This window comes from Kribbella sp. NPDC050241 (assembly GCF_044459685.1).
Classification (GTDB): Bacteria; Actinomycetota; Actinomycetes; order Propionibacteriales; family Kribbellaceae; genus Kribbella.
On sequence record NZ_JBITJE010000002.1, the window covers coordinates 844,346 to 900,457 of the forward strand.

Here is a 56,112-nt window from a genome sequence, read left to right on the forward strand (position 1 = left end):
CGCCCTGTCCGCGCTCGACTCCGGCCGGCTCGGCATCGCGGCGTGTGCGGTCGGTCTGGCCCAGGCCGCGCTCGACGTCGCCGCGGCGTACGCGCTGGAGCGGCATCAGTTCGGTCAGGCGATCGCGGACTTCCAGGGCGTTCAGTTCCTGCTCGCCGACATGGCCGCCGCGGTCGAGTCCGCGCGGGCGACGTACCTGCAGGCCGCGCGCCGCCGCGACCTCGGCCGCTCGTTCACCCAGCAGGCCGCGATCGCGAAGCTGATCTGCACCGACGCCGCGATGAAGGTCACCACCGACGCGGTCCAGGTGCTCGGTGGGTACGGTTACACCCGCGAGTTCCCGGCCGAGCGGTACATGCGCGAGGCCAAGGTCACCCAGATCTTCGAAGGAACCAATCAGATCCAGCGGCTGGTGATCAGCCGAGATCTCCTGAGGAGTGTTCGATGAAGCTTGGCCCGTCCGACGTCGCTCTGGTCACCGGTGGCGGTTCCGGTCTCGGTGAGGCGACGGTACGGCGGCTGGCCGCCGACGGAGCCGGGGTCGTGATCGTGGACCTGGCGTCCTCCGCGGGCAAGGCGATCGCCGACGAGCTGGGCGACCGGGTGGTGTTCGCGCCGGCCGACGTCACCGACGAGGCGGCTGTGACGGCAGCGCTGGACGCGGCCGCCGGGCTCGGCACGCTGCGGGTGGTCGTCACCTGCGCGGGCATCGCGACGCCCGGCCGGGTCGTCGGCCGGAAGGGCCCGTTGCCGCTGGCAACGTTCCGGCAGGTGGTCGAGGTGAACCTGATCGGCACCTTCAACGTGCTCCGGCTGGCCGCCGAGCGGATGATCGCGCAACCGCCCGGCGACGATGGTGACCGGGGTGTCGTGGTAATGACCGCGTCCATCGCGGCGTACGACGGTCAGGTCGGGCAGGCGGCGTACGCGGCGAGCAAGGGCGGCATCGTCGGCCTCACCCTGACCGCGGCCAGAGACCTTGCGGACAAGGGGATCCGGGTCGTCACCATTGCCCCGGGCACCATGGAGACACCGATGCTGGCGGGCCTCCCGGAGGAGACCCGCACGGTCCTCGAGCAGCAGGTCCCGCACCCGTCCCGGCTCGGCCGCCCGGCCGAGTACGCCGCTCTGGTCGGTCACATCATCGACAACCAGATGCTCAACGGTGAGGTCATCCGGCTGGACGGCGCCCTGCGGATGCCACCGCGCTGATCACTCCGGTTCGGACAAGGTCGGGGTGGGCAGCGCAAGCTTCTCGTCCGGCTTGGCCGCCAGCACATCCTCCACGTAGGAGCGCGCGGCTTCCATCGTGTCGATCTCGTGGCCGGCCTGCTCGGACAGGAACCAGCGGTGTTCGAGCACCTCGTGGAACACCTCGGCCGGCTCGAGCTTGCGTTTCAGGTCGCGCGGGACCGAGCGGACCACCGGCTCGAACACCGTGGTCAGCCACTGGTGCGCGACGATCTCCTCGTCCTCGTTCTGCTGGTCGGTCGCGGCGGAGAACGCGTCCAGATCGTTCAGCAGCCGGCGGGCCTGGTTCTCCTCGACGTCCAGGCCGGTGAGCCGCAGCAGCCGGCGCGAGTGGTGCCCTGCGTCGACGACCTTCGGCTGGATCCGGACCTGGCTGCCGTCCCAGTCGGTGATGATGTCGATCTCGGCGACGTCGAAGCCGAGCTCGTTCAGCCGCCGGATCCGCGAGTCCAGCCGGTGCATCTCGTCGGTGGTGAACTCCTCCGGCGCGGTCAGCTCGGCCCACAGCGCCTCGTACCGCTTCTGGATCGACTCGACGGTCTCCTGCGGGTCGATGTCCGGGTCGAGCAGCCCGCCCTCCTGCAGGTCGAGCAGTTCGCCGAAGAGGTTGATCTCCGCGGTGTAGAGATCGTGCGCCCGCTGGCCGTCAGAGATGTCTTGGTGCAGCTCGCCGGTCTCGGCGTCCACCAGGTACGCCGCGAAAGCGCCGGCGTCCCGGCGGAACAACGTGTTGGACAGCGAGCAGTCGCCCCAGAAGAACCCGAGCAGGTGCAGCCGGACGATCAGCGCGACCAGGGCGTCGATCAGCCGGTTCACCGTATCCGGACGCAGCGTGCTGGAGAACAGAGCGCGGTAGGGCAGCGAGAACTGCAGGTGCCGGGTTATCAGGATCGAGTCGATCGGCTCACCGTTGCGGTCCAGCCGGTCGGTGATCACGCCGACGGGCTCGACCGAGGGCGACTCCAGCCGTTCCAGGTCGCGCAGCAGCCGGTACTCGTGCAGCGCGAGGTGCTCCATCACTTCCTTGATCGCGTACACGCTGCCGTTGACCCGGACGAACCGGACCACGTGCCGCGAGATACCGCGCGGCAGCGCGACCAGCTGGTCCTCGGGCCAGTCCTCCAGGGGCACGTCCCACGGAAGCGACAGCAGACCGGTGTCCGGGCGGGTGGCGACGAATCGGGGCACGGCTCCAAGTCTGTCAGGAATCCTGAGAGTTCAGGGAGGTACGCAAGCTATTGCAAGAACTTGCGCGATCAGGCGTAGAGTTTGCGTTATGACACGACGACTTGCAGAGGTGGCCAAGAAGGTCGGCGTCAGTGAAGCCACCGTGAGCCGGGTCCTGAACGGGAAGCCGGGTGTGTCCGAGGCGACCCGGGAAGCGGTGCTCACCGCCCTCGATGTCCTGGGCTACGAGCGTCCCACGCAGCTGCGCGGCGACCGGGCCCGGCTCGTCGGGCTGGTGCTGCCGGAGTTGCAGAACCCGATCTTCCCGGCGTTCGCCGAGGTCGTCGGTGGCGCGCTGGCGCAGCAAGGTTTCACGTCCTTGCTCTGCACCCGCACGGTCGGCGGCGTGTCCGAGGCCGACTACGTCGACCTGCTTTTGCAGCAGCAGGTGTCCGGGGTGGTGTTCGCCGGCGGCTTCTATGCCCAGGCCGACGCACCACACGCGCACTACGAGCTGATCCAGGAGCGCAAGCTGCCGACCGTCCTGGTCAACGCGGCGGTCGATCACCTCGGCTTCCCGCAGGTGTCCTCGGACGACTTCGTCGCCGCCGAGATGGCGATCGGTCACCTCCGCGCACTCGGCCACCGCCGGATCGGCATGGTGCTCGGGCCGCGCGACCACATCCCGTCGCGGCGCAAGCTGGACGCGTTCATGGCCGCGGACGAGGCGGATCCGGAGTTGGTCGAGCACACCATGTTCTCGCTCGAGGGTGGGCACGCGGCCGCGACCCGGCTGGTCAACAACGGGGTCACGGGCATCGTCTGCGCCAGCGACATCCTCGCGCTCGGCGCGATCCGCGCGGTCCGCCGGGCCGGCCTGTCCGTGCCCGACGAGGTCTCCGTGATCGGGTACGACGACTCCGCGATGATGAACTGCACCGACCCGCCGCTGACCACGGTCCGGCAGCCGATCGACGCGATGGGCCGGGCCGCCGTCGACATGCTGGTCGCCTTGATCGAACGGGCCGCCGTACCTGCCGACGAATTGCTGTTCGAGCCGGAACTGGTCGTCCGGGCCTCCACCGCACGCGCCAGGATCTGACCCACCACCCTCTCTGCAGCCGCTGACCGGTCACCGGTCGGCGGCTGCTGCCGTCTGCCCTGCGCGAGCCACCTTCCCATCTGAAGTCATGTTCTTGCAATCTTCTATTTGAGTATTGCGCAGTGCTGTCGAGTTGCCTACGGTGTCCGCAAGATCGAGGGAGAGGGTGGATCGATGAGGACAACGCGGCGCGGGCTCAGCCTGCTGCTGGTCGCGGGACTCGGGCTGGTGGCCGCGTCCTGCGGGTCGGGGGACGACGAACCGAGTGCTCAGGCATCAGCGAGCAGCGACGGCCCGGTGACCATCACGGTCGGCTGCCAGCCGCCGAAGAGCAATCCGAAGGAGCGGGAAGGCTGGAACGCCGACGTGGCCGCGTTCCAGCAGCAGCACCCGAACATCACCATCCAGAGCAAGGACGCGTTCCCCTGCATCAACCCGGACACCTTCCAGGCGAAGCTGGCCGGCGGCAGTCAGGAGGACGTGTTCTACGTCTACTTCACCGACGTCCAGAAGATCATCAAGGCCAAGCAGGCCGCCGACATCAGCCAGTACGTCGGTGACGTCAAGGCCGTCAAGGACCTGCGGCCGGACGTGATGGGCGTGTTCAAGGACGGCGACAAGACCTACGGGCTGCCGCGCAACAACTACAACATGGGCCTGGTCTACAACCGCAAGCTGTTCACCCAGGCCGGCCTGAACCCGGACAGCCCGCCGAAGACGTGGGGCGAGGTGCAGGAGGCGGCGAAGAAGATCGCCGCGATCGGGCCCGGGTACGTCGGCTTCGGTGAGTACTCCGCCGGCAACACCGGCGGCTGGCACTTCGCCGCTTCGCTGTACGCACGGGGCGGGTCGATGGTCAGCGACGACGGCAAGACCGCCGCGTTCAACAGCGCCGAAGGCAAGGCGGTGCTGGAGAACCTCAAGCAGATGCGCTGGAACGACAACTCGATGGGCAGCAAGCAGCTCCTCCAGTGGGAGGACCTGATGCGGATGATGGGTTCCGGCAAGCTCGGCATGATGATCGGTGCGCCGGACGTCGTGCAGGGTGTGAACAACGACTTCCAGGGCAAATTCGAGGACTACGGCGTCACCGCCGTACCGGAGTCCGAGGGCAAGACGTCGCTGAGTGGTGGCGACGGCTACATGTTCAACCCGAAGGCGACGCCGGAGAAGATCAAGGCCGGCCTGCTGTGGCTGAACTTCCACGAGCTGACGCCGGGTCAAGGGCAGTTCAACTACGCGCGGGCCAAGGAGCAGGGACGTCCGGTCGGGCTGCCGATCCCGGACCTGTACGGCGACTCCGCGCCAGGCAAGCAGATCGTTGACCTGCGCAAGCAGTACGCGACGGTCCCGGTCGACCACTTCTCGCCGTACGTCGCGGCGCAGTCGACCATCACCAACAAGCTCGAGCCACCGAAGGCGCAGGAGCTGTACGCCGTCCTGGACGTGGCGATGTCGGCCGTCCTCACGCGAAAGGATGCCGACATAGACAAGCTGCTCTCCGATGCGGAGGGCAAGGCCAACAAGATCCTGGCCAAGAACACCTGATGGTGGACAACCGAACAGAAGCCCGCCGACCCCGCTCCGCGGGGCCGGCGGGCGGTGGGGGAGGAGACCTCCGGGCCGGTGGCGATGCAGGAGCCGGACGCCGCAGATGGGCCCGGCGCGGCGCCGAGCGCCGCGGCTCTGCGGAGGGCACGTCGGGACGTGGGCGCCGCGGCTCTGTGCAGGGCGCTGGGCGCCGCGGCTCCGCGGAGGGCACGTCGGGAGGTGGGCGCCCCCTGGCTGGGGTGGGCGTTGCTGATCAACCCCCCATCCCCGACAGCCAGGGTGCTTTGCGGAGAGCACTCGGGCGGAATCTCACGGCGTACGGGTTCTTGTGTGGGGCGTTGATCTGTTTCGCCTTGTTTTCTTGGTATCCGATGGTGCGCGAGGTGGTTCTCAGCTTCCAGGAGAACAACTTCGTCGACCCGGGGAAGTGGGTCGGGTTCGACAACTTCCGGACCGTGATCGAGGATCCAGCATTCCGGTCCGCGTGGCTCAACACCGCGGCGTTCAGCGGTCTCGCCCTCGTGATCGGGTACGCCGTGCCGTTCGTGCTGGCCGTCGTACTCAACGAACTCAGGCACGCGAAGGCCTACCTGCGGTTCGTCGTCTACCTCCCGGTGATGCTGCCGCCGGCCGTCGCCGTCCTCCTGTTCAAGTGGTTCTACGACCCAGGCTCCGGCCTGTTCAACCAGATCCTCGACGTCTTCCACCTGCCGCCGCTGAGCTGGCTGGACTCCACCAGTACGGCGCTCGTGAGCCTGGTGCTGGTGTCCACCTGGATGAACCTCGGCACAGGCACGCTGATCTACCTCGCCGCGCTGCAGAGCATCCCGGGCGACCTGTACGAGTCGGCCGAGCTCGACGGCGCCGGCCTGTTCCGGCGGGTGTGGCACGTGACGATCCCGCAGACCAAGCTGATCCTGCTGGTGATGTTGCTGCTGCAGGTCGTCGCGACCATGCAGGTGTTCATCGAGCCGTACCTGCTGACCGGCGGCGGCCCGGAGAATGCGACCGTCACGGTCGCCTACCTGATGTACCAGTACGCCTTCAACTTCGGCGACTTCGGTGGCGGCGGCGCGCTCGGCCTGATGCTGATGCTCGTCCTGCTGGTGTTCTCCACGATCTACCTGCGCGTATCGCGCGAGGAGGAGGCCCGATGAGAACCTTGGTGTCGCCGCTCGCGCTGCGGACCCCGCGCGGCCGGCTGATCTACTGGACGATCCTGACGGTCGTCGTGGTCGGCTTCACCGGCGCGTTCGTGTTCCCGCTGTACTGGATGGTGACCGGCGCGCTCAAGTCTCCGGACGAGTTGGCCCAGATCCCGCCCAGCTTCTTCCCGAAGTCGTTCGACCTCGGGGTGTACGCCGATGCCTGGGAACAGCTGCAACTGGGCGTCTTCCTGAAGAACACCGCCCTGTACGCCGGTGGCGCGTGGCTGTTCACGCTCGCCGTCGACGTCACTGCGGCGTACGCGCTGTCGAAGCTCCGGCCGTTCTTCGGCAATCTGATCCTCGGCGCGATGCTGGCGACGCTGATGATCCCGCCGATGGTCCTGCTGCTGCCGACGTACCTGGTGGCCAAGGATCTGCCGATCTTCCACTTGAATCTGCTCAACACCCCGTGGGCGATCTGGTTGCCGGCGGCAGCGAACGGTTTCTTCGTGTTCCTGCTGAAGCGGTTCTTCGACTCGATCCCGCGCGAACTGCTGGAGGCGGCGGAGATCGATGGTGCCTCGCCGCTGCGGATCCTGTGGTCGATCGTGCTGCCGGTGTCGCGGCCGATCCTCGGTGTGGTGTCGATCCTGTCCGTCGTGACGGTGTGGAAGGACTTCGTCTGGCCGCTGCTGGTGCTGCCGGAGACGGACAAGATGTCGATCAGTGTCGGCATCGCGTCGCTGTCCGCGCAGATGCCACAGAACGTGCTGATCGCGTCGCTGGTGATCGCCAGCCTGCCGACGATCCTGGTGTTCTTCGTTTTCCAAAGAAGCATTATGGCCGGCCTCACTGCCGGAAGTCTCAAAGGATAGGAACAACATCCCGCCCCTCGCTCCGCTCGGGGCGGGATGGAGAGGGCGGGTCTGACCGCCGGAAGTCTCAAAGGACAAGGGGATTCGATGGCTGACGAGTGGTGGCGCGACGCGGCGATCTACCAGGTGTACCTGCGCAGTTTCGCCGATGGCAACGGTGACGGGATCGGCGATCTGGCCGGTCTGCGCGAGCGGCTGCCGTACCTGGCCGAGCTCGACGTGGACGCGATCTGGCTGAACCCGTGGTACCCGTCCCCGATGGCCGACGGCGGGTACGACGTCGCCGACTACCGCGCGATCGACCCGGCCTTCGGCACGCTCGAGGAGGCTGAGGCGTACATCGCGGAGGCGCACGCGCTGAACATCCGAACCATCATCGACATCGTCCCGAACCACGGGTCCGATCAGCAGGACTGGTTCGTCCAGGCGTTGCAGGCCGGTCCGGGGTCGCCCGAGCGTGAGCGGTTCCTGTTCCGTCCGGGACGCGGTGAGCTGCCGCCCAACGACTGGCAGTCGATCTTCAACGGCCCCGCCTGGACCCAGGTGGAGGACGGTGAGTGGTACCTGCACCTGTTCGCCCCGGAGCAGCCGGACTTCAACTGGCGCAACGCCGAGGTGGTCGAGGAGTTCCACGCGATCCTGCGGTTCTGGCTGGACCGCGGCGTCGACGGGATCCGGATCGACAGCGCCGCCGTACTGTTCAAGGACCTGGACAGTGTCGAGGAGTCGTACACCGACCACGACGAGGTGCACGACGTGTACCGCGGCTGGCGGCAGGTCACCGATGCGTACGCCGGCCGGTTCCTGGTCGGCGAGATGTGGATGCCGGATCAGGAACGGTTCGCGCTGTACCTGCGCCCGGACGAGATGCACACGGCGTTCAACTTCGACTTCCTGTCCCGCCCGTGGCAGGCCGACGAGCTCAAGGCGTCGATCGACCTCACGCTGACCACGCACGTCCCGATCGGAGCCCCGCCGACCTGGGTGCTGTCCAACCACGACGTCACCCGGCCGGTGACGAAGTACGGGCGCCCGGACACGTCGTTCTCACATCAGGACCGCAAGCACGGCATGCGTACCGACCTCGTCCTCGGCGAACGGCGCGCCCGCGCCGCGGCCCTGCTCGCGATGGCGCTGCCGGGTGCGGTGTACGTCTACCAGGGCGAGGAGCTCGGTCTGCCGGAGGTTGAGAACCTGCCTGACGAGCTGCTCCAGGACCCGATCTTCGCCCGCTCCGGCGGCACCGACCGCGGCCGGGATGGTTGCCGAGTGCCCCTACCGTGGTCGGGCAAGGAACCGCCGTTCGGATTCGGAACCGGTACGCCGTGGCTTCCGCAACCCGCCGACTGGAAGAACCTCACCGTCGAGTCCCAGCACGACGACCAGAACTCGATGCTCACCCTCTACCGCACCGGCCTGGCACTCCGCCGCACCTACCTCGGCGACGGGACGCTCAGCTGGCTCGACTCGCCATCGGGTGTGCTGACCTTCCAGCGGGAGAACCTGACCTGCGTCACCAATCTGACGGCCGCCCCGGTCGACCTGCCGCCGCACGACGAAGTGCTGCTGACCAGCACCCCACTCGACGCCGGCAGGCTCCCAACCGACAGCACAGCCTGGGTCAAGTAGTTGCCGGACCGGTCCAAGGAGCGACATCGAGTGAGCCCCATCTGTTCCGCCGATTGCGGAGATGAGCCGTGATCAGCTCGGCGATCCAGCGTGCCCGGCTCCGTAGCGAATCAGGGATCTTGTCTTCGCTGACGGCGTGATCGAACGCGGCCGGAATACGTTCTTTGATGGCTCTTGCTCTGCTCACGGATTCGTCGGGGCTCAGGCCGAGGCGGCGTCCGGTGATTGCCCAGTCCTGGTCGGTCACTGCAGCCATGTCCCACGTGTCGCCGATCCTCATCGCCGACTTGAGCCCTCGCTCTTGGTCGTAAGGCAGCATTGTCGCCACGTCGTAAAGAGGTGCCAGCCGGATGTCGCGAGAGCCGAGAAGGACAGAAAAGTTCTTCGCATGGGCGTCCGTGGCCCCGATGGCAACGTTGTAGACGATGTAGTCGAACATTCTCCGGAGGTTCTCCCGCCGCGAGACGCTGAGGCTGCTTCTGGTCAGCAAGTCGCCGATCTGCCGGATGCCCGGTCCACCATCTTCTTGATACTTCTTGATCGGAGGAACAGCCAGTGCTTGGCACATGTCTTCTTGGTGGAGCCGCTTCCATCGCCCCTCGGAGTCCAGCACGCGGTCGTAGCGGTGCGAGATGAGTACTTCGTAGCGGTCGCCGGCCAGTAACTCGGTTGATGCAGCGGGCAGGTCACACAGCTGTGCGGCTCTGAGACAGAGATGCTCATTGAGATGATGGCCCTGGTAGTTGGGCATCGACGGTTTGAGGATGTGTGTGGTTGGCGTCGAGTCGTGCGGGACTCCCCAACGCCCTTCCGGCGATCGGAACAACGCGACCTTGCTCTGCGCACCGGCGAGGCTCCACCTGCCCGTGTTCCGCCCTGGATCCCATGCGTCAGGGCTTTGAGCGAGTTCTGCCAATGTCTTGTCCAAGGCATCGTCACTGAGCCATTCGATGTCCCCTTGGCGGTTGGCGGCATCATGTGAGGCAACGTCCTCGGGCAGGATCTGGACTGCCCCCGCAGCGTCTCGGCCGATGTGTCGCAGCAGCGCGAAAGGGTTGTTCGGTGAGACGCCGTACTTGCGCCCGAGACGCTGGAGAGCGGCCTCGCTGTCGGGAAGCAGACCGGAGACAAAGGCGCGCGCCGGCTTGTTGGGATGCGCTTGTGCGGCCTTCGGCATCGAAAGGGAAAGCGGCGGGGTCCTCGGGTCCACACGGTAGTTGTCGTCGTACTCGAATGTCAGCCGGCCTTGTTGACTCTGGTGGAGGATCCCCGTCTGGATGCCGTCGAGATAGACGACGAGTCGATCCTCAGCCATTCTCGTCGCTTCCCTCTGATCGTGCTGACTGTGTTGGGCGGTTGGAGGTCTCATCAGGCGTGGGCGTGGCACCTGTCAGACCGGCCAAGACGTCATCCCAGGTAGTCCCATGGGACGTGTCGTCGGGCTCGCTCTCAGACGCGGTGAGTGCCAGACCCACGGCCGCGAGCGTGTCGAGCACCAGTTGCATCTCCAGGCGTGGGTGTCCGTGCTCGAGTCGCACCAGCCATTCGCGTGACACTCCCGCTTGCCGGGCAAGCTCGGCTTGAGTGAGGCGACGTTTGACTCGGGCATCGCGTACTGCGGCGCCTACGTCGCTGACTGTGTGGAGCTGCATGGCTCCCGCCTCCAAGATGTGATCGTACGTCCACATTAGCAAATGTTGCCGTACGTCCACAATTGAGTATGTGGCCGTACGGCAACATCTCACGATGTCGTCGTACGGCCACAGGTCCAGCGGTGCCTCAAGTGAGGGGACGGAATCGGCGCAGGCGGAGGCTGTTTGAGACGACGAAGACTGAGCTGAAGGCCATTGCGGCTCCGGCCAGCATCGGGTTCAGTAGTCCGGCGGCGGCCAGCGGAAGCGCAGCGACGTTGTAGGCAAAGGCCCAGAACAGGTTGCCCTTGATGGTGCGCAACGTGCTGCGGGACAGGCGGATGGCGTCCGCCGCCGCTCGCAGGTCGCCGCGGACCAGGGTCAGGTCGCTGGCCTCGATCGCCACGTCGGTGCCGGTGCCCATGCTCAGGCCGAGGTCGGCCTGGGCCAGGGCAGCGGCGTCGTTGACGCCGTCACCGATCATCGCGACGACCCGGCCCTCGCCCTGCAGCAACTTCACCGCGTCGACCTTGCCGGCCGGCAGTACTTCGGCGATCACCTCGTCGATGCCGACCTCGGCCGCGACCTTCTGTGCCACTGCCTCGTTGTCGCCGGTCAGCAGCACCGGCCGCAGTCCCAGTGCCTTCAGCTGGCCGATGGCCTCTGCCGACGTCGGCTTCACCGTGTCGGCGACCACCAGGACCGCTCGTGCCTCCCCGTCCCATCCGACCGCGACCGCCGTACTGCCCTCGGCCTCGGCGTGGTCCTTCGCGTGCGCGAGGTCGTCGGGCAGGTACTGGCTCCACTCCTCCAGCAGCCGCGTGCGTCCGACCAGGACCGCGTGCCCGTCGACGATGCCCTGGACTCCAAGGCCTTCGACGTTCCCGAAGTCCTCGACCTCGGGCAGCTGCCCGAGCTCGGCCTGGGCACCGCGGGCGATGGCCTGCGCGATCGGGTGCTCGCTGGAGTGCTCCAGCGCGCCGGCCAGACGCAGTACGTCGGCCCGCTCCTGCCCGGGAGCCAGCAGTACGTCGATCAGCTCCATCCGGCCCGTGGTCACGGTGCCGGTCTTGTCCAGGACCACAGTGTCGACGCGACGTGTGGACTCCAGGACCTCCGGACCCTTGATCAGGATGCCGAGCTGCGCACCGCGGCCGGTGCCGACCATCAACGCGGTCGGCGTGGCCAGCCCGAGCGCACACGGGCAGGCGATGATCAGTACGGCGACCGCAGCGGTGAACGCCACCTCGACCGGGGAACCGTTGCCGAGCCAGAAGCCCATCGTCGTCAGCGAGAGCCCGATCACGATCGGCACGAAGAACCCGGACACCTTGTCCGCCAGCCGCTGGACCTCGGCCTTCCCGTTCTGCGCGTCCTCGACCAGTCGCGCCATCTGCGCCAGCTGGGTGTCGGCGCCGACCCGGCTGGCCCTGACGATGAGCCGACCGCCGGCGTTCACGGTGGCGCCGACGACCGCGTCGCCCGGGCCGACCTCGACCGGGACGGACTCTCCGGTCAGCATCGACGCGTCGACCGCGCTGCTGCCGGTCACGATCACGCCGTCCGTGGCGATCTTCTCGCCGGGCCGGACGACGAACTCGTCACCCACGGCCAGCTGGTCGGCCGGGATCCGCACCTCGGCCCCGTTCCGCAGTACGGCGACGTCCTTCGCGCCGAGCTCCAGCAGCGCTTTCAGGGCCGCGCCGGACCGGCGCTTGGCGCGGGCCTCGAAGTACCGTCCGGCCAGGATGAACGTGGTCACGGCGGTGACGACCTCGAGGTAGATCTCCTCCGCGCCGGTGCCGCGGGACGGGATCAGCGTGAACGGCATCGTCATCCCCGGCTCACCGGCGGAGCCGAGGAACAGTGCGTACAGCGACCAGAGGAACGCACTGACCACGCCCAGCGAGATCAGCGTGTCCATCGTGGTGGCGCCATGTCGCAGGTTCGTCCAGGCGGCCTTGTGGAACGGCCAGGCCGCCCACGTCGCCACCGGGAAGGCCAGCGTCAGCGACGCCCATTGCCAGTAGTCGAACTGCAGCGCCGGGATCATCCCGAACGCGATCACCGGCACCGCCAGCACGATGCTGGCGATCAGCCGCTCGCGCAGCGGCTTCAGCTCGTCCGGCTCGTTCTCGTTGCCGTCGGCAACCGCAGGGGCCGGCAGGGTCGCGGTGTAGCCGGTCTTCTCCACGGTGGCGACCAGGTCGTCGGTGGTGATGCCGGCCGGGTACGTCACCTTCGCCTTCTCGGTGGCGTAGTTGACGGTCGCCGTGACGCCGTCCATCCGGTTCAGCTTCTTCTCCACCCGGGCGGCACAGGAGGCGCACGTCATGCCACCGATGATGAGTTCGACGGAATCACTCATGGCAAGCCTCCTCAGTGGCCGTGCGGGGTCTCTTCGTGCCCCGGGGCGGTCGTGGTTGTCGTGGCTGTCGGCACCGGTGTCGGCGGCACGATCGTGGTCCCGTTCGGGCCCACCTTCACGGTGAACTCGGCGGTGTGCACGGCACCCGCGTGCTGGAAGTCCAGGAACAGGCTGTACGTCGCGGCGGTCGGGAAGGTGGTGCCGAAGGTGATCTCGGGGCCGCCCTTCGACCCCGGCTCGGCGTGTTGTGCCGGGTGGTTGTGCAGGTAGGCGAGGTCGCCGCTGCGCAGCGAGACCAGGTGCCCGAAGGCGCCCAGGTACGGCTGCAGGTCGGTGACCGGCTTGCCGCCCCGGCTGACCCGGAACGTCAGCTCGGATTCCTTCCCCGCGACCGGAGTGCCTGACAGCGTCACGTCGTACCCGTCGAAGCTGTAGATGCTCGCCGGCTCGCTCAGCGGGACCGGGATGTAGAGACCGGAGACGTTGACGTCGGTGCCGAGCGTCAGGCCGCGGTCCAGTCCGGCCGGCTGGAAGTCGGCGTACAGCCGCCAGGTGCCGCCGGCGGTGAAGGTGAACGGGATGCTCCACGTCCCGCTCGCGTCCATGGTCGGGTGCACGTGGTGGAAGCCGGACAGGTCACGCCGGACCACGATCAGGTGCGAGTCCTTCTCGTGGGTCTTCGTGTACTGCGTCACCGGCTTGCCGTCCGGTCCCTGGATCGTGAAGCGCAGTTGGGTCTTCGCGCCGGACTGGTAGAACGTCGTCGCCGGCGCGAAGGTGTAGCCGGCGTCGGACACCGCCAGCCCGGGCAGCTGCCCGGGGGCATCGTGTCCCGCGCCGTGTCCTGAGGTCTGCTCCATACCGCCCATTTCCTCTCCGTGAGCCGGAGCCGCGGGCGTGTCGGCCGCCGCGATCGGGTCGACCGCGGAGCCGATCGCGTACGCCGCCCCGAAGGCGAGCGCCAGCGCACCGGCGAACGCGCCGAGCCGGAGCGCGACGGCCCGGCTCACGACGCCGCCAGTTCGTAGCCCGCCTCGTCGACGGCCTCGCGAACGGCGGCCTCGTCGAGCGCGGACTCACTCGTCACGTGCACCGCGGAGGTGCCACCCGCGACGAGGTCGATGCTGACCTCTTGCACGCCGGCCAGCTTGCTGAGCTCCTCGGTGACCGCCGCGGTGCAGTGGCCGCAGGTCATCCCGGAGACGGAGTAGATCGTGGTGGTCATAGCGGTGCTCCTAGCTCGAATGCGTTCAGGTGTGTCAGCTGCGGACCAGGCGGGCGATCGCGTCGGAGGCCTCGCGGACCTTCTCCTCGGCCTCGGCGCCACCCTTCTGCGCGGCCTCGACCACGCAGTGGGACAGGTGCTCGTCGAGCAACTCGAGGGAGAAGGACTGCAGTGCCTTCGTCGCGGCCGACACCTGGGTGAGGATGTCGATGCAGTACTTGTCCTCCTCGACCATCCGCTGCAGGCCGCGGATCTGGCCCTCGATCCGCCGCAGCCGCTTCAGGTGGCTGCTCTTCTCGGCGGTGTATCCGTGCACATGAGCGTCGGCGTCGGTGGTCATCTCAGGTTCCTCCAGCGGTCCGCGGCTACCCCTCGGGGGTATGTCGACAGGCATGAAGTTACCCCCTTGGGGTATCGAGCGCAAGTGCTCGGCTGATACGGGTGGGGGGTATCACATCGAGCGGTCCGGCAACAAACCTGTCACGCTGTGCGTCTGCCACCAGACGAGAGGGGCACGATGCCGGAACTGGCGATCAGTACGCGCGGTCTGCGCAAGACCTACCGGACCCGGCTGGGTCGCAAGGTCGTCGCGGTCCAGGGTCTCGACCTGGACGTGCCGGCCGGGGGAGTGCACGGCTTCCTCGGGCCGAACGGCTCGGGCAAGACCACGTCGATCCGGATGCTGCTCGGCCTGATCCGCGCTGACGCCGGGACGATGACGGTGTTCGGTCGCCGCGTGCCGGCCCAGTTGCCGGAGGTGGTCGGCCGGGTCGGTGCGATCGTCGAGTCGCCCAAGTTCTTCCCGGCGTTCACCGGTGAGAAGAACCTGCAACTGCTGGCCGAGGCGATCGGCGTACCCCGCCGGCGGGTCGGCGAGGTACTCGAGCAGACGTCACTCGCGGAGCGCGGCGACGACCGGTTCCGCTCGTACTCGCTGGGCATGAAGCAGCGGCTGGCGATCGCGGCCACGCTGCTCAAGGAGCCCGATCTGCTGATCTTCGACGAGCCGACGAACGGGCTCGACCCGGCCGGCATCCGGGAGATTCGCGAGACCATGCGCGGACTCGGCAACCAGGGCCGGACGGTGCTGGTGAGCAGTCACATCCTCGCGGAGGTCGAGCAAGTCGCCAACACCGTGTCGATCATCGGCCACGGCCGGCTGCTGGCCTCCGGCACTGTCGCGGAGGTGATCGGCGGCGGTACGACGACCACGGTCAAGGTTGCCGTGGACAACCACGAGGCGGCGACCCGGATCCTTGCCGCGGCAGGGATGACGGTGCGGGCCGATGGCAACTATCTGCTGGTGGACGGCGCCGGGCAACCGGCCGAGATCACGCGCCGGCTGGCGCATCAGGAGCTGTACGTGTCCGAACTCGTCCCCGTCCGCGCGGACCTCGAGTCCGTCTTCCTCGAGCTGACCGCGGAGGAGAAGATCTGATGGTCCGTCTCACCACTGTCGAGTTGCGCCGGCTGGTCGCGCGGCGGATGACCGTCGTCGGTGTGATCGGCCTCCTGCTGATCACCCTGCTCCTGTTGTTCGCGACCTGGCTGGAGGCACGGCCGTCGTCGCAGGAGGAGCAGCGTGCGGCCCAGTCGCAGTACGAGATCGCCCATCAGCAGTGGGTGGACGGTCACGTGGCGAACGAGGCCGCGTGCAACGAGCAGTGGGAGAAGCAGCCCGATCCGAAGCCCAAGCGCGAGGACATGTGCAGCTACCCCGAACCGAGGCCGGAGGAGTTCGGCAGGCCGCCGACGGTGTTCGCCGAGCTGATGCCCGAGCTGCTGCACGGACTGTCGTACCTGCTGCTGTTCGCTGCGTTCCTGCTGGGCGCGAGCTTCGTCGCCGCCGAGTTCAGCACTGGTGCCATCGGCAACTGGCTCACGTTCGAACCACGCCGGCTACTGGTGTACGGCAGCAAGCTGCTGGCGGCCGCGATCGGATTCGTGCCGGTGGCGGTCGTCGTCCTCGGAGTCCTCGTGGTCGGCACCTACCTGATCGTCGACCAGCTCGGCAGCACCGCGACCACGACCGGCAAGGTCTGGGGTGATCTGCTGGCGACCGCCGGGCGAGCCGTCGTACTGACCGCGCTGGGCGCGGCTGTCGGCGGCGTGGTCGGCCTGCTGCTGCGGCACACCGCGGCCGCGATCGGTCTCGCGATGGGGTACCTGGTCCTGGTCGAGGCGATCTTCGGCAACCTGCTGAACAAGGTCCAGCCGTGGCTGGTGAAGCTGAACTTCGACGCGTTCATCCGCCACGACACGACGTACTACGTCAACCAGTGTTCGTCGACCAGCGACGGCGGCTACTTGTGCAACAGCGTCGTGAAGACGCTGACGTTCGAACGCGGTGCGTGGTACCTGGGCGTCCTCGCGGTCATCTTGGTGGTCTTCGGCGCCGCGGTGTTCCACCGCCGCGACATCAACTCCTGAGCCGCCGCATCCGTCCGAACAGCGCCACACCGACAGCGACCGCAACGGCTACGGCGGCCAGTGCCAGGCCGCGCCACAGACCGGGTGGCGTGTAGCTGCAGTCGATCCGGTCGGCCGAGTCGCCGAGTGGTACGGCGATCAGACCCCCGAAGTCCCGGGGAGTCTTCGCTGCGCCGTCTCCGGCGGAGCAGCTCCAGCCGGGCAGCTTCGGTACGGCGACGACGGCGTACCCCTGGCTGCCCGCCGGGAGGGTCGCGCTGATCGAATGACCGCCCGCCTCGACGTCGGTCGCCCCGGTCGAGCGCAACGTCTCGACCGCCTTCGCCAGCGCGGGCTCGTCCAGGCAGCCGATCGCGCCCCGCGGTGCGAGGCCACGCTTCGCGTTCCCGAGGAACTTGACCTCCACGGACGCGGCGCCGGACGCCGGCGTAGTACCGAGGCCGACCACCCCGCTGTTCGTCGTCACGCCTGGCCGGCGGCTCGCGAGCAGGTCCGTCCATTTGGCGTCACCGGTCTGCCGCACCTGACCGACCGTGTGCGGCAGGTTCAGGAAGATCTTGGAACCCGGGCGGCACTGCCCGACGAGCATGACGTTTCCGCCGCCGGGCATCCGGCTGCCCTTGTACTCCGGCACCTGGTAGACCTGGGTCCCGAGCAGCCGGTCCTGGGCGACGAAGACGTTCGGCGCCTGGGTCATGCCGAGCTGGGGCCGGACCGTGACGAGCGGCGGTACGGTGGCGCGGGTGAACTCCGGGTCGCCGCCGTTCAGGTGCATCCGGGCCCCGACCGAGAAGATCGCGTCGACCACCGGGTTGTCCAGGTCGCGGTTCGCCCTGCCGTAGCCGGTCCAGCCGAAGCCGATATTGGTCAGTGTCTCGTTCAACGAGTACGGCAGCAGGCTGCTGTAGAGACCCGGACCCTGCCCACCGAGCAACACCGGGTCGTTCGGCGTCACCGTGGTCCCCGGGTCAGTCCGGTACGACGGCCAGTCGCCGGCCGCCTCCAGCGCGTCGAACCGCTGGGTCTGCCGCTCGTCCCAGGGACGCAGCGACGCGCTGAGGATTTCCTTGCGCTGCGCGTCCGTCACCACGGCGGACCAGGTCGTCTCCACCGCGACGACGGCCAGCACGAGCGCGAACGCCGCTGCCACCGGCCACTTCGACCGTCTCAGCGAAAGCGAGCGACGTACCGCCCAGATGATGGTGAGCGCTACCAGGGTGACGGCGCCGGAGATGATCAGCACGGTCACGGCGTACTCGGTCAGGTAGGGGCTCCCGTCCGACAGCACCGCGATCACGGCGACCAGGGCGCCGCCGCCGAGCAGGGCGATCGGACCGGGCAGGCGGTACGCAACCGACAACCAGCCCATGACCACGATCAGGCCGCACAGGACGAACGCCTCGCGATACTGGCTGCCGTTCGGCGTGTCGAAGCCGTGCCACATCGACTGCGTCGGCGCCCACCGGAACGACAGCGTGACCAGGACGGTGGTCACCACCCAGACCAGCTTGGTCCGGATCGGCACCGCCCGGTTGAACGGCAGTGTGCAGGCGAGCAGCAGCGCGACCGTTCCGACGTACAGGCTGGCCGTGCGGCCGACGCCCTCGGACAGCGGGAGCAGGCGGGACAGGAACTCGCTCAGCTCGTTCGGCGTGAAGATCCCGGGCGGCGACGGTGTTGCGTCGCCGTTGGCCATCAGGACCGGGAGCAGGATGGGCGCCGACAGGGCGATCCCGAGAACGAACGAGATTCCGTGCCGGACGACGACGCGCAGCCGGTCCACCCAGCGCAGGTCGCTGGTCAGCAACCGTGCGATGAGGTAGATTCCGCCGGCGATCGTGGCCATGTAGGCGGTGTAGAAGTTGGAGACCCAGAAGACGCCCACCACCAGCACGCTGACCAGGCGGTTGGTCCTTCGCAGTGACCATTCTGCGACCAGGAAGAACAACGGCAGCGCGATCAGACCGTCCAGCCACATCGGCACGTACGCGCCGTCGTCGATCGCCCAGCCACAGACGCCGTACGAAGCTCCGAGAATTACTGCAACCCAATGGGGTCCTCGATGCATCTTGATGAGTAGCACCGCCATCGCGGCGGCGGCGAGGCTCAGTTTCAGGACGGTGATGACGTAGACGGCCAGATCGATCTGGTCGCGGGGGAACAGCCCCACCAGCAGCGACAGGGGGCTGCCCAGGACGACGCCGTAGTCGCCGAGGAAGCCGACGCCGAAGCCGCTCTGCCAGTTGAAGAACAGGTCGCCCTGTGCGCGGCCGTGCAGGACGTCCCAGAGATGGGCGAAGAATGGGATGTACTGCGTGCCAAGATCATTGGTACTGCGGGACACAGAACCGAAGGGAAAGGTACCGCGGATGACTCCGGAGGCGGCGAACACCGCCGCCACCACTAGCCCGGCCACCAGCGCCGCTCTGCCCGCCTGGGCAGGCCGGTCCTGTACCGCCGTGCCTTGCTCCGATCCCACAGCCCGCCCCTTTGTTCGTTCGCCCCGGCGTGCAAAGCTAACGCCTAGTTCAGGTCTAGACAAAAATCGCATCGGCGCGGACGGGTGGGATCGATGAGAACGACGATGCGACTGAGTCTGGTCGTGCCATGCTTCAACGAGGCCGAGGTGATCGCCAGATTCCACCAGGCCCTCAGCCGGGAACTGACCGCCACCGGGCGTCCGTACGAGATCGTGTACGTCGACGACGGCAGCGCGGACGGGACGCTGGACGCGCTGGTCGAGCTGGCCGCCACGGACGAGTCGGTTCGCTACCTGTCCTTCAGCCGGAACTTCGGCAAGGAGTCCGCGATGCTGGCCGGCCTGCGCTACGCCAGCGGCGACGCCGTGGTGATCATGGACGCGGACCTGCAGCACCCGCCGGAGCTTGTCGGCCGGATGCTGGAGCACTACGAGCGTGGTTTCGACCAGGTGATCGCGCGGCGGACCCGGGTCGGCGACCCGGCGACTCGGACGCTGTTCGCCCGGACGTACTACTGGCTGATCAACCGCTGGGCCGACGTCGAGCTGATGGACGGGGTCGGCGACTTCCGCCTGCTGTCCCGGCGCGCGGTGGACGGGCTGCTGGAGCTGGGCGAGTACAACCGGTTCTCGAAGGGGCTGTTCGCCTGGATCGGGTTCGAGTCGATCCTGTTCGAGTACGAGAACGTGACGCAGACCGACCGGAAGAGCCGGTGGACGTTCCGGCGGCTGCTCGAGTACGGGCTGGACGGGCTGCTGTCGTTCAACAACAAGCCCCTGCGACTGGCGATCTACGTCGGTGGTGTGCTCACCGCGATCGCGGCCGCCTACGCGGTCTGGGTGATCGTGGTGGCCGCCGTGAACGGGGTGAAGATGCCGGGGTACGTCACGCTGATCGCGGCGATCACCGGTCTCGGCGGGCTGCAGATGGTGATGCTCGGGGTGATCGGCGAGTACATCGGCCGGATCTACTACGAGACCAAGCAGCGCCCGCACTACCTGCTCAAGCAGACCAACATGGACCCGGCCGACCGTCTGGACAAGACACCGGCCCCGGTTGGCAGAGCCACCCGAGGCCGGCGTGTGATGTAGAGCCGAGGATCAGGCGGTCAGCCGCTCGTCGGTGGAGGTGGAGAACAGGTGCAGCTTGTCCGGCACCGCCGCGAGGTGGATGGTCGAGCCCTTCTCGACCGGCATCCGGGCGTCGATCCGGGCGACGATCTGCTGGTGCTCGTTGTTGTGCTCTGCGGTGCCGTACAGGTACGCATCGGCGCCGAGCTCCTCGACCACGGCCACGTGAACCGGCAGGCCCTGGTCGGCGACCTTGAAGGCCTCCGGGCGAACGCCCACGGTCAGGGTCTTGTCGCTGCCGGCCTTGGACAGGATGCCGCGCTCGATCGGGATGACGTAGTCGCCCAGCTTCGCGCCGCCGTCGGTGATGTCGGCGGTAATCAGGTTCATCGCCGGTGAGCCGATGAAGCCCGCGACGAACTTGTTCTTCGGGTGGTCGTACAGGTTCAGCGGGGTGTCGACCTGCTGGAGCAGACCGTCCTTGAGGACGGCCACCCGGTCGCCCATCGTCATGGCCTCGACCTGGTCGTGCGTGACGTACACGGTCGTGACCCCGAGGCGCTGCTGCAGCTCGGCGATCTGGGTACGGGTCTGCACGCGCAGCTTGGCGTCGAGGTTGGACAGCGGCTCGTCCATCAGGAAGACCTGCGGGTTACGGACGATCGCGCGGCCCATCGCGACACGCTGACGCTGACCACCGGACAGAGCCTTCGGCTTGCGCTCGAGGTACTCCTCGAGGCCGAGCAGCTTGGCCGCCTCCATCACGCGCTTGGCGCGGTCCTCCTTGGAGACACCCTGCATCTTCAGGGCGAAGCCCATGTTGTCCGCGACCGACATGTGCGGGTAGAGCGCGTAGTTCTGGAACACCATCGCGATGTCCCGCTCCTTCGGCGGACGGTGCGTGACGTCGCGGTCGCCGATGTAGATGGAGCCCTCGTTGACCTCTTCGAGGCCGGCGAGCATCCGGAGCGAGGTGGACTTGCCGCACCCCGACGGGCCGACGAGAACCATGAACTCGCCGTCCTCGATCTCGAGGTTGAGCTTGTCGACGGCGGGGGTGTCACCACCCGGGTAGATCCGGGTTGCCGACTTGAAAGACACAGTGGCCATGACGATTACTTCCCTTCACCGGCAGGAACGTGCCGGACGATCCGAGTAAAGGCCCCCGGGCGGGGGTTCGCTTATCCTCGCCCGCCCCGCTCGTCCTGACAAGGTGTACGGCGTGTGAAGTGTCCGTACTGTTCACGTAGTGGACACTCCCACGCATCCTGCAAGTTCTTGCAGGATCTTGCTGCAAGATCAGCGGCAGGATCGGTACAGTGCCCCGCGTGAGTAGCAGAGCACGGCTGGCGGACATCGCGGCCAAGGCGGGGGTCAGTGAGGCGACGGTCTCGCGGGTACTGAACGGCAAACCGGGGGTCGCGGAGGACACCAAACAGTCGGTGCTGACCGCACTCGACGTCCTCGGGTTCGAGCGGCCGAGCCGGTTGCGGCGCCGGTCGGCCGGTCTGATCGGGCTGGTGATGCCGGAGTTGATCAACCCGATCTTCCCGGCGTTCGCCCAGGTGATCGAGTCGGCGCTGTCCCAGCGCGGCTTCACCCCGGTGCTGTGCACACAGTCCCCGTCCGGCGCGACGGAGGAGGAGTACGTCGAGATGCTGCTGGAGCGCGGCGTCTCCGGGATCATCTTCGTCTCCGGTCTGCACGCGGACACCGGCGCGGACCATGCGCGGTACCAGTCGCTGGTCGAGCGGCGGCTGCCGGTGGTGTTCGTGAATGGCTGGCTGCCCGGGGTGGAGGCGCCGTTCGTCTCGTCCGACGAGAACGCCGCGATGGAGCTGGCGGTCACCCATTTGGTTGCCCTCGGCCACCGTCGGATCGGGTTCGCGTCCGGGCCGGAGCGGTTCATCGTGGTGCAGCGCAAGCTGGCCGGCTACCGGACGGCGATGAAGGCCCAGCTCGGGCTGTCCGACGACGAGCTGGACCCGATGGTCGCGTTGAGCATGTTCGGTGTCGAGGGTGGCGCCGCGGCCGCTCAGCAGCTCGTGGACGCCGGCGTCAGCGCGGTCATCTGCGGCTCCGACATGATGGCCCTCGGCGTGATCCGGGCGGCCCGTCAGCGCGGCCTCTCGGTCCCTGGCGACATCTCGGTGGTCGGCTACGACGACGCCCCGATGATGGAGTTCACCGATCCTCCGATGACGACGATTCGCCAGCCGGTCCAGGCCATGGGCCTCGCGGCCGTCCAGTCCCTGCTGGAAGAGGTCCGCGGCCACGCCACGCCCCACACCGAGTTCCTCTTCCGCCCCGAGTTGGTGGTCCGCGGTACGACGGGACCCGCCCGCTGACGACGAGGCGGCCTGCCCGGGCATCGGGGCGGGCTGCCCGGGCAGACCGGAATGACTCCGGCCCGGCCGTCCCCTGCCGGACGGTCGAGCCGGAGAACCGGATCACTCGAGGTTGATCACTTGGCGACGTGACATCACTTGGCGACGTGACATCACTTGGCGATGTGGAAGGCGGCGCTGGGCAGGCTGGTCTTGCCGTTGGCCCACAGCGAGTTCACCCTCGACCGCTCGGTGGCGTCCGGGTAGGGGTTGGTGCAGGACGGGCCGGGGCCGCCGCCGGACATCAGTTCGGAGCACGGGCCGGTGTAGTGGTCCGGCAGGCCGAGCACGTGGCCGGTTTCGTGGGCGGTGATCCGGGTCGGGTCGTACTCCTGCGCCTGGGCGTAGTCGAGGAACACGTAGCCGCCGCCGTGCCCGTCGGTGGACGCGTACGAGCCGCGTGGGTCGTTGCCCTCGGTGTAGTAGAAGTCGTAGTTGCTGCCCTCGACCAGGTGGACGTTGCTGACCGAGGAGTTCCAGATCTGCGTGCTCGAGTTGATCTGCGACTGGAAGGTCGGCGCGTCGACGGCGTACGTGACGGTGACCGCGGCCACCTTCTGGCCGGACTTGGCCTGCTGGGCCATCTTGGCGCGGGCGGACTTCATCACCGCGTCGTAGAAGGCCTTGGTGGCGGCCTCGTCCTGCGGCGAACCGACGTACGCCGCCCGGGTCGCGGCGGTGGAGGCGGACGGGTTGGTGGCGGGAGCCGACGCAGTGGGGGACGCGGCGGCGAAGGCGGGGACGGCGAGCGCGGCGGCGGCGAGCCCCGCTAACGAACTCAAGACACGGCGATGCGACATGGGAGGGCCTCACTCCGAAGATCTGTGGCGGATAGCGACCAGCGGATTACTGTTCGCTACCCCCGGATGCTGCCAAGACTCCGGAAATTCCGCACTGGATCGCACCGAACTCGGGGGTTAACCCGCGACTCACCCAGCCGGTTCTATGTCATCCATAACGCCCTACCTATGACCTGACCCCTGCCTACGGTCAACCCGTGCGGGTCACTCGCCGGGGATGCCGACGTTGAGGATGCGGGCGCCGGGGCCGCGTTCGGCCAGCCGGTCGGCCTTGTTGTAGAGGTTGCAGCGCTGCAGGCTGAGGCAGCCGCAGCCGATGCAGCTGTCCAGGTCGTCGCGCAGCCGCTCGAGCTCGGAGATCCGCTCGTCGAGCCGGCCGCGCCACGCCTTGGACAATCGGCTCCAGTCCGAGCGGGTCGGGGTCCGGTCCTCGGGCAACGAGTCCAGTGCCCCCTTGATCTCGGACAGTGCCAGCCCGACCCGCTGGGCCGCCTGCACGAAGGCGATCCGCCGCAACGTGCTCCGCTGGTACTGCCGCTGGTTGCCGGCCGTCCGACGCGAGGTGATCAGGCCCTGGTCCTCGTAGAACCGCAATGCCGACGCCGCTACTCCGGACCGATGTGCGATCTCCCCGATGGAGAGCCAGTGCTCCTTGCTGGGGACGTTCTCCTGCGCCATACCGCCACCCTAGAACCGGGTTCCAAAAACTCAACCACACTTGAACTGAGGGTCCGTCTCCCGCCCTGGTCAAGGGGCGGGCCGAGGTCGGGTATACTTTTTGCTGTGTCGGTGCGCGCGTCGCGTCACCAGAGCATTTCCCAGGCGCTCCGACCCGTCGGTTTCAGCATCCCGCTGAAGGTTCCCGGCGACGAGGGTGCAACGCGATAGCACCCGCAGGTCGATGCCTATCTCCTGCCAGTTCGTCCAGACCGGCCAGTTTCTCCTGGCCGGCCTTTGCGCGCGGGTACCGGTCGGGTTTCGTCCGTGACGTTGAGAGAGAGATTGCGTGACCCAGCACCACCAGGACCAGCACGAGCCTGCCGCCGGCACCACCGCCGACGGCCGGATCAAGAAGCCGCGGCACAAGAAGTTCCAGACCCAGTCGTACGGCGAGCGGATGGCGGCCGAGGCCGCGACCGCTTCCCCGGCGGCCGGTGAGGTCCGGGACGACACCGCCCGCGGTGAACGCCGGGGCGGACCGACCCAGTACTCCGACCGCGGTGTGCGCAGCTACGACCGCGCCCCGGTGAAGGGCTACCGCGCCGAGCGCGCCAACCAGCCGCGCCGCGAGGACGACCGCCCGCAGTACCGCCGCGACGACCGCCCGACGTACAAGCGGGACGAGCGTCCGTCGTACCAGCAGCGGGACGAGCGTCCGTCGTACAAGCGTGACGAGCGCCCGTCGTATCAGCAGCGGGACGAGCGAGCGCGCAACGAGCGTCCGGCGTTCCAGCGGGACGAGCGGCCGCGTTTCGAGCGGGACGATCGCAGTGAGCGGCCGACGTACCGGCGGGACGACAAGCAGTACACCAAGCGGGACGAGGCGCCGGTGGACCTCGGAACTGTTGCTCCGGACAACCAGTTTGCCGAGCTCGGGCTCGCGCCGCGGCTGATCCAGCGGCTGGCGCGCGACGGCATCACCACGCCGTTCCCGATCCAGGCCGCGACCATCCCGGACGCGCTGGCCGGCAGGGACGTCCTCGGCCGCGGCCAGACCGGTTCCGGCAAGACCCTCGGCTTCGGTCTGCCGACGCTGACACGGCTGGCCGGTGGCCGGACCGAGTCGCGGCGCCCGCGCGGGATGATCCTGGTCCCGACGCGTGAGCTCGCGATGCAGGTGCACGACGCGCTCGAGCCGCTCGCGCACGTGATGAACGTGTCGCTGAAGCTGATCGCCGGCGGCCTGCCGTACCCGAAGCAGATCGACGCGCTGCGCCGTGGTGTCGACCTGCTGATCGCGACGCCGGGCCGGCTGATCGATCTGTGCGAGCAGGGTGCGGCCGACCTCGGTGCGGTGGAGATCGCCGTACTCGACGAGGCCGACCACATGTGCGACATGGGCTTCATGCCGGCGGTGACCACGCTGCTGGACATGACTCCGGCCGACGGGCAGCGGCTGCTGTTCTCGGCGACGCTGGACAACGACGTCGACAAGATCGTGAAGACCTACCTGAAGGACCCGGTGCAGCACTCGACCGAGTCCGGCCAGGCCACGGTCACCACGATGGAGCACCACCTGCTGGTGATCGAGCCGGGGCACAAGCAGTCGCTGACGGCCGAGCTGGCCAGCCGCGACGGCCGGACCATCGTGTTCGTCCGGACCAAGCTGGGTGCCGATCGCGTCGCGACGCAGCTGCGTGACCGCGGCGTGATGGCCGCGGCGCTGCACGGCGGTCTGACCCAGGGTGCCCGGAACCGGACGCTGGACCAGTTCAAGGACGGTTCGGTACCGGTGCTCGTGGCAACGGATGTCGCGGCCCGCGGCATCCACGTCGACGACGTCGGCCTGATCGTCCAGGCGGATCCGGCGGCGGACCACAAGGACTACCTGCACCGGGCCGGCCGGACGGCACGCGCCGGCGGCAAGGGCGCGGTCGTCACCCTGGTGCTGCCGCACCAGCGGCGCGGCATGGTCCGGTTGGCCGAGTCCGCCGGTGTCGACGCCGAGCCGGTGCGCGCGCGTCCGGGCGACCAGTTGGTCACCGAGCTGACCGGCGGCAACAAGCCGTCCGGGTACCCGGTGAAGCTGCCCGCCCCGAAGCCGCAGCGGTTCGGCAAGGGCGGCGGCAAGGGTGGCAAGCGGTTCGGCAGCAGCCGGCCGGGTCGTGGCCACGACAGCCGCGGCGGCAGCGGACCGCGTCGCAGCAACGGACCCCGTCGTACCGACGGCAAGTCGTACCAGCACTGATCGACGCGAGGCCCTGATTCCCTGACCCCAGGGGATCAGGGCCTTTGCTATGTCAGGATCGCCCAGAGCCGGGCCACTACGGCGGCGATCTCGGTGTCGTCCAGCGGGACGAGCTCGAGCATCAGCTCATTGGTGTCGACGCGATCGGTCATCACGTAGATCGACGGTGACCCGGCCTCGAGTTCGGTCGCCAGGCGCTTGGCGTCCGGGACCTTGAGCAGGGCTCGCGACACCTGCAGGCCGGTCGGATCCGGCACGACCTCGGCCACCACTCCGGGAATCTTGCCGGCGGCATCGGCGAACGCGACCACCTTCGCCAGCTCGTCCGCCTCCCACTTCATCCGGTCGAACGCCTGCCACTCCTCGAGTGCGGCCAGGACACCGATGACGGCCTCCTTGGTCGGCTTCATCCCCCGGCCGATGCCTCGCTCCTGGGCGCGTACGGCCTGGACGAGCGACCAGGTCCCGGCGACCAGCCCGGCCGTGGGCGAGCCGAGGTACTTCTGCCCGCTCACCAGGACCAGGTCCGCACCGGTGGACAACAGATCCGCGATCCGCGGGAACTGCGCGGCGCCGTCGATGATCGCGGGTACGCCGCGACGATGCGCGGCACGTACCGCGGCGACCAGATCGATCGGCTCGCCTTCGGTCAGCCGGGACGAGACGAGGAACAGGCAGGCGACGTCCGGTCCGTCGAGCTCCTCCTCCAGATCCCCAATGGCACAACGGGTTTCGTCCCCGGCGAGGTCCACGTGCGCACCGGCCAGCCGGATGCCCTGCAGGTTGGTGTGACCGTAGTTGACGACGTGACAGGCGGGCAGCACGACGCGGTGGTGCAGATCCGTTGTGTCAGGCAACGCTGCGATCCGGCGCGGGTCGCCGCCGGTCATCGTGGCCGCGACCGAAAGCGTGATGCCGGCCGCGGTGCAGTGCACGACGGCACCGGCCTGCGCACCGGTGAACTGCGCGATGGCCTCGCTGGCCCGATCGCCGAGCTCGTCCATCACGAAGAATTCAGGAAGTGCCTGTGCGACGGCCGCCGCCACCCCATCGGAACTGCGCGACACCCCCAGCGGGGTGTACGTCCCCTTGGCGTTGATCACCACACTCAACCGATACCGGTCATGGATGCTCATGGTGCGGCTGAGCCTAGTGGTCACGCACAGCAATTGGCGAGACCCCGAGCGCAAGATCTTGACCCGAAACCTACTGGTGAGTCATTCTCAGTTTTACTGAGCAGAGGAGGCTTCTTGTGCCCCGCCCCGCACGCCGAACCCACCTTCGTACGATCACCGCCGCAGCCGCCGTCACCGCCGTGCTGGCTGCCCTGCCGTCGCCGGGTCAGGCCAAGCCCGAAGCAGCGGCCGCCACACCTACCGACTATTGCGTCGGGCAATGTCGCGACATCCTTCCACCCGGTCAGAACGGCAACGCCACCTTCACGGATCTCCTTCTTTTCAAGGGACTCGGCGTCCGTCCGCCACACTTCAGCGACTCGCTGAAGCCGTACCAGAACCTGGTCTGGAACTCGCAAGGCATGACCGACGACGGCCTTGCGCCGTACTACGACGACGCCTCGTTCGGCGTGCAGCCGAACGACGTGGCGAGCACGATCCACCCGCGTTCGGACGTCACGATCGTGCGGGACAAGTCCCGCGGCATCCCGCACATCACCGGCACCACCCGCCAGGGCGTGATGTTCGGCTCCGGGTACGCCGGCGCGCAGGATCGGCTGTTCGTGATGGACGTGTTCCGGCATCTCGGCCGCGGTCAGCTCACCCCGTTCGCGGGTGGCGCGGCGGCGAATCGCGCGTTCGAGCAGGAGTTCTGGCGGACCGCGCCGTACACGGAAGCGGATCTGCAGCGGCAGTACGACGACGCCGACGAACTGTACGGCGCCGACGGCGTGAAGATGCAGCAGGACATCCAGGCCTGGGTCGACGGGGTGAACAACTACATCAACACCGTCGGAATCGCCTACCCCGGTGAGTATGTCGCGCTCGGCCTCGACTGGCCGATCCAGCCGTGGAAGGTGACCGACGTGGTCGCCACCGCGGCCGTCGTGGCGGGCATCTTCGGCACCGGCGGCGGCCAGGAGGTCAACTCCGCGTTGGCTTTGCTCGAGGCCCAGGCGAAGTACGGCGTTGCCGAAGGCACCAAGGTCTGGGAGTCGTTCCGCTCGCAGAACGACCCGGAAGCCAGTACGACGGTGCACAACGGGACGACCTTCCCGTACGGCGAGACGGGTCCGAACCCGGCCGGTCGCGCCCTGCCGGACCGCGGCTCGGTCACGCCCGAGCCCGAGGTGATCAACCAGACCGTCGCTTCGGGGAAGGCGGCGAAACCGGCACCCGCGGGTTCGGAGGCACTGCGCGGAATCTTCGACGGTGGCCTGTTCCCCGAAGGCTTTGGCAAGAAGGGAATGTCGAACGCTCTGCTCGTCTCCGGAGCGCACACCGAGAGCGGGAATCCGGTCGCGGTCTACGGTCCACAGACCGGGTACTTCGCTCCGCAACTGCTCATGCGTCAGGAGCTGCAGGGACCGGGGGTCAGCTCACGCGGCATCGCGTTCGCCGGCTTGAACTTCTACACGCTGATCGGTCGCGGCCCCGACTACTCGTGGAGCGCTACCTCCGCGGGACAGGACATCACCGACACGTTCGCCGTACCGCTGTGTGACCCGGGTGGCGGGACGCCGACGAAGGAGTCGCAGTACTACGAGTTCCGCGGTCAGTGCCAACCGATCGAACGGCTCGAGCGGCACAACGAGTGGTACTCCAGCCTCGGCTCGTCCGAACCGGCCGGGTCGTACACGCTGGTTGCCCTGCGCACCAAGTTCGGGATCGTCACGCACCGCGGCACGGTCGGCGGACGGCCGGTCGTGTTCACCAAGAACCGGTCGACGTACGGCAACGAGGCCGGCTCCGCGCTCGGGTTCATGCAGCTGAACGACCCGGATCGGATCCATTCGGCGGCCGACTTCCAGAGTGCCGCGAGCAACATCGGCTACACGTTCAACTGGTTCTACACCGACAAGTTGTCGATCGCGTACTTCAACTCCGGTGACAACCCGGTCCGCGCGGCCGGCGGCGACCCGAACCTGCCGACGTGGAGCTCGTACGAGTGGCGGGGCTGGAATCCGGCCACCAACCGGGCGACCTACACCCCGGCCGCGCAGCACCCGCAGGTGGTCAACCAGGACTACCTGACCAGCTGGAACAACAAGCAGGCGCCCGGGTTCTCCGCGTCGGACGGGCAGTTCGGGTACAACTCCGTCTATCGGAGCCAGCCGCTCGACGACCGGATCAAGGCCGTCATCGACAACGGGCAGAAGTTCACCCGCGGCAAGCTGGTCGAGGCGATGGAGGACGCGGCCACCGTCGACCTCCGCGGCGACCAGGTGCTGCCGTACCTGATCCGGGTCCTGAAGAGCGCGCCGATCACGGATCCGGCGGTCGCCGAAGCGGTCGCCAAGCTCACGGCGTGGGAGGCGGCCGGCAGTCACCGCAAGACGCCCAATGCCTCGTCGAAGACCTACGACCACGCCGACGCGATCCGGATCCTGGACGCGTGGTGGCCGCTGCTGGTCCCGGCGGAGTTCAAGGACCTCGGCCCCGACCTGTACGACGCTCTGGTCGCGAACCTGAAGATCGACGAGCGACCGAGTGCGCAGGGATCCGCGTTCCAGAGCGGATGGTGGGGCTTCGTGCAGCGCGACCTGCGCAAGGTGCTCGGCGATCCGGTGCAGACGCCGCAACCGGTCACGTTCTGCGGTGGCGGATCGCTCGCTGCCTGCCGCCAGGTGTTGGCGGACTCTTTGCTGGCAGCAACGAAGGTCCCGGCCGCCACGACCTATCCGGCCACTGCGGACTGCTCAGCGGGTGACCAGTTCTGTGCCGATCAGATCGCGCACAACCCGATGGGCGGCATCACCCAGGACCGCATTGCCTGGGTGAACAGGCCGACGTACCAGCAGGTGGTCGAGTTCCCGGCGCGGCGGGGTGACGACGTCAGCAACCTGGCGTTGGGGAAGACGGCATCCGCCAGCAGTCACGAGTCCGGGTTGTTCAACTCGCCGCCGGCGCAGGCGGTCGACGGGAAGCTGACCACGCGCTGGGCGAGCAACTGGTCCGATCCGCAGTGGCTGAAGGTTGACCTCGGCAACGAGCAGCAGGTCGGCCGGGTGGTGCTGCGGTGGGAGGCGGCGTACGGGAAGGCGTACCGGATCGAGGTGTCGCGGGACGGGACGACCTGGCAGCAGGTATATGCGACGACGACCGGTGACCGCGGGGAGGACGTGGTTCGGTTCGGGGCGGTTCCTGCTCGGTATGTGCGAGTGACCGGGACACAGCGCGGGACGTCGTACGGGTACTCGCTTTACGAGCTTCAGGTCTTCAGGCAATGACGACTCCGGGCCTGTCAGGATGAGGGCATGAACCAGAACTTTCCTCCGAACCAGCCCTACCCGCCGCAGCAGGGCTACCAGCAGGGTCCGCCGCCCGGGTACGCCCCGCCGCAGCAGCAGGGATATCAGCAGGGTCCGCCGCCGCAGGGCTACGGGCAGCAGCCCGGGTACGGACAGGCTCCTGGCAACTACCAGCCGGCTCAGCAGAACGCGCCGCACGTCGCGCCGCAGGGATCGCCGTACCCGGTGCTCGTCTCGACCATGAACGACCTGCCCGGATACACCGCGGACAAGGTGTTCGGCGAGGTCTTCGGGCTGACCGTGCGCAGCCGCGACTTCGGGTCGAACTTCGCCGCCGGCTTCCGGTCGCTCGGTGGTGGCGAGGTACCGGAGTACACCCAGATGCTGGCCGAGTCGCGGCATGTCGCGGTCATGCGGATGTGCCAGATGGCGCAACAGATGGGCGCCAACGCGATCCTCGCGATGCGGTTCGACTGCAACGAGATCGCGAACACGATGAGCGAGGTCGCTGCCTACGGTACGGCGGTCATCGTGCGCCAGGACGAGCCGCCGCTGCCGCAGGACACCACACCCGATGAGGATGATGCGAGTGACAGCTGACCTGTCTTTCGGACCCGGCTTCCGCTGGGGGGTCTCGACATCGGCGTACCAGATCGAGGGAGCCGTGGCCGAGGGCGGCCGCGGCCCCTCCACCTGGGACACCTTCTGTGCGGAGCCGGGCCGGATCCTGAACGGCGACACCGGCGCGGTCGCCTGCGACCACTACCACCGGTACGCCGAGGACGTCGCGCTGATGCGGGAACTCGGGGTGGACACCTATCGGTTCTCGTTCTCCTGGTCGCGAATCCAGCCGTCGGGGACCGGGCCGGCCATGGCCAGCGGGATGGACTTCTACGACCGGCTGATCGACACGCTCCTGGGGGCGGGGATCCAGCCGGCGCCGACGCTCTTCCACTGGGACACGCCGCAGCCGCTCGAGGATGCGGGTGGGTGGCTGTCTCGCGACATCTGTGATCGCTTCGCGGAGTACGCGTTGCTGCTGGCCGAGCGGTTCGCGGATCGGGTGCCGATGTGGATCACCATCAACGAGCCGATGGTGCTCACGTTGATGGGCTACTCCCTCGGTGCGCACGCGCCCGGGAAGCAACTGCTCTTCGATGCACTCCCGGTCGCGCATCACCAGTTGCTCGCGCATGGTCGCGCCGTACAGGCGTTGCGGGCGGGCGGCGCGTCGTACATCGGGATCGCCAGCAACCACGCTCCGACCTGGCCGGCCGGCGACAGCGTCGAGGACAAGGAGGCGGCCGGTCTCTACGACAATCTGATCAACTGGCTCTTCGCCGATCCAGTGCTGCTCGGTGCCTATCCGGCAGGGTTCGAGGCGGCGATGCCCGGGCCGGTTGCCGATGACTTGGCGGTCATCTCGACGCCGTTGGACTGGTTCGGGATCAATCACTATTCGCCGGTGTCTGTTGGCGCCGCGACGGGGCAGGCGGACACGGCGGCGACCGACGGGATCCTGCTGCCGCCTGGACTGCCGTTCGAGCCACGGCAGCTGACCGGGTACCCGACCACGGACTTCGGGTGGCCGGTGGTTCCGGCGGCGTTCGGCGAGATCCTGCGGACCTTCAAGGACCGGTACGGCGATCGGCTGCCGCCCCTCTACATCACCGAGAACGGGTGCGCGATCAACGACGAACCGGTCGACGGGGTGGTGAGCGATCAGCGGCGGATCGACTACCTCGACGGGTATCTGCGGGCGTTGAAGGAGGCGATCGACGACGGGATCGACGTCCGCGGGTACTTCCAGTGGTCCTTGCTGGACAACTTCGAGTGGGCTGCCGGGTATTCGCAGCGGTTCGGGTTGGTGCACGTCGACTTCGAGACGCTGGAGCGGACGCCCAAGGCGTCGTACCACTGGTTCCGTGACGTGATCGGCCGCGGATGATTCCCGAGCCCGGGGTCGTGCCTGCCGCGCTGGCGGAGCCGACCGTCCGGGTCCGGGCCGGGTGGACGTCGGCCGTCGTACTGGCGAACGTGGGAGTGTTCGCCGCGTGGCTCGGGCCGATCCAGGTGCTGCTGGCGCAGCAGTCCGAGGCGGTTGCTCCAGGCAACAAGGAGTTCGTGTTCGGGTTGGTGACCGGCGTCGGGGCCGCGGTGTCGGTGGTGGCCAATCCGGCGTTCGGGGCGATCTCCGACCGGACGATGTCGCGGCACGGGCGGCGGGTCCCGTGGGTGCTGACCGGGGCTGTCGGTGGGGTTGCCGGGTTGCTGATCTTGGCGGACTCGCGGGCTGTTGGGTTGATGCTGCTCGGGTGGTGCCTGGTGCAGCTGTTCGGGAATGCGTTGCTTGCTGCCATCACTGCGACCGTGCCGGATCGGGTCCCGGTCGCGCAGCGTGGGGTCGTTGGTGGGTGGGTCGCGATCTCACAGGTGCTCGGGGCGCTGGTCGGTACTGCGCTGGCGGCCGCGTTCGGTGGGTTCGCGCTGGGGTATGTGGCTTGTGCCGTCTTTCTGTTTCTGTCGGTAGTGCCTTATCTGTTGCGCAGTGGCGATGTGCGGTTGCTGCAGCGTTCGCCGCTGGTGGTGGGGGAGTTCCTGCGGGGGTTCTGGATCAGCCCTCGTCGGTATCCGGATTTCGGCTGGGCCTGGTTGACGCGGTTCCTGTTCAACGTCGGGAACGCGCTGGGCACGTTGTATCTCTTCTACTACCTGCAGGACGAGGTGGGGATCTCGAACGCGGACACCGGCGTACTCATCCTGACCGCGATCTACAGCGTCTGCGTTCTCACCACGGCGATCAGCTTCGGACGCTGGTCCGACCGGACTGCCCGCCGCAAGATCTTCGTGACGTGGTCCGGTGTGGTGATGGCGGTGGCGGGCGTCATCCTCGCCGTCTGGCCGACCTGGCCCGGCGCGATCCTCGGTGCTGTGATCCTGGGTGCCGGCTTCGGCGTCTACCTCTCGGTCGACTTCGCGCTGCTCACTGAAGTACTCCCCAACGCCCGCGACCGCGCCAAGGACCTAGGCGTCATCAACATCGCCAACTCCCTCCCCCAGGTCCTCGCCCCGGCCATCGCCGCCCCCATCGTCAAACACCTGGGCGGCTACCCGGTCCTCTACCTCATGGCCTCCTTCGTCACCGTCCTGGCCGGCGTACTGGTCACCAAGGTGAAGTCCGTCAGCTGACCGCTGGCGGGTTGTTTCGCGGATGGCGCCTATCAACCCGCCAGCGGTGACACAAGCCGCCATCCACCCTCAACTGCTGAGGGCTTGGGTGAGCGGTACGGCGGCGGGGGAGTTCGCGGTCACCTGGATGTGCTGCAGGTCGAGCCAGTGGGCCAGGAGGCGGAGCTCGTCTGCCAGGGCCTCGGTGAAGTCTGGGGCGTTGGGTTCTGGGGTGAGGGTGGGGACTAGGAGGGTGGAGGTGGGGCGGTCGGATTTCAGGTCTACTCGGGCTACGAGGCGGTCGCCTAGGAGGAAGGGGAGGACGTAGTAGCCGTGGGTGCGTTGGGTGGCGGGGGTGTAGATGCTGATGCGGTAGAAGAAGTCGAACAGGTGGTGGGTGCGGTCGCGGTTCCAGATCAGGGGGTCGAAGGGGGAGAGGAGGGCGCGGGCGTCGACGGGGCGGTCGGTGGACTCGTGCCAGCGGTAGCTCTGTTGAGTGATTCCTTCGACCTGGACGGGGATCAGTTCGCCGGAGTCGACGAGATCGCCGATGACCTCGCGGGCGGTTGCTGTGGGCAATGGGTAGTGGCCGATGCCGGCGCCGCAGAGGTCGCGGGTGGTGGCGATGCCCAGGCCGCGGGCGGCGACCCGGACCAGTTCCCGGCGGGCTTCGGCGGGGTCCAGCGCGGGCCGCGCGAGGACGTCGGCGGGCAAGACGCGTTCGGTCAGGTCGTAGAGGCGCTCGAAGTTCCGCCGCCCGGCGATCGCCACGCGGCCGGTGCAGAACAGGTACTCGATGGCGATCTTCGCGTCCTGCCAGTTCCACATCCGGCCGGTGCTCGGATCGGGGTCCGGCTCGGACCGCTTCCGGCGTACGCCGTCCGGGCTCGCCTCGCCGGCGGAGATCGGGCCTTGGTCGGTCACCCGTGCGAGTACTTCGTCGACGAACCCGGGCCGCTCGGCGGTCAACCGCTGCATCCCGACGACCACGGACCACGGCGCGGTCACGTCCGGGTCGAGCTCGGCGTCCCAGACCTGGCGCTCCGCCGCCCTCATCCGGTACTTCAGCAACGGGTAGTCGCTCAACGGGAGTAGCGCCGCCTTGTGTCCCCAGAAGTACTCGAACAGCTCCCGCGGCTCACCCCAGCTCATCCGATCGAGCGTCGTACGCGAGTAGTCCCCGGCGCGTGCGAACACCGGCAGATAATGCGACCGGCACAACACATTCACCGAGTCGACCTGCAGCACCCCGGCCAGCCCAACAGCCTTCCGCACCTGCCGTACGTCGCCCCGCCCAGAAGACCGTCGCCCCCCAAACCCCTGCGCCCCCAACGCAATCCGCCGCGCAGCATCAACCGCCACCGCATCCCCAACAACCCGCCGACCCATACCCCGAACTTATCCGGCGGCGTGCAGATGGACAGGAGGTACCGGGCGGTTGGTAGTGCACCTGAGCGGCGCCTGTGGCGTGTGTACGGCGTCTCGCAGGTGCACTACCTGTCCATCTGCACATTCCCCGTCTGTCGCCTACTCGCGGGATCTTCCTCCCATCGTGGAGTAGGTGGTGCTGAGGGTGTGGAAGACGGCTTTGCGAGACCAGGTGTGGTCGGGATTCAGGCGGATGACGCCGTACGACGCCATGTCCAGGTCCTACACTTCCGAGTAACCACGGCAGGTCAGGACCGGCATCGGTCAGGTGCGCGGTGCGCTCGAAGAGATCGTCACCGGGCAGGAAGCCAGGCGAGAAGCAGCTCGCCGCCGACGATGAGGACCACCTCGGCCCCGGACTGGCGGATCTTCTCGGCCCGCTCCGCGCACTCGGCGAACAGCGGCAGCATCTGCTCGGTGGTCAGATCGCAAGGGAACGGCGACAGCCACACCTCGAGCCCAACCGCGGCCGCATGCTCGGCCGCTATCGCCATCCGATCCGGATCGCTGCCGGAGATCCGTACGGCGGTGCAGTGCAACTCATCCGCGATGACCTCCAGCTCACGCCGTACCGTCACCGAGTCGAACGTCCGCCGGGTGCATCCACCGGCCAACTGGGCGCCGGTGTCGTAGTTGATCCCCTTACCGCGCATTCGCCTGCTCCATCGCTCGTTGCCGACGGCTCCGGTACCACAGCGCCAAGCCGACCAGGACCGCTAGGGCCGCGACATGCAGCACCGGCGACAGGTTCGCCATCAAGTCGACCGGCAGCGAGTAGATGAGCACCAACCGGACGATCGCGTCGGCCAGCAGTACACCGCCGAACACCGCGGTCAGCTTCATGAAGTGCCCGCGGAACGCCGGCTCGGTCCGCCACCGCTCGTCCCACTGCGCGAGCACTTCCGGCTTGCCGGTGTTGAACTTCCGCCCCAGCGTGTAGACCAACGGCTTGCCGAGCAGGCACGAACCGACCAGGAGCAGACCGGCCGCACCGGACAGGACCGACTCCTTCGCCAGCAGGATCCGCGGATCCCCGGTCAGCAGCGACACGATCACCAGCACCGCGAACGTGCCACCCACCAGGGCTGCGAGCCCGTCGAGCCGTCGCCGTACGACGGCCACGAAGCCGACGCGGATCACGGCCGCCACTCCACCGGCCACCAAGGCCGGGAGAACGTCGTACCCCAGCGCGCGGGCTCCGTAGAAGACCGCGGCCGGCAGGCCGAGGTCCCACAGCAACCCGATCAGGACTGCCTTCTTCTGCATCGTCATCTCCATCCCGAGTAAGATACTGCCAGTAGCTTAAGGTGGAAGAAATGAGCGCGAGCATGCCGAATGTCATGGGATACCCTGGGTATCTCTCAGGGGAGGTTGGGTGACAAGCGCAAGGCCGACCCGCCGCCGGGGCGCGGCGCTGGACGAGGCGATCCTGCAGGCGGCGATCGAGGAGTTGCACGCGGTCGGGTTCCGTAGCCTGACCATGGACGCCGTCGCCGCCCGCGCCGGGACCGCGAAGAACGTCATCTACCGGCGCTGGCCGAGCCGTGGGGCGCTCTGCGTCGCCGCCTATCTGCGGATGCTGCCGACCGACCCCGAGGATGCGCCGGACACCGGCTCGGTCCGCTCGGATGCGTTGGCGCTCCTCCAGCGGGCCAACGACCGGATGTCAACGCCGGTGGGGCAGATCCTGCGGGAGCTGGTGGCGGGGATCCAGGGCGAGCCCGAGCGGATACGCGACCTCCGCGAGCAGGCCTCGCGCGCCGGCGTCGCCGTCTGGCTGACGGTCCTGGCCCGGGCGGTGAGTCGCGGCGAGGTCGCCCCCTCCGCGCTCACCCCCAGAGTCGCCACGGTCGCGGTCGACCTGCTGCGGAACGAGTACTCGTTGAACGGCGCGACGTCCGTCCCGAACGCGGTCCTGGTCGAGATCGTCGACCAGGTGTACCTGCCGCTCCTGCGCTCGCATGGCTGACTAGGCCGGCACAGGCTCGGCGGCGTACCGGATGTTGAGGCGCTGGTAGGCGGTGCTGAGGAAGGCCAGCAGTACGACGATCAGCATCAGCAGGCTCGCGACCACGAAGGCCAGGGCCATGCCGCGGGCCTGACCGTCGCCCAGCAGCCAGCCGAAGGTGGACCGACCCGGCGCCGACTCCATGTAGGGGATCAGCAGGAACTGCGCGGCCGGGCCGATGATGAATGCGGCGATCGGGGTGGACGCGGTCTCGATGCTCTGCGCGACGCCGAACACCCGGCCCTGCTGCTGGAACGGGACCAGCCGCTGGAGGATCGTCTGCTCGGCCGCCTCGGCGATCGGGATCACCAGCATGAACCCGAACATCCCCAGGACCAGCAGCGACTGCCACTCGCGGACCGCCGTGCCCATGCCGATGATCGCGATGGCGACGTTCGCCACCAGCAGGACCCGCAGCGGCTGACGGCCCAGGCCGAAGCGGGCGACCAGCGCACCGCCGGCGATGAAGCCGATGCTGGTGATGCCGAGTACGACGCCCCAGGACTCCACCGAGAACAGGTTCAGGCCGTACGGGTCCATCAGCGCCATGAACACGCCCATGACGAGGTTGTTGAAGCTGCTGAACAGCACCAGCGGGAGCAGGCCGGGTACGCCGCGCAGCGTCTGCCAGGTGGCGCGGAGATCGAAGCGCGCCTGGTGGTGCCCCTCGGGCCGCGGCTCGTCGATGTGGATCGAGACGAGCAGGTCGACCAGGACGACGGCGGTGAACACGACGGCGATGGCGACGGTTCCACCCATGCCGAGCAGGCCGACGGAGAGTCCGCTGAGGATGCTGGTCAGCAGGTGAGCCACGCCGTTGACCGTCCCGACCAGGCCGTTGGCCTTGTCCCGGCGGTCCGCGGGGACCAGGAGTGTCACGGTCGTCGAGAGGGCGATGCTGCGGAGCTGGCCGGCGATACTGCCGACGAGGATCAGTCCGGTGAACGCCCAGAACCACGGTCCGTGCCAGTTGCTGGTCCGCTCGCCGGCGACGACGTAAACCGCGCCGGCTGTCGCGAACGCGACCCCGGTGATGGCACTCGACAGCGCCATCGCCGTCTTCTTGCGGTGGGTGTCGACGACTGCGCCGAAGATCGTGCCGGAGATGGCGCCGATCAGCATCGATACGCCGGACACGATGGACGCGGCCAGCACGGACTTGGTCTCCAGGTAGACCCAGAACGCCAGCGCGAACGACAGGAAGGTGGTCGTCACGTTCGCCACCAGCGTGTTCGCCAGCAGCCGCCGGAATGTCCTGGACTTCGCCGCGGTCCCTGTCGCGCTCATCGGATCGCCCTTCGCCTCGGTGAGTTCGTGTTCTCACCTGTACGTCGAAGTCCCCGACGAGAAATTGACACGCCCGATCAACAAACCATGACCGACCGCAACACCTCGAAATCCTCGACCGCGAGCGGGACCAGCCCCCGGCGAAGCTGGTAGCCCCAGTTGGGCTGCCGGGTGAGCATCAACTCACCGGTGACAGCGGCGAGGGCGGCACGCTCGACCACCTCGAAGTCGACCGCCTGCCGCCACGGCCGAACGACACCGTGAGCTCCCATCGACATCGGCTCGGCCTGGTATGGCTCGGAGTCGGCGACGATGCCGAGGGCGGTGAAGGCCCGGAGCGGCCGCTTCTCGTCGTACCGCTCGGTCGGCGAGTAGATGACGAAGCCGGCTCCGGGCCGCAGCCGGTTCAGGTTGTGCCGCTTGCCGTGGTTGAGCTGGATGAAGCCCTGGTCGGTGGCGCGGCGGGTGTGCTCGGCGGAGACGACGCCCAGCCAGGCGTGGTCGGGGGTCACGGTGATCATGTCCTCCACCGTGCTACTGAATAGCTGACACGTCTTGTCGTATTTTGCGGGAGCGGAGCTTCGCCAGCAGGGGCCAGGTGAGGAGGATGAGGATGACCGCGTAGATGACGTAGGAGACGGGGCCGCCGATGAGGCCGGAGGGGTCGCCGTTGGACAGTTGGAGGGACATCCGGGCCTGGCGTTCGGCGATCGGGCCGAGGATGACGCCGATGATCAGCGGCAGGACCGGGAGGCCGAAGCGGCGCATGGTGAAGCCGAGCAGGCCCAGCAACAGCAGGAGCAGCAGGTCGAGCGGTTGCGCGTTCACGGCGTACGCGCCCATCGAGGCGAAGAAGATGATCCCCGCGTACAGGTAGGGCCGCGGGATCTGCAGGAGCTTCGCCCAGGCCGGCGCCAGCGGGAGGTTGAGCAGGAGCAGCATCAGGTTGCCGATGAACAGGCTCGCGATCAACGCCCACACCAGCGACGACTCCCGCTGGAACAGCAACGGACCGGGCTGGATCCCGTACGACGTGAACGCCGCCAGCATCACCGCGGCCGTCGCGTTGGTCGGGAGCCCAAGAGCCAGCATCGGGACCAGCGTCCCCGCGGCCGATGCGTTGTTGGCGGCCTCGGGCCCTGCCACGCCCTCGATCGCACCGTGCCCGAACTCCTCCGGGTGCTTGGACAACTTCTTCTCCGTCGCGTACGACAGGAACGTCGGTATCTCCGCCCCACCCGCCGGCAGCGCACCGATCGGGAACCCGTACGCCGTCCCGCGCAGCCAAGGCTTCCACGAACGACGCCAGTCCGATCGACCCATCCACGGCCGTCCGACCGGAATCACCGTGCCCGGGTTCCGGCGCAGGTGCGCGGCCACCCAGAGCGCTTCACCGACCGCGAAGATGCCGACGGCAACGACGACGACATCGATGCCGTCGGCAAGCTGCGGCAGGCCGAAGGTCAGCCGCTCCTGCCCGGTCACCTTGTCGATGCCGACCAGTCCGATCACCAGGCCGAGCAGCAACGCGGCGATCCCGCGGATCCGGGACGAGCCGAGCACCGAGGTGGCGCCGGCGAACGCGAGCAGCATGATCGCCAGGTAGTCCGGCGCGCCCAGGCTGATCGCGAACTTCACCACCTGCGGTGCGACCAGGACCAGCAGCGCCGTACCGATGGTGCCGGCCACGAACGACCCGATCGCCGCGGTCGCGAGCGCCTGTGCCGCGCGTCCGGCCCGGGCCATCTTGTTGCCTTCGATCGCCGTCACCACCGAGGACGACTCGCCGGGGGTGTTCAGCAGGATGCTCGTGGTCGAACCGCCGTACATGCCGCCGTAGAAGATGCCGGCGAACATGATGAACGCCTGGACCGGCTCGAGGCCGTAGGTGATCGGCAGCAGCAGTGCGACCGTCATTGCCGGACCGATGCCGGGCAGTACGCCGACAGCGGTCCCGACCGTCACTCCCAGCAGCGCGAGCAGCAGGTTCATCGGCGTCAGCACATCGCCGAACCCGGTCAGCAGATTGTTCAGGTTGTCCATCACAGGATCCCTTGCAGTACGCCGGCCGGCAGGTTCACACCGAGGCCGATCGCGAACGCGTAGAACGTTGCCAGCGACAACCCGGCGGCGATGACCAGGTTGCGGAGGTGGTGCCGGCTGCCCAGCGCGAACGCCGAGCCCCAGAACAGCAGCCCGCCACTGATCACCCAGCCCAGCGGCTCGATCAGCACGAGGTTGACCACGAACGCGCCGACCAGCAGCAGGACCGTCCGCCAGTCGATCGGCGACGTCGGGTCGACGTCCTCGCCCTCCTCGGCCCCACCGGTGCCGCCGCGCGCGACGTCGACGGCGTACAGGGCGGCGACCACCAGGAGCAGTACGCCGAGCACGATCGGGACCGGCTTGGGCCCGATCGGGTCGTTGCTGTTGGCAATGTGCCGGAGCCGGGCCGCGTCGATGATCACCAGAACACCGACGACAGCCAGGAACCCACACACGGCGTACTGCGCCCGATCCTGCCGAGTCTCTACAGGAGGCTCGGCGGTGATCATGCCGCCAACCCCAGCTTGGTGAGGATGTCCGCGACCGCCTTGTCCTGGTCGGTCAGGAAGGTGGCGAACGCGTCACCGGTGACGAAGGCGTCGGTCCAGCCGCGCTTGGTCAGTTCGGCCTTCCACTCGGGGGAGTCGTGCATCTTGGTCAGCGCGTCGACCCAGATCTGCTTGTCCTCGGCACTGATCCCCGGCGGTGCCACGATCCCACGCCAGTTGGTGAAGACCAGGTCGATGCCGGACGACTTCAGCGTCGGCACGTCCTTCAGCGCCTCGATCGGCTGCTCACTCGTCACCGCGAGCACACGGACCTGGCCGCTCTCGACCTGATCGAGGAACTCACCGAATCCGCTGGCGCCGAAGGCGATCTTGTTGCCCAGCAGAGCCGGCAGCAGTTCGCCGCCGCCGTCGTACGAGACGAAGTTGACGTCCTTCGGGTCGATCCCGACGGTCTGCGCGAGCTGCATCGGCAGCAGGTGGTCGGGGCCACCGGGGGACGAGCCGCCGCCGACCGCGAGGCCCTTCGGATTCGCCTTCCACGCGGTGACCAGGTCCCCGATCGACTTGTACGGCGAGTCCTTCGGTACGACGATCGCGCCGGCCTCCTCGATCAGCTTGGCCAGCGGGGTGGTCTGGGTCAGCGTCGCCTTCGACTTCGAGGTGTACGTCGCCCCGACCACGCCGAGGCCCATCTGCATCGCGAGCTTGCCGTTGCCCTTCTCGTTCACGGTCCGCTGCAGGCCGACCGTGCCGCCGGCGCCGGGCAGGTTGAAGACCTGGACGCCGGTGGCGATCTTGGCGTCGTCCATCACCTTCGCCGCCACCCGGGCGGTGGTGTCGTACCCGCCGCCGGCCGTGTTCGGCACCATCAGGCGCAGACCGGTGGCCGGTTTGCCGTTGTCGGCGTCGGCGCTGTCCTCCTTGTCCGCGGTCGCGCCGCAGGCGGTCGCGGTGAACAGGGCGAGCATCGCTGCCGCGGTCGGTACCAGTAACCGGGGAGACCTCATCGGCGGAGTCCTTTCACGTCCAAGGGGTTCAGGCGATGATCGTGACCTTCCCCGCGGAATGCCGTCTGCCTTGTGTCAGCAGCGGAGGTTGAGTTCATTGTGGTCACACGCCGAATCCGGCCGAGAGGTGGCACAGCCGGCGCTCGACCGGTGATCATGCGGCATGGCATTGAGACTGGGCAAGCGGCCGACCCTGGCCGGTCAGCTGCTGGTACTGCAGCTCGCGATCGTGGTGGTGGTGCTGGTCGCCGTCGCCGCGGTCTCGCTCGCCCAGTCCGCGGCCACCTTCAACCGGGTCGAGGGACGCAGAGTGACCGCCCTGGCCGAGCAGCTGTCCGGCAACCAGACGCTGCGGTTCGGCATCCGGCACCCGGCGCCTGCCGAGGTCCTGGCACCTCTGCTCCAAACCACGCTGACCCAGTCCGGCGTCACCTCGATCACTATCGCCGACGCGAAGGGCCGTGTCATCGCCGCGACCAACCTGTCCGCGCTCGGCAGCACGCTGACGCTCGGTGATCCCGGAGTCGCGCAAGGCCGCGGCTGGTCCGGCGAACTGGGCGTCGACGACGGGACCGAACTGGTCTCGCAGGTCCCCGTGCTGAGCCAGGGAACGAACGCGGACAACCAGCCGGACGGGACGCTCGGCGACCAGATCGGCACGGTGATGGTCGGTGAGCGGGCTCCGTCGATCTGGCAGCGGCTCCGCGGCGCATCGTCGTACCTGGCCATCTATCTGGGCATCGCGTGTGTGCTCGGACTGCTCGGCTCGTGGCTGCTCGCTCGCCGGATCAAGCGGCAGACGCTCGGACTCGAACCGCGGGAGATCGCCGGCCTGGCCGAGCACCGCGAGGCAATGCTCTACGGACTCGCCGAGGGCGTCGTCGCGCTGGATCCGCACCTGCGGGTGACGCTGGTGAACGACGTCGGCCGGCGGCTGCTCGACCTGCCGGACAACGCGGTCGGCAGGAGCCTGCGTGAGCTGGGGATCGAGGGCCGGCTCCGGGAGGTGCTGGCCGGGGAGCACTCCGGTGACGAGGCCCGCGACGCGGTCGTCGTACGGCGTGGGCGGGTGCTGGTGATGAACCGGATGAGCGTCACCAAGGACGGGCACTCGCTCGGTTCGGTCACCACGCTGCGCGACCGGACCGAGTTGGCTCAGCTGGAGCGTGAGCTCGGCTCGTTCCGCAGTTCCGCCGAGTTGCTGCGGGCCCAGACCCACGAGTTCGCGAACCAGTTGCACACGATCTCGGGGCTGATCCAGATCGGGGAGTACGACGAGGTCGTCACGTACGTCGGAGCCCTCAATCGTTATCGTGAGTCGCTCGACCTGACCGTGACCCGGCGGGTCCAGGACACCGCGGTCGCCGCGCTGCTGATGGCGAAGTCCTCGGTCGCGGCCGAACGCCGTGTCGAGCTCCGCGTGTCCGAACGCACCACGCTGCTCCGGCTCGACCCGGAACTGTCGGCCGACGTGGCTACCGTGATCGGCAACCTGGTCGACAACGCGATCGACGCCGCCGCCCAGTCGGGCACGCCGCTGTCGCCCGCGTGGGTCGAGGTCGAGCTGCGGCAGGACGCCGCCAGCGTCGAGATCGTGGTTCGCGACTCCGGTCCCGGGGTGGCGCCCGAGCTGGCGCAGGAGGTATTCGCGCATGGCTTCACCACCAAGGCCGCGGCCGGCGGTGAACGCGGGATCGGTCTGGCGATGACACGGCTGGTCTGCCGTCGGCGTGGTGGCGAGGTCGCGGTCACGAACACCGAGGACGGCGGCGCCGCGTTCATCGCGCGGATGTCCGTCCAGCGCCTGCCCGAAGGAGCCCGATGATCTCCGTCCTGGTCGTCGACGACGACTTCATGGTCGCCCGCATCCACCGCGGTTTCGTGGACCGGGTGCCCGGTTTCGAGGTCGTCGGTACGGCGAACTCCGGTGAGCAGGCGCTGGACGCGATCGGGCAACTCCAGCCTGACCTCGTGCTGCTCGACCTCTACCTGCCCGACATCTTCGGCCTCGACCTGATCGCGCGGATGCGGGCCGCGCAGCCGGACTGCGACATCCTGGTCATCACCGCGGCGCGCGAGGCGGACGCAGTCCGAGGTGCGGTGCGGCAAGGAGTGGTCAACTACCTGCTGAAACCCTTCGGTTTCGAGGATCTGCGGTCACGGCTGGAGGAGTACGCGCGACGGCGGGCGAGTGTGCCCGATCAGGTGACGAGCCAGGCCGACGTCGACCGGGTGCTCGGACCGGTGCGGCCGACGGTCAATCGGCTGCCCAAGGGTCTGAGTCAGGAGACCGCGGCCCTGGTGGCGACGGCCCTCCGCGCCGCCGCGCAGAACCTGTCGGCCGCCGAGTGTGCCGAGAAGGTCGGCATCTCCCGCGTCAGCGCGCGCCGCTACCTCGAGTTCTTCTGCACCCGCGGCCAGGTCGAAGTCGCCCTCCGCTACGGCACGACCGGCCGTCCCGAACGCCGCTACCACTGGCGCAAGTAGGGTGCGGCGTATGCCGTTGTTCTCATTTGAGGGAAAGCGCCCGAGCGTGCATCCGGAGGCGTGGATCGCGCCGACCGCCACCCTGGTGGGCGACGTCGTGGTCGAGGCGGGCGTGTCGATCTGGTACGGCGCGGTGATCCGGGCCGACCTGGGCACGATCACCATCCGGGCCGGGGCGAACATCCAGGACAACACCGTGATCCACTCCGGCAGCAACGGCTGCGAGATCGGGCCGAACGCGACCGTCGGTCATCTGTGTCTGGTGCACGACTGCACGATCGGCGAGCAGGCGTTGGTCGGGAACGGCGCGATCGTGCTCGACGGCGCGGTCGTCGGCGAGCGCACGCTGGTCGCGGCCGGCTCGACCGTGACGCCGGGTGCGGTCATCCCGCCGGAATCGGTGGCGCTCGGCAGCCCGGCGAAGAAGATCGTCCCGCTGGACGGCACCGCCAAGCTGTTCGTCGACCACAACGCCGCCGTCTATCACAACCTCGCCGAACGCCACGCCGCCTCGATCGAGCAGGTCGGCTGAGCCCTCGGACGCCGGAAAGGGAAGTGATAGGACCCGGTGCGAGGTTTAGGTTGGCAGCAGACCGAGGGAGGGTGCTCATGACCGATATCGCGAACACCGGTGCCGTGGTGATCAACCGCGCGGACGGGCGGGACGACGGCGAGGAGTGGACCGAGAACTACACCGAGTTGCCTGGTGGCGCCGGTGTCTCTCTGATCCTGGAAGCCACCACTCAGGAGGGTGCCGGCCCGCGGCTGCACCTGCATCCGTACGCCGAGACGTTCATCATCCGGCGGGGTACGGCGACCTTCACTGTGGGTGAGGAGCAGATCGTCGGCAAGGCCGGCCAGATCCTCGTCGTACCGGCGAACACGCCACACAAGTTCCGCACCGGGCCGGGCGGCTACGAGGCTGTTCACATCCATGCCAACCCGACGTTCGAGACCACCTGGCTGGAGTAGTCAGCCGGCGGACCGCATCCGGTTGACGAGTGTCTCCAGGAGCTCGGGGCCGGTGCCGAAGTTGAGGCGGACGAAGCCGTTGGCGCCCGGGTCGTAGTCGCGTCCCGGGCCCAGGGCAACCTTCGCCTGGCGGAGGAAGAACTCGCTCGGCTCCTCGTCCAGCCCGAGCGCGCGGCAGTCGAGCCAGGCCAGGTACGTCGCCTCGGGCGGGGTCCAGGTGATGCCGCCGGGCAGGTGCTCGCGCAGGTACGCGCGGTTGTCGTCGAGCTGCCGCAGTACGGCGTCGAGCCAGTCGTCGCACTCGGCGAACGCCACCTCCGCGGCAAGGACACCGAGCAGTCCAGCCTGCTCGGCGGTATAGGGCAGGCGATCGACCACGCTCTGCGCGCGGTCGGTCGCGGTCACGGCCATCGCCGCCTTCAGCGCTGCCAGGTTGAATGCCTTCGAGGCGGACGTCAGCACGATCCCGCACTCGCGGGCCGCGTCGGACACCTCGAGCCACGGCACATGTGTCGCGCCGGGCAACACCAGCGGCGCATGGATTTCATCCGCCAGAACCCAGGCGTCGTACGCCGCGCAGAGCTCCGCGATGGCCGCGAGCTCCTCGTGCGGGAGCACCCGGCCGGTCGGATTGTGCGGGTTGGCGAGGACCAGTACTTCGAGCCCGTCGGTCAGCGCCTCGCGGAGGCGATCGAGGTCGAACCAGCCATCCTCACGCAGCGGGAGCAGCACGGTGCGAAGGCCGGTCCGTGGGATCTGGCTGAGGAACGGCGGGTACGCGGCGGTCGCGAAGCCGACCGACCCACCCGGTGCGAGGGCGAGACAGAGCTCGATCAGGCCGGCCATCACATCCGGCACCAGCGTGATCCGGTCCGGATCCACGGTCCATCCGAGCCGGCGGTCGGCGAAGCCGGTGAAGGCCTCCCGCAACGACTTCGGCACCTCGAAGGCGTACCCGAGATCGCTGCGGTCCACTGCCTCGTGCAGCACCCGCGCGATCGGCTCGGCGAGGTCGAAGTCCATCTCCGCCACCGTCGCCGAGATCACTCCCGGCGCGTGGCCGGACCATTTCTCACTGCGCCGCTGCTGCAACTCCGCCAGCTCGGCAATCTTCAGCATGCCGAGGATGTACCCGGTTCGTCATTCCGGTACGCGGTCGCCGGGTGGGGTGAAGGCGGCCAGGATGGTCGTGGTGATGTAGGCGGCGGCCTTGTCGGGGGTGACACGGCCGGCGTTGATCTCGTCGGCCGCGCCGTGCATCACGTTGTGCATGACGCCGACGAGCCAGGACGTCGGCAGGTCCTTCCGGAAGACGCCCTGTTTCCGGCCGCGCTCGATCAGCTTCTCGACCCGTGCCATCGGGTCGGCGTGCAGCTCGCGCACCCGGCCCGGCGGGAGTGTGTTCTGAGCGGCGATCAGGAGTGAGCGATACCGGTCGACCAGGCGCCAGCTGGACTCGATCAGCCGAGTCAGCGCCTCGCGCGGATCCCCGCTCAGGTCGACCTGGCCGAGTGCCTCCTCGCCGCCCTCGATCGCATGCACGAACACCGCGTCGAGCAGCTCGGCCCGGGACGGGAAATGGCCGTAGAGGGTGACTCGCCCGACACCGGCCGCCTTGGCGATCTCGCTCGTACTGGCCGCCGGATCGCGGCCCAGGCACTCCGTGGCGGCGTCCAGGATCGCCGCGATGTTGCGCTGCGCGTCCGCCCGCCTGCCCGTCGTACCTGCCTGCTTCACCGGCATGGGAACTCCCTTGTCGAACACTGCTGTACGAGTTACTGTACCTGCAATAACTCGAACAGTGGTGTTCGACTTGACTGGTGAGGATGAGAATCATGGAAGAAACCGGAGCGGACCCGCGTCGGTGGCGGCTGCTCGGACTGCTCGCCATCGCGCAGTTCATGCTGATCCTGGATGTGACCGTGGTGGCGATCGCGCTGCCGCACATCGGTACCGACCTCGGTCTGGATCGCAGCACGCTGACCTGGGTGGTCAGCGCCTACACGCTGATGTTCGGCGGCCTGATGCTGCTCGGCGGCCGGGCATCCGATCTGTTCGGATCCCGGGTCGTGGTGCTCACCGGACTGCTGGTGTTCACCGCGGCCTCGCTGACCAGCGGACTGGCCAACAGCGCCGAACTGCTGATCGGCGGCCGGATCGCGCAGGGCGTCGGCGCGGCGTTGCTGTCACCGAGCGCGCTGTCCGTGGTGACCAAGACATTCGACGGCGAGGAGCGGAACAAGGCGCTCGGCATCTGGTCCGCGATCGGCGGCGGCGGCGCGGCGATCGGCGTACTGATCGGCGGATTGCTGACCGCCGGACCGGGCTGGCAGTGGGTGTTCTACGTCAACGTCCCGGTCGGTCTGGTCGTGTTCGCGATCCTGCTCCGGATGCTGCCCGCCGACCGGCCGGCCGAACGTCAGGGCCGGTTGGACCTGCCGGGCGCGATCCTGGTCACGGCCGGAACGGGTACGGCGATCTATGCGCTGATCAACGCCGGCGACCGGGGCTGGTTGTCCGCCGCGACTCTTCTGACCCTGGCCGGCGCGGTCGTTCTGTACGCCGCGTTCGCCTGGCTGCAGCGGGTCGTCCGGTCGCCGCTGATGGACCTGGGGATCCTGACCCGTCGACCGGTTGCCGCCGGCTCCTTCCTGATCCTGGTTGCGACCGCGCTGATGATCTCGATCTTCTTCCTCGGATCGTTCTACCTTCAGCACTACCAGGGGTACGGCGCCCTCCGCACCGGACTGTCGTTCCTCCCGATCGCCGTCGCCACGACCATCGGGGCGCACCTGTCCGGACAGCTGGTCGGCAAGGTGGGTGCTCGTCCGATCGCGATGATCGGGCTGGCCGTCGCCGCGGTCGGCATCGCTGTCCCTGCGATCTGGGATGGTGCACTCATGGTGGTGATCGGGACGACGATCGGGGGCGCCGGGATCGGTGCCGCGTTCGTCGCCGCGTCGACCACGACGTTCAGCCAGATCGACTACCGGGAGGCTGGGGTCGCGTCCGGGATTCTGAGCACCTTCCATGAGTTCGGTGGTTCGCTCGGGGTTGCGGTGGTGTCCAGCATCGCCGCGGCCAGCCTGGCCGGCACCGTGACGACCGGATTCACCCGTGGTTTCACCTTCGCCGCGATCGTTGCGGCCGTCGCCGCACTTCTCGCGCTGGCCGTCGTACCGGCCGCCAAGCCCTCGACAGGAGCAGAAGCCCATGCCGTCCACTGAGATCCGCCGCGCGATCCCCGCGGATGCCGAGACCGTCGTGACCATGCTGCAGGAACTGGCCGGGTATCAGGACCAGCTGGCGTACGTCACCGCGAGCGCTGAGGACTGGCGCGGTTTCCTCGGTCGTTCAGAGGTGATCGTGCTGATCGCGGAGGTTGATGGGGCGGTGGCCGGTTATGTGTCGTCGCTGCGCCGGCCCTACCTGTGGGTCGGTGGCGACCAGTTGGCGCTCGACGACCTGTACGTCCGCGAACAGTTCCGCGACGCCGGCGTCGGCCGGGCCCTCATGCTCGAGCTGGCCCGGCACGCGCTCCCCGACCGACTCACGATCGGCTGGGGCCTACGCCTCGAAAACGAAGCCGGCTACCGCTTCTACCAACGCCTCGGCGCCACCCTCAACACCAAAACCGCCGCCAGCTGGAGCCCCGACGTCTACGAGAAGCTGGTGGGTGACTAATCCGCGTTTCGGCGCTGCGGCCCGGCGCCCTCGGGGATCTCTCCGTGAAGGTGCGGGATGTAGACGAGCTTCTGCGTCCGACCGTCGAGCACGGTCGACTCGACAAGCTCCAGGTCGAGTTCGGCCCCGCCGTGGAGGAGGGCCGCTGCCCCGGCGCGGCCGGCGACTGCGGGGAACATGATGATCTCGAGACGGTCGACGAGTCCGGCGGCGAGCAGTGCGCGGTTCAGCGCGACGCTGCCGTGCGATCGCATCGGGACGTCCGTGGTGCGCTTCAGGCGCTCGATCGCCGTCACCGCATCCTCGTTGAGAACAGTCGAGTTCTGCCATCCGAGCGGCTCTTCGAGCGTGCTGGAGAACACGATCTTCGGCAGCTCGTTCAGGCTGTCGTAATAGGGCTCGTCAAACTCGACGACGAACTTCCGGAACTGCCGGAACGTCGTCGCGCCGAAGACGAGGACCTGGTCTTGCGCGAAGGTGCGCACCCGGTCCTCGCGGATCTCGGGGCCCTCCTTCCCCCAGTATCCGGGCCAGCCTGTGGCCATGCCGTAGCCGTCCAGGCTGGAGAAGAAGTCGACGGTGAAGGTGGTGCTCATGTGGTAGTCCCTTCCTTTCCTGCGCGCCGCCTCAGGTGGGCCGGCGTCACCCCTTCTACGAACACGACCGCCCCGATCCGACACCTGTCTCGTACGGCAGGTTCACGGGGTGAGTGCTGCCAGCAGGTCGCCGCAGAAGGAGCGGATGGCGCGGTTGACGATCTCTGGCCGCTCCCAGGGCATGAAGTGGCCGGCGCCCTTGACCCAGAACGGACCGACTGCTTCGGGGAAGGCGAGCGCGCACCGTTCCTCGATGTGGTTGCGCATGGTCGCCTGGTCGGTGCCGATCAGCAGCAGGGCGCGGTGCTGGACCGGCCGGTCGATCATTTCCGGGGCCGACAGCGGCCGAGTGCCCATGGCGACCTCGTAGTCGGCGAAGGAGGCCCGCAGCCGGGCCGCATCGCCGTACGGCTCGGTCAGGAAGGCCAGCTCGTCCTCGTCGAAGGCGTCGGGCGGGCACCACAGGCGGTGCCCGTAGAACTCACCGACGTAGCGCCGACGCTGCTCGGGCGTAGCCAGCTCGGTGACCAAGGCGTCGGCGTCGTGGCCCTGGCGGCGCTGGTAGTCGTACACGGCGGGCTTGGGGTCGATCGGCGGGAGACCCGCCGCTGTGAACGCCGCACCGAGGTCGGGCATGGAGTCGTCCAGGATCACCAGGCGGTCCACCCGGTCCGGGTGGCGGGTGGCCAGGTCGATCGCGATCATCGCACCCAGATCGTGCCCGGCGACGACGGCGCGGTCCCAGCCGAGCCGGTCGAACAGGCCGGTCAGGTCGGTGTTGAACGCGTTGAAGTCGTAGAAGTCGTCGGGCGCGAAGTCGGAGTCGCCGTACCCGCGCAGATCCGGCGCGACCACGTCGAACCCCGCCTCGGCCAGCGGACCGAGGTTGTGCGACCAGATGCGGCTCGTGCACGGGAACCCGTGGATGAGCAGCAGCGGCACACCCCCGTCCCCACGCCGCCGCACCGCCAGGTGATGCCCCTGACCAACCTCGATCCGCACCGGCGGAACAACTTCAGCAGGAAGAACCATCCACCTGGTTTACACGATCAGCCAATGCGCCGTCGCCGGATTAACGGAGCTTGATCGTGACCAGGGTGGTTTCGATGTCGCTGTCATTGAGGTTGCCGTTGGCATCGAAGGCTTCGGGGCCGTCGGTCATACCGAAGTCGTTGTCGTTGATGACTACGAGCGTGTCGTGCGGCAGGAGCGCGACGCCCTCGATCTTTTGCGGGGCACCGGCGACGGTGTTCAGGTCGAGGAACAGCTCCTTCGAGAGAACCGGTACGCCGGCAGCCGCCGGGTCAGCGAGGGCCTCGTACGACGGCGTCGTGGTCGTCGAGTCCCACGCCGCACCCAGGATGTTGGCGGACGGTCGCAGTACGACGCGCTGCAGTCGGGCCGCGTTGTCGGTGCGCTCCTGGACCAGCAACGTTTCGGGGCCGGCGGCAATCACCGAGGAGATCTTCAGTTCGCTCGTGTCGTCCTCGCCCGGGTCGACGACGCCGACCGGGTCGAAGCGGTAGGCGTACTCCGCGGTGACCTTGCCCTGGTGCGGGGAGAACCGCAGCAACCGCGTGTTCAGGGAAGCCTCGCCGACCTTCTTGCTCGGATTGAGCAGCGGGCTCTGCAGCGCCAGCACCAGATCGCCACCCGGGAGTTGAGCCAGCCCTTCGAAGCCGCGGTTGATCTTGCGGGTCAGGAAGATCGACGGCAGCGCCTCGATCACCGGGTAGTCGGCACCGGTCAGGTTCAGGCCCTTCGGCACGTACCGCGCCAGCACCTGGCCGCGGCTCGAAACGTGGACCAGGGACGGGCTGTACTCGTCCACCAGCCAGAACGTGCCGTCGTGCGCGCGGACGATCCCCTCGGTGTCCAGCCCGTTCGGGTTGAAGGACAGCTCGGTGGAGGCGTTGAAGTTGTAGGGGAGTTCGTCCCGGCTCGCCTGGTTGGACAGACCGGTCACCGCCTCGCCGTGGCGGGTGGTGATCGGGATCGCCAACAGGACGCGGAGCTTGCGGCCGTCCACCTTCACCTTGACGATCGCCGGGTCGAAGCCGGGGACCGGGAAGGTACGCCGGTTCACGTCGTCGATCTTGATCTGCCCGTTCGGACCGCGGTCGGTGACGGTCCAGAACTCGCCGGGCCGGTCGGCCGGGTAGATGTCGCTTCCGATGCCGCCGAGGTCGACGCCGCGGTCGTTGGAGACCGTGTGCGGCAGCAGGCCGTTGGAGAACGTCGACAGCGACATGTCGGGGAGCGTCGCCGTACCCGTGACCCTGGGCTCATGCCCGCGAGTCGCTTGCGCTCCGCTCGCCAGCAGCGCCGCGGTGACCAGCACCGAGGTGCCCACCAGAGCCAGCCGGCCGATGACACGAGACATGTACGTGCTCCCCTCCACCAATACGTCAGCGTGACGCTCGCCGGACCAGGTGAACACCGCCTGACACCGTCATGAACCCTCGCAGGCGGCTAACCCAAGCAGTCGCGTACGGCGGCGATGAGGCGGTTGGCTCGCGCGTCGCCGTGACCGACCATGCGGTTGGCGACGTACGCGAATCCGACGCCGTACTCGTCGTCGCCGAAGGCGAACTGGCCGCCGGCGCCGTCGTTCCCGAAGCTGCGTGCACCCAGCATGGGCCGGAAGCTCGCGGAGTCGAGCAGATAGCCCGAGCCCCAGCGCGCGCCGGCGTCGAAGCCGAGGAATCCCTGGCCCGACGACACCTCGCACACCGCATCCGTCACGGTCTCTGCTGAGAGCAGACGGTCGTGGCCGTCGATGCCCGTCACGGCCGCGGCGTACAGCCCGGCGAGACCGGTCGCCGAGGCCACCGCACCGGCGCCGGGAAGCTCCATCTCGAGCAGCGCCGGATCGTTCCAGCCGTGCGGTACGTCGAGGCCCGGGAAGACGAGCGCGCCGTTCATCGTCACGATCCGCGTGAGGAGATGCTCCGGCCCTGGCATCGGCGGGCGGCCCTCAGCTTTCGCGAGCCTGGCCAGTGTCGGCAGCTCCGAGGCAGGCAGCCCGATCCACGCCCGCAGCCCGAGCGGATCGCCCACGACCTGGCGGAAGAACGCACCCGGTCGCTGCCCCGTGATCCGTCGTACCACCTCGCCGAGGACGAAGCCGAACACATGGCCGTGATACTCGTACGACGTCCCCGGTTCCCAGAGCGGCTTCTGCTCCTCGATCGCCTCGATGACCGGAGTCCAGGCGGCGATCTCGTCGAAGGACAGCGTCTTGTCCAGGACCGGGATCCCGGCCCGGTGCCCCAGCATCATCCGCGAGGTGATCTTCTCCTTGCCCTCCGCAACGAACTCCGGCCAGTACTGACCGATCGGTGCGTCCAGGTCGAGTCGGCCGTCCTGCGCGAGCAGGTGGACGCCGAGGCTCACGATCCCTTTGGCACAAGAGAAAACGGGTACGACGGTATCGCGATCCCATGGGCGTCCAGGAGCCGCCTCGCCGTCCCACAGCTCGACAACGGCCCGGCCGGCGACGTACACGGTGACGGCGGCTCCGAGCTCCGGGAACGCGGTGAAGTTGTCCGCGAACACATCGGCGACCGCGCCGAAACCCTCGTCTGCCCAGCCGCTGTTCATGCCTCCAGCGTAGGTGCGGCCAGGCGGCGACTCGACTGATTTACGGCAGCACCCACTTCTGGTTGGGGGCGACATGGCAGGTGTAGATGATCAGCTTGGTGCCGTTGGCACTGGACGCACCGGTGGCGTCGAGGCACTGGCCGGAGCGAACGTTCAGCAGCGAGCCGTCCGGGCGAGGCCGCCACTTCTGCCCGGCACTGCCGTCACACGTCCACAGCACCGCCGCGGACCGGATCGTCGTACCGCGCACGTCCAGGCACTTGCCGAGCGAGCGCACCGTGCCGTCCTCGTACTGCATCCACTGCTGGTTCGTTGCGCTGTGGCAGGTGTACAAGATCGTCGGCGTGCCGTTGTCCGTCCGCGCTTGGTAGATGTCGATGCACTTGCCGGCGATCCCGGTGATCGGCCCGCGGTCGCCGTACGCCCCGAACTCCCACAGCGCGTAGTAGTTGCCCACCGCGGGGCGAGCGGTGGCGTTGATCCGCACGTACCTCGCGTAGATCGCCCCGAACACCACGTTGTCGGTGCCGCCGTTCCCGACAGTGGTCGAGTAGACGGTCTTCCAGGTCTGCGCGTTGCCGGACACCTGGATCTGGTACGCCTTCGCGTACGCCGACGACCAGTTGAGCAGCACCTGGTTGACCACCTGGACCGAGCCGAGGTCGACCCGCAGCCACTGCGGGTCGCTGCGCTTGCTCGTCCAGGCCGTCGTCATGGACCCGTCGACCGCCTTCGATCCCTCCCGGCCGGCCGCGTAGACGCTGGACACCGCGACCGCCCGGCCGCGGGCGAGATTGCGCTTCGGCACGTACGTCGCCGTGTACGTCGCGGGCGTCGCCGGGGCGACGAAGTTGTGGTTGCGGGCGCCGTTGTCCGACCAGGAGGCGAACCGGTAGAGGTTGTTCGCCGACGACTGCAGGAGGCCCGCGGACAACGATCCGCTCGAGCCGACGATCGCCGTACCGGTCGACGGGGAGGCCGCGGTCTTGTTCAGGTAGGTCAGTTGCAGACCCGACGGTTGCGTGCCGAACGTGAGCTTCACCGTCTTCGGCTGCAGTTGCACGCTCTTGACGTCGGTCAGCCCGCCGGAGTCCTTCGCGGTCAGCCGCAGTTCCAGGTACGACGGGTACTCGTGATCGGGCGCGGTGAACGTGCCACTCGCTCCGGTCATCGTCGTGATTTGGTGCGCATGGCAATCACTCGGGCAGTGATGCATGATCAGCGCCCACGTCATCGCCGAGCCGGGAAGCGTGCCCTGCTCAGGATCTGTGGCAGTGCCGGCGAAACTGATGGTGTCGCCAACCTTCCAGGTCGTCGCCGGACCAGGTGACGTGATCAACGCCGTCGGTGCGGTGTTGGCGACGTTGATCTGGGTCGTCGCCGTACCGGTTCCGCCGTGGCTGTCGGTCACCTTCAGCCGGGCGATGGCGGCGCCGCTGGTGGTGTAGGTGTGCTGGACAGTTGGCGCCGTCGAATCGTCGTACTGGCCGTCGCTGTCCAGATCCCACGCGTACGTGAGCGCGTCACCGTCAGCATCGTTCGATGCGGTGCCGTCGAAAGTGACGGTCAGCGGTGTCGGCCCGCTGGACGGATCCGCGTCGATCACCGCGGTCGGCGGGTTGTTGGTCGCGCTGTAGACGTAGCGCAGGACCCTGCCGTTGTCGTAGTCGACGGCAAACACGTCGCCACCCGGACCGTTCTGCAGTCTGGTCGTTCCGTATCCCGACGCGAAGTTGACGATCTTGGCGGGGTCCGGGAGGCCGTTGCTGCCGGGGAGCATCGCCCAGATGCACTGCCGGCTGTAATCGGAGAAGAACAGGGCGCCGTCGTACTCCGGTGGGTAGTTGCCGTTCTCGTAGAAGGACATGCCGGAGAGCGACGAACTGCCGGTGCTGCAGGTCTCGCCTGTGACGATGTGCGAGGCGTGGTCGTAGGTGTAGTACGGCGTGGCGACCGCGGTCGCGCCGGCGGCGTACAGGTTCTCGCAGATGTTGAGGTTGAGGGCGTCGTAGGCGGCCGTGCGGCCCGGGCCCTCGTAGCAGGGCCAGCCGAAGTTCGTGACCTTCGCGGTGGGGCTGACGATGCGGTCGATCTCTTCCCACTTGGTCCAGCCGACGTCGCCGATCCAGAGTTCGTTGGTGCCGGGGCGGAAGTCGAACCGCATCGGGTTGCGCAAGCCGTGCGCGACGATCTTGCGGGTGTTCGGATCGGGGCTGCCCGCAGCCGGGTTGCCGGTCGCAGCGAGGCCGGTGTCCGGATCGATCCGGATGATGGAGCCGTCGAGGCTTGCGGGGTCGCCGCTGGTGCGTACGTCCTGGGCGCGCAGCGCACCGCCTTCAGCGGTAGGCGAGGTGAGCTTCGCACCGACGGGTGCCTGGCCGTCGCCACAGGGGTTGTCGGGGGTTTCGTCCGATGCCGGGAAGCCGTCCTGGCCGTAGTCGGCGTACCCGAAGCTGGCGCCGTCACCACCACCGGCGTAGATCATGCCGTCGGGGCCGAACTCGATCGAGCCGATCGAGTGGCTGGGGAACACCTGGCACCAGTCCTCGACGAGCACCTGCTCGGCGCCGTTCGGGGTGATGGCCGACAACCGGGCGCTCGCCTGGCACCCGTCGCTCGTCGGCCCGGGTGGTGACGGGCACGGATCGTCTGTGGCGCCGGCGGTTCCCCACTTCGGTGTCGGTCCGCCGATCAGGCCGTCGTGCGTGTACAGCACATAGATGCGCGGATCGGCGGGGAAGTCAGGGTGCAAGGCCATCCCGAGGAGCCCGCGGTCCCAGTAGTTGTAGACCTGGGTCCGCAGGTCGGCGAAGATCGACGGCGTCGGGTCGTCGAGCGAGTCGAACACCTTGATCAGGCCGCTCTTCTC

50 protein-coding genes (2 of these 50 only partly in view) are annotated in these 56,112 nt (G+C 68.2%); 23 read left to right on the forward strand and 27 right to left on the reverse strand.

The annotated features are described in order from the left end of the window. Both ACIBG5_RS11925 and ACIBG5_RS11930 read left to right on the forward strand, forming a co-directional pair. Positions 1–448, forward strand: the 3' end of a protein-coding gene (locus ACIBG5_RS11925; protein ID WP_396391537.1) for an acyl-CoA dehydrogenase family protein. It extends 704 nt beyond the left edge of the window; 448 of the gene's 1,152 nt are visible here — the last part of the coding sequence; its start codon lies beyond the left edge, outside the window; the stop codon is at positions 446–448. Next, positions 445–1,212 carry an SDR family NAD(P)-dependent oxidoreductase gene (locus ACIBG5_RS11930; protein ID WP_396391538.1) on the forward strand — a complete coding sequence of 256 codons (768 nt, stop codon included), beginning with the start codon at positions 445–447 and terminating at the stop codon, positions 1,210–1,212. Before ACIBG5_RS11925 ends, ACIBG5_RS11930 begins: the two co-directional genes overlap by 4 nt. Here the strand turns inward: ACIBG5_RS11930 and ACIBG5_RS11935 are convergent, their stop codons facing one another. Beyond that, the gene (locus ACIBG5_RS11935; RefSeq protein ID WP_360452794.1) at positions 1,213–2,460 is read right to left on the reverse strand and encodes a DUF4032 domain-containing protein; all 1,248 of its coding nucleotides are present in this window, start codon (positions 2,458–2,460) and stop codon (positions 1,213–1,215) included. It lies immediately after the preceding gene. Between the two features lie 67 nt (positions 2,461–2,527). Here ACIBG5_RS11935 and ACIBG5_RS11940 point away from each other — a divergent pair, with 67 nt between their 5' ends. The 5 genes from ACIBG5_RS11940 (at position 2,528) to ACIBG5_RS11960 (ending at position 8,723) form a co-directional block, all read left to right on the forward strand. Next, on the forward strand, positions 2,528–3,520 hold the full coding sequence (locus ACIBG5_RS11940; RefSeq protein WP_396391539.1) for a LacI family DNA-binding transcriptional regulator: 993 nt from the start codon (positions 2,528–2,530) through the stop codon (positions 3,518–3,520). Between the two features lie 174 nt (positions 3,521–3,694). Beyond that, on the forward strand, positions 3,695–5,068 hold the full coding sequence (locus ACIBG5_RS11945) for an ABC transporter substrate-binding protein (RefSeq protein WP_396391540.1): 1,374 nt from the start codon (positions 3,695–3,697) through the stop codon (positions 5,066–5,068). Positions 5,069–5,442: 374 nt separating this feature from the next. Continuing rightward, positions 5,443–6,228 carry a carbohydrate ABC transporter permease gene (locus ACIBG5_RS11950; protein WP_396391541.1) on the forward strand — a complete coding sequence of 262 codons (786 nt, stop codon included), beginning with the start codon at positions 5,443–5,445 and terminating at the stop codon, positions 6,226–6,228. After that, complete coding sequence (locus ACIBG5_RS11955) at positions 6,225–7,094, forward strand: carbohydrate ABC transporter permease (RefSeq protein ID WP_396391542.1); 870 nt, start codon at positions 6,225–6,227, stop codon at positions 7,092–7,094. The genes ACIBG5_RS11950 and ACIBG5_RS11955 overlap by 4 nt, the downstream gene beginning before the upstream one ends. A gap of 87 nt (positions 7,095–7,181) precedes the next feature. Next, positions 7,182–8,723, forward strand: a complete 1,542-nt coding sequence (locus ACIBG5_RS11960) for a glycoside hydrolase family 13 protein (RefSeq protein WP_396391543.1) — start codon at positions 7,182–7,184, stop codon at positions 8,721–8,723. On the opposite strand, the gene ACIBG5_RS11965 is transcribed toward ACIBG5_RS11960, so the two are convergent. The 6 genes from ACIBG5_RS11965 to ACIBG5_RS11990 all read right to left on the reverse strand — a co-directional run bounded on the left by ACIBG5_RS11965 (position 8,716) and on the right by ACIBG5_RS11990 (position 14,287). Continuing rightward, positions 8,716–10,038, reverse strand: coding sequence for a type II toxin-antitoxin system HipA family toxin (locus ACIBG5_RS11965; RefSeq protein WP_396391544.1), 1,323 nt, complete (start codon positions 10,036–10,038; stop codon positions 8,716–8,718). The two genes, ACIBG5_RS11960 and ACIBG5_RS11965, sit on opposite strands and share 8 nt — an antisense overlap. After that, the gene (locus ACIBG5_RS11970) at positions 10,031–10,411 is read right to left on the reverse strand and encodes a helix-turn-helix domain-containing protein (protein WP_396391545.1); all 381 of its coding nucleotides are present in this window, start codon (positions 10,409–10,411) and stop codon (positions 10,031–10,033) included. Before ACIBG5_RS11970 ends, ACIBG5_RS11965 begins: the two co-directional genes overlap by 8 nt. Before the next feature lie 91 nt (positions 10,412–10,502). After that, positions 10,503–12,722, reverse strand: a complete 2,220-nt coding sequence (locus ACIBG5_RS11975) for a heavy metal translocating P-type ATPase (protein WP_396391546.1) — start codon at positions 12,720–12,722, stop codon at positions 10,503–10,505. An 11-nt stretch (positions 12,723–12,733) separates the two neighbouring features. Continuing rightward, positions 12,734–13,732, reverse strand: coding sequence for a hypothetical protein (locus ACIBG5_RS11980; RefSeq protein ID WP_396391547.1), 999 nt, complete (start codon positions 13,730–13,732; stop codon positions 12,734–12,736). Continuing rightward, a complete protein-coding gene (locus ACIBG5_RS11985; RefSeq protein ID WP_360452697.1) occupies positions 13,729–13,947 on the reverse strand; it encodes a heavy-metal-associated domain-containing protein in 219 nt (72 codons plus the stop codon). The genes ACIBG5_RS11980 and ACIBG5_RS11985 overlap by 4 nt, the downstream gene beginning before the upstream one ends. A gap of 34 nt (positions 13,948–13,981) precedes the next feature. Then, on the reverse strand, positions 13,982–14,287 hold the full coding sequence (locus tag ACIBG5_RS11990; RefSeq protein WP_131353076.1) for a metal-sensitive transcriptional regulator: 306 nt from the start codon (positions 14,285–14,287) through the stop codon (positions 13,982–13,984). 177 nt (positions 14,288–14,464) lie between these two features. Between ACIBG5_RS11990 and ACIBG5_RS11995 the strand changes: the two genes are divergently transcribed. Both ACIBG5_RS11995 and ACIBG5_RS12000 read left to right on the forward strand, forming a co-directional pair. Further along, positions 14,465–15,385 carry an ABC transporter ATP-binding protein gene (locus tag ACIBG5_RS11995; RefSeq protein ID WP_396391548.1) on the forward strand — a complete coding sequence of 307 codons (921 nt, stop codon included), beginning with the start codon at positions 14,465–14,467 and terminating at the stop codon, positions 15,383–15,385. Beyond that, positions 15,385–16,377, forward strand: coding sequence for an ABC transporter permease subunit (locus ACIBG5_RS12000; protein WP_396391549.1), 993 nt, complete (start codon positions 15,385–15,387; stop codon positions 16,375–16,377). The genes ACIBG5_RS11995 and ACIBG5_RS12000 overlap by 1 nt, the downstream gene beginning before the upstream one ends. Here ACIBG5_RS12000 and ACIBG5_RS12005 read toward each other — a convergent pair. Continuing rightward, on the reverse strand, positions 16,367–18,856 hold the full coding sequence (locus ACIBG5_RS12005) for a YfhO family protein (RefSeq protein ID WP_396391550.1): 2,490 nt from the start codon (positions 18,854–18,856) through the stop codon (positions 16,367–16,369). The two genes, ACIBG5_RS12000 and ACIBG5_RS12005, sit on opposite strands and share 11 nt — an antisense overlap. Before the next feature lie 93 nt (positions 18,857–18,949). On the opposite strand from ACIBG5_RS12005, the gene ACIBG5_RS12010 reads away from it, so the two are divergent. Then, positions 18,950–19,948, forward strand: a complete 999-nt coding sequence (locus tag ACIBG5_RS12010; RefSeq protein WP_396391551.1) for a glycosyltransferase family 2 protein — start codon at positions 18,950–18,952, stop codon at positions 19,946–19,948. Between the two features lie 9 nt (positions 19,949–19,957). On the opposite strand, the gene ACIBG5_RS12015 is transcribed toward ACIBG5_RS12010, so the two are convergent. Next, a complete protein-coding gene (locus tag ACIBG5_RS12015) occupies positions 19,958–21,037 on the reverse strand; it encodes a sn-glycerol-3-phosphate ABC transporter ATP-binding protein UgpC (protein WP_360452707.1) in 1,080 nt (359 codons plus the stop codon). A gap of 218 nt (positions 21,038–21,255) precedes the next feature. Between ACIBG5_RS12015 and ACIBG5_RS12020 the strand changes: the two genes are divergently transcribed. After that, entirely contained in the window at positions 21,256–22,275 is a 1,020-nt protein-coding gene (locus ACIBG5_RS12020) for a LacI family DNA-binding transcriptional regulator (RefSeq protein ID WP_396391552.1), read from the forward strand. A gap of 152 nt (positions 22,276–22,427) precedes the next feature. Here ACIBG5_RS12020 and snpA read toward each other — a convergent pair whose 3' ends face one another. Both snpA and soxR read right to left on the reverse strand, forming a co-directional pair. Further along, the gene (gene snpA, locus ACIBG5_RS12025; RefSeq protein ID WP_396391553.1) at positions 22,428–23,096 is read right to left on the reverse strand and encodes a snapalysin; all 669 of its coding nucleotides are present in this window, start codon (positions 23,094–23,096) and stop codon (positions 22,428–22,430) included. 222 nt (positions 23,097–23,318) lie between these two features. Next, a complete protein-coding gene (gene soxR / locus ACIBG5_RS12030) occupies positions 23,319–23,792 on the reverse strand; it encodes a redox-sensitive transcriptional activator SoxR (protein ID WP_396391554.1) in 474 nt (157 codons plus the stop codon). Positions 23,793–24,120: 328 nt separating this feature from the next. Here soxR and ACIBG5_RS12035 point away from each other — a divergent pair, with 328 nt between their 5' ends. Further along, positions 24,121–26,022 (forward strand): DEAD/DEAH box helicase, encoded by a 1,902-nt coding sequence (locus ACIBG5_RS12035; RefSeq protein ID WP_396391555.1) that lies wholly within the window; start codon positions 24,121–24,123, stop codon positions 26,020–26,022. 47 nt (positions 26,023–26,069) lie between these two features. Here the strand turns inward: ACIBG5_RS12035 and ACIBG5_RS12040 are convergent, their stop codons facing one another. Next, the gene (locus tag ACIBG5_RS12040; RefSeq protein WP_396391556.1) at positions 26,070–27,158 is read right to left on the reverse strand and encodes an aminotransferase class V-fold PLP-dependent enzyme; all 1,089 of its coding nucleotides are present in this window, start codon (positions 27,156–27,158) and stop codon (positions 26,070–26,072) included. A 116-nt stretch (positions 27,159–27,274) separates the two neighbouring features. On the opposite strand from ACIBG5_RS12040, the gene ACIBG5_RS12045 reads away from it, so the two are divergent. Genes ACIBG5_RS12045 through ACIBG5_RS12060 form a run of 4 tightly spaced genes read left to right on the forward strand, consistent with a single transcriptional unit; the run spans position 27,275 to position 33,637 of the window. Then, positions 27,275–30,427 (forward strand): penicillin acylase family protein, encoded by a 3,153-nt coding sequence (locus ACIBG5_RS12045; RefSeq protein ID WP_396391557.1) that lies wholly within the window; start codon positions 27,275–27,277, stop codon positions 30,425–30,427. A 27-nt stretch (positions 30,428–30,454) separates the two neighbouring features. Continuing rightward, positions 30,455–31,048, forward strand: a complete 594-nt coding sequence (locus ACIBG5_RS12050) for a YbjQ family protein (RefSeq protein ID WP_396391558.1) — start codon at positions 30,455–30,457, stop codon at positions 31,046–31,048. After that, a complete protein-coding gene (locus tag ACIBG5_RS12055; protein WP_396391559.1) occupies positions 31,032–32,396 on the forward strand; it encodes a GH1 family beta-glucosidase in 1,365 nt (454 codons plus the stop codon). Before ACIBG5_RS12050 ends, ACIBG5_RS12055 begins: the two co-directional genes overlap by 17 nt. Beyond that, positions 32,393–33,637: an MFS transporter gene (locus tag ACIBG5_RS12060; protein WP_396391560.1), complete on the forward strand. Its 1,245-nt coding sequence runs from the start codon at positions 32,393–32,395 to the stop codon at positions 33,635–33,637. Before ACIBG5_RS12055 ends, ACIBG5_RS12060 begins: the two co-directional genes overlap by 4 nt. Positions 33,638–33,706: 69 nt before the next feature. On the opposite strand, the gene ACIBG5_RS12065 is transcribed toward ACIBG5_RS12060, so the two are convergent. The 3 genes from ACIBG5_RS12065 to ACIBG5_RS12075 all read right to left on the reverse strand — a co-directional run bounded on the left by ACIBG5_RS12065 (position 33,707) and on the right by ACIBG5_RS12075 (position 36,322). Next, complete coding sequence (locus tag ACIBG5_RS12065; RefSeq protein WP_396391561.1) at positions 33,707–34,891, reverse strand: winged helix-turn-helix domain-containing protein; 1,185 nt, start codon at positions 34,889–34,891, stop codon at positions 33,707–33,709. Between the two features lie 446 nt (positions 34,892–35,337). Continuing rightward, positions 35,338–35,697 carry a hypothetical protein gene (locus ACIBG5_RS12070; RefSeq protein ID WP_396391563.1) on the reverse strand — a complete coding sequence of 120 codons (360 nt, stop codon included), beginning with the start codon at positions 35,695–35,697 and terminating at the stop codon, positions 35,338–35,340. Beyond that, complete coding sequence (locus tag ACIBG5_RS12075) at positions 35,687–36,322, reverse strand: VC0807 family protein (RefSeq protein ID WP_396391564.1); 636 nt, start codon at positions 36,320–36,322, stop codon at positions 35,687–35,689. The genes ACIBG5_RS12070 and ACIBG5_RS12075 overlap by 11 nt, the downstream gene beginning before the upstream one ends. A 97-nt stretch (positions 36,323–36,419) precedes the next feature. On the opposite strand from ACIBG5_RS12075, the gene ACIBG5_RS12080 reads away from it, so the two are divergent. Then, positions 36,420–37,013 carry a TetR/AcrR family transcriptional regulator gene (locus tag ACIBG5_RS12080; protein ID WP_396391565.1) on the forward strand — a complete coding sequence of 198 codons (594 nt, stop codon included), beginning with the start codon at positions 36,420–36,422 and terminating at the stop codon, positions 37,011–37,013. On the opposite strand, the gene ACIBG5_RS12085 is transcribed toward ACIBG5_RS12080, so the two are convergent. The 5 genes from ACIBG5_RS12085 to ACIBG5_RS12105 all read right to left on the reverse strand — a co-directional run bounded on the left by ACIBG5_RS12085 (position 37,014) and on the right by ACIBG5_RS12105 (position 41,901). After that, entirely contained in the window at positions 37,014–38,339 is a 1,326-nt protein-coding gene (locus ACIBG5_RS12085) for an MFS transporter (RefSeq protein WP_396391567.1), read from the reverse strand. A gap of 77 nt (positions 38,340–38,416) precedes the next feature. Next, on the reverse strand, positions 38,417–38,860 hold the full coding sequence (locus tag ACIBG5_RS12090) for an EVE domain-containing protein (protein WP_396391568.1): 444 nt from the start codon (positions 38,858–38,860) through the stop codon (positions 38,417–38,419). A 13-nt stretch (positions 38,861–38,873) separates the two neighbouring features. Next, a complete protein-coding gene (locus tag ACIBG5_RS12095) occupies positions 38,874–40,382 on the reverse strand; it encodes a tripartite tricarboxylate transporter permease (protein ID WP_396391569.1) in 1,509 nt (502 codons plus the stop codon). Then, on the reverse strand, positions 40,382–40,894 hold the full coding sequence (locus ACIBG5_RS12100) for a tripartite tricarboxylate transporter TctB family protein (RefSeq protein ID WP_396391570.1): 513 nt from the start codon (positions 40,892–40,894) through the stop codon (positions 40,382–40,384). Before ACIBG5_RS12100 ends, ACIBG5_RS12095 begins: the two co-directional genes overlap by 1 nt. Then, positions 40,891–41,901, reverse strand: coding sequence for a Bug family tripartite tricarboxylate transporter substrate binding protein (locus tag ACIBG5_RS12105; RefSeq protein WP_396391571.1), 1,011 nt, complete (start codon positions 41,899–41,901; stop codon positions 40,891–40,893). Before ACIBG5_RS12105 ends, ACIBG5_RS12100 begins: the two co-directional genes overlap by 4 nt. A gap of 163 nt (positions 41,902–42,064) precedes the next feature. On the opposite strand from ACIBG5_RS12105, the gene ACIBG5_RS12110 reads away from it, so the two are divergent. The 4 genes from ACIBG5_RS12110 (at position 42,065) to ACIBG5_RS12125 (ending at position 45,360) form a co-directional block, all read left to right on the forward strand. Continuing rightward, entirely contained in the window at positions 42,065–43,726 is a 1,662-nt protein-coding gene (locus ACIBG5_RS12110; RefSeq protein ID WP_396391572.1) for an ATP-binding protein, read from the forward strand. Then, a complete protein-coding gene (locus ACIBG5_RS12115; RefSeq protein WP_396391573.1) occupies positions 43,723–44,388 on the forward strand; it encodes a response regulator in 666 nt (221 codons plus the stop codon). The genes ACIBG5_RS12110 and ACIBG5_RS12115 overlap by 4 nt, the downstream gene beginning before the upstream one ends. Positions 44,389–44,398: 10 nt before the next feature. After that, complete coding sequence (locus ACIBG5_RS12120) at positions 44,399–44,920, forward strand: gamma carbonic anhydrase family protein (protein WP_396391574.1); 522 nt, start codon at positions 44,399–44,401, stop codon at positions 44,918–44,920. Positions 44,921–44,997: 77 nt separating this feature from the next. Then, positions 44,998–45,360 carry a cupin domain-containing protein gene (locus ACIBG5_RS12125; RefSeq protein WP_396391575.1) on the forward strand — a complete coding sequence of 121 codons (363 nt, stop codon included), beginning with the start codon at positions 44,998–45,000 and terminating at the stop codon, positions 45,358–45,360. Here ACIBG5_RS12125 and ACIBG5_RS12130 read toward each other — a convergent pair whose 3' ends face one another. Both ACIBG5_RS12130 and ACIBG5_RS12135 read right to left on the reverse strand, forming a co-directional pair. Beyond that, the gene (locus tag ACIBG5_RS12130; RefSeq protein WP_396391576.1) at positions 45,361–46,479 is read right to left on the reverse strand and encodes a MalY/PatB family protein; all 1,119 of its coding nucleotides are present in this window, start codon (positions 46,477–46,479) and stop codon (positions 45,361–45,363) included. It abuts the gene before it with no gap. Between the two features lie 21 nt (positions 46,480–46,500). After that, positions 46,501–47,103: a TetR/AcrR family transcriptional regulator gene (locus ACIBG5_RS12135; RefSeq protein WP_396391577.1), complete on the reverse strand. Its 603-nt coding sequence runs from the start codon at positions 47,101–47,103 to the stop codon at positions 46,501–46,503. 92 nt (positions 47,104–47,195) lie between these two features. Here ACIBG5_RS12135 and ACIBG5_RS12140 point away from each other — a divergent pair, with 92 nt between their 5' ends. Then, positions 47,196–48,587 carry an MFS transporter gene (locus tag ACIBG5_RS12140; protein ID WP_396391578.1) on the forward strand — a complete coding sequence of 464 codons (1,392 nt, stop codon included), beginning with the start codon at positions 47,196–47,198 and terminating at the stop codon, positions 48,585–48,587. Further along, positions 48,574–49,044 carry a GNAT family N-acetyltransferase gene (locus tag ACIBG5_RS12145; RefSeq protein WP_396391579.1) on the forward strand — a complete coding sequence of 157 codons (471 nt, stop codon included), beginning with the start codon at positions 48,574–48,576 and terminating at the stop codon, positions 49,042–49,044. Before ACIBG5_RS12140 ends, ACIBG5_RS12145 begins: the two co-directional genes overlap by 14 nt. On the opposite strand, the gene ACIBG5_RS12150 is transcribed toward ACIBG5_RS12145, so the two are convergent. The 5 genes from ACIBG5_RS12150 to ACIBG5_RS12170 form a co-directional block, all read right to left on the reverse strand. Then, positions 49,041–49,640, reverse strand: coding sequence for a dihydrofolate reductase family protein (locus ACIBG5_RS12150; RefSeq protein ID WP_396391580.1), 600 nt, complete (start codon positions 49,638–49,640; stop codon positions 49,041–49,043). The two genes, ACIBG5_RS12145 and ACIBG5_RS12150, sit on opposite strands and share 4 nt — an antisense overlap. 102 nt (positions 49,641–49,742) lie before the next feature. Beyond that, the gene (locus tag ACIBG5_RS12155) at positions 49,743–50,672 is read right to left on the reverse strand and encodes an alpha/beta fold hydrolase (RefSeq protein WP_396391582.1); all 930 of its coding nucleotides are present in this window, start codon (positions 50,670–50,672) and stop codon (positions 49,743–49,745) included. A gap of 40 nt (positions 50,673–50,712) precedes the next feature. Further along, a complete protein-coding gene (locus tag ACIBG5_RS12160; protein ID WP_396391584.1) occupies positions 50,713–52,023 on the reverse strand; it encodes an esterase-like activity of phytase family protein in 1,311 nt (436 codons plus the stop codon). A gap of 89 nt (positions 52,024–52,112) precedes the next feature. Further along, positions 52,113–53,243: a serine hydrolase domain-containing protein gene (locus ACIBG5_RS12165; protein ID WP_396391585.1), complete on the reverse strand. Its 1,131-nt coding sequence runs from the start codon at positions 53,241–53,243 to the stop codon at positions 52,113–52,115. 40 nt (positions 53,244–53,283) lie between these two features. After that, positions 53,284–56,112: the 3' portion of a ricin-type beta-trefoil lectin domain protein gene (locus ACIBG5_RS12170; RefSeq protein WP_396391586.1), read on the reverse strand. The gene runs 189 nt beyond the window's last position; 2,829 of the gene's 3,018 nt are visible here — the last part of the coding sequence; its start codon lies beyond the right edge, outside the window — the gene reads right to left on this strand; it ends in the stop codon at positions 53,284–53,286.

Excerpts from the sequence above, each read along its gene's own strand:
- ACIBG5_RS11930 (WP_396391538.1), top strand. The coding sequence starts at position 445 with ATGAAGCTTGGCCCGTCCGACGTCGCTCTGGTCACCGGTGGCGGTTCC.
- ACIBG5_RS11940 (WP_396391539.1), top strand. The coding sequence starts at position 2,528 with ATGACACGACGACTTGCAGAGGTGGCCAAGAAGGTCGGCGTCAGTGAA.
- ACIBG5_RS11945 (WP_396391540.1), top strand. The coding sequence starts at position 3,695 with ATGAGGACAACGCGGCGCGGGCTCAGCCTGCTGCTGGTCGCGGGACTC.
- ACIBG5_RS11950 (WP_396391541.1), top strand. The coding sequence starts at position 5,443 with ATGGTGCGCGAGGTGGTTCTCAGCTTCCAGGAGAACAACTTCGTCGAC.
- ACIBG5_RS11955 (WP_396391542.1), top strand. The coding sequence starts at position 6,225 with ATGAGAACCTTGGTGTCGCCGCTCGCGCTGCGGACCCCGCGCGGCCGG.
- ACIBG5_RS11960 (WP_396391543.1), top strand. The coding sequence starts at position 7,182 with ATGGCTGACGAGTGGTGGCGCGACGCGGCGATCTACCAGGTGTACCTG.
- ACIBG5_RS11965 (WP_396391544.1), bottom strand. The coding sequence starts at position 10,038 with ATGGCTGAGGATCGACTCGTCGTCTATCTCGACGGCATCCAGACGGGG.
- ACIBG5_RS11970 (WP_396391545.1), bottom strand. The coding sequence starts at position 10,411 with ATGTGGACGTACGATCACATCTTGGAGGCGGGAGCCATGCAGCTCCAC.
- ACIBG5_RS11975 (WP_396391546.1), bottom strand. The coding sequence starts at position 12,722 with ATGAGTGATTCCGTCGAACTCATCATCGGTGGCATGACGTGCGCCTCC.
- ACIBG5_RS11985 (WP_360452697.1), bottom strand. The coding sequence starts at position 13,947 with ATGACCACCACGATCTACTCCGTCTCCGGGATGACCTGCGGCCACTGC.
- ACIBG5_RS11990 (WP_131353076.1), bottom strand. The coding sequence starts at position 14,287 with ATGACCACCGACGCCGACGCTCATGTGCACGGATACACCGCCGAGAAG.
- ACIBG5_RS11995 (WP_396391548.1), top strand. The coding sequence starts at position 14,465 with ATGCCGGAACTGGCGATCAGTACGCGCGGTCTGCGCAAGACCTACCGG.
- ACIBG5_RS12000 (WP_396391549.1), top strand. The coding sequence starts at position 15,385 with ATGGTCCGTCTCACCACTGTCGAGTTGCGCCGGCTGGTCGCGCGGCGG.
- ACIBG5_RS12010 (WP_396391551.1), top strand. The coding sequence starts at position 18,950 with ATGAGAACGACGATGCGACTGAGTCTGGTCGTGCCATGCTTCAACGAG.
- ACIBG5_RS12015 (WP_360452707.1), bottom strand. The coding sequence starts at position 21,037 with ATGGCCACTGTGTCTTTCAAGTCGGCAACCCGGATCTACCCGGGTGGT.
- soxR (WP_396391554.1), bottom strand. The coding sequence starts at position 23,792 with ATGGCGCAGGAGAACGTCCCCAGCAAGGAGCACTGGCTCTCCATCGGG.
- ACIBG5_RS12040 (WP_396391556.1), bottom strand. The coding sequence starts at position 27,158 with ATGAGCATCCATGACCGGTATCGGTTGAGTGTGGTGATCAACGCCAAG.
- ACIBG5_RS12050 (WP_396391558.1), top strand. The coding sequence starts at position 30,455 with ATGAACCAGAACTTTCCTCCGAACCAGCCCTACCCGCCGCAGCAGGGC.
- ACIBG5_RS12055 (WP_396391559.1), top strand. The coding sequence starts at position 31,032 with ATGCGAGTGACAGCTGACCTGTCTTTCGGACCCGGCTTCCGCTGGGGG.
- ACIBG5_RS12060 (WP_396391560.1), top strand. The coding sequence starts at position 32,393 with ATGATTCCCGAGCCCGGGGTCGTGCCTGCCGCGCTGGCGGAGCCGACC.
- ACIBG5_RS12070 (WP_396391563.1), bottom strand. The coding sequence starts at position 35,697 with ATGCGCGGTAAGGGGATCAACTACGACACCGGCGCCCAGTTGGCCGGT.
- ACIBG5_RS12075 (WP_396391564.1), bottom strand. The coding sequence starts at position 36,322 with ATGGAGATGACGATGCAGAAGAAGGCAGTCCTGATCGGGTTGCTGTGG.
- ACIBG5_RS12085 (WP_396391567.1), bottom strand. The coding sequence starts at position 38,339 with ATGAGCGCGACAGGGACCGCGGCGAAGTCCAGGACATTCCGGCGGCTG.
- ACIBG5_RS12090 (WP_396391568.1), bottom strand. The coding sequence starts at position 38,860 with ATGATCACCGTGACCCCCGACCACGCCTGGCTGGGCGTCGTCTCCGCC.
- ACIBG5_RS12095 (WP_396391569.1), bottom strand. The coding sequence starts at position 40,382 with ATGGACAACCTGAACAATCTGCTGACCGGGTTCGGCGATGTGCTGACG.
- ACIBG5_RS12100 (WP_396391570.1), bottom strand. The coding sequence starts at position 40,894 with ATGATCACCGCCGAGCCTCCTGTAGAGACTCGGCAGGATCGGGCGCAG.
- ACIBG5_RS12105 (WP_396391571.1), bottom strand. The coding sequence starts at position 41,901 with ATGAGGTCTCCCCGGTTACTGGTACCGACCGCGGCAGCGATGCTCGCC.
- ACIBG5_RS12110 (WP_396391572.1), top strand. The coding sequence starts at position 42,065 with ATGGCATTGAGACTGGGCAAGCGGCCGACCCTGGCCGGTCAGCTGCTG.
- ACIBG5_RS12115 (WP_396391573.1), top strand. The coding sequence starts at position 43,723 with ATGATCTCCGTCCTGGTCGTCGACGACGACTTCATGGTCGCCCGCATC.
- ACIBG5_RS12120 (WP_396391574.1), top strand. The coding sequence starts at position 44,399 with ATGCCGTTGTTCTCATTTGAGGGAAAGCGCCCGAGCGTGCATCCGGAG.
- ACIBG5_RS12125 (WP_396391575.1), top strand. The coding sequence starts at position 44,998 with ATGACCGATATCGCGAACACCGGTGCCGTGGTGATCAACCGCGCGGAC.
- ACIBG5_RS12130 (WP_396391576.1), bottom strand. The coding sequence starts at position 46,479 with ATGCTGAAGATTGCCGAGCTGGCGGAGTTGCAGCAGCGGCGCAGTGAG.
- ACIBG5_RS12135 (WP_396391577.1), bottom strand. The coding sequence starts at position 47,103 with ATGCCGGTGAAGCAGGCAGGTACGACGGGCAGGCGGGCGGACGCGCAG.
- ACIBG5_RS12140 (WP_396391578.1), top strand. The coding sequence starts at position 47,196 with ATGGAAGAAACCGGAGCGGACCCGCGTCGGTGGCGGCTGCTCGGACTG.
- ACIBG5_RS12145 (WP_396391579.1), top strand. The coding sequence starts at position 48,574 with ATGCCGTCCACTGAGATCCGCCGCGCGATCCCCGCGGATGCCGAGACC.
- ACIBG5_RS12150 (WP_396391580.1), bottom strand. The coding sequence starts at position 49,640 with ATGAGCACCACCTTCACCGTCGACTTCTTCTCCAGCCTGGACGGCTAC.
- ACIBG5_RS12155 (WP_396391582.1), bottom strand. The coding sequence starts at position 50,672 with ATGGTTCTTCCTGCTGAAGTTGTTCCGCCGGTGCGGATCGAGGTTGGT.
- ACIBG5_RS12160 (WP_396391584.1), bottom strand. The coding sequence starts at position 52,023 with ATGTCTCGTGTCATCGGCCGGCTGGCTCTGGTGGGCACCTCGGTGCTG.
- ACIBG5_RS12165 (WP_396391585.1), bottom strand. The coding sequence starts at position 53,243 with ATGAACAGCGGCTGGGCAGACGAGGGTTTCGGCGCGGTCGCCGATGTG.